Below are 57,671 nucleotides of genomic sequence, written 5' to 3' on the forward strand. Positions count from 1 at the left end.
GACATCGTGTACTTCGAAGACCAGGGCACTCCGCTGTCACCGGCGCGTCTCGCCGAGCGCATCCATCTGACCTCGGGGGCGACGACGTCGCTGCTGAACCGCCTGGAGGCGGCGGGCCAAATCGTCCGCACGCGGGAGCATTCCGACCGCCGGGTGGTCACCCTTCGTAGCGGCCGGTCGGTGCACGACCACGCCGACGCGTTCTTCGGTCCCCTCGGCGAGAGCATCGACGCGATGATGGCGGACTATCCGCCCGAGATCCTCGCGCAGTTCGAGGAGTTCCTCGCCGACCTGCACCGCACGATGGTCGAGCACATCGAACGCCCTGATCCCGCCTGAAGTAACGGTTCTCAGGGGACGACGGTCACCGGGCAGGGACTGTTGCGGACCGCGCGCCCGGCGATCGATCCGAAGATGCGGTGTGCGAGCGTGGTGCTCGCACCGATCACGATGCCGTCGGCGTGGTGCTCACCGGCCAGGCGCACCAACGACCCCGCCGGATCGCCGACGGTGGTCTCGAAGCGGATGTCCACGTCGGATTGTGCTCGCAGTTCGGCGATCTCGGACTCGATACCCTGCGCCGCGTCGACCAGGGCCGCGCAGCCCGCGACGGTGGCGCTGGTGGTGGCCACCGTGATCGCCACGACGTTCACGGCGATGACCGCCGAGGAATCGCGCCGAGCCTGGCCGAGCGCGTAGAACAGTGCACGCCAGGAGGTGTCGGATCCGTCGACCCCGACGAGCAGGGTTCGGCGATCGATCGGGACGGGGTTCGATGCGGCCATCGCGGGGTCTGCCCGTTCAGCGGCGCTGGGCGACGGCGCGGTCCTCGCGCAGGGCGGTCTCGGCCATCACGGCCTCGCCCTCGACTGCGGGGATCTCGGTGACCGCGCTCTCGGCGTCGGCGCGTTCGTGCGACTCGGTCTGCTGCTCCTCGGTGTCGGCGTCGGTGAGCGCACCGTGCACGGTCGAGAGGACCACCGCGGCGATCACGACGGCCACCGCACCGAGCACGAACGGCACGTGATCGTTGTAGTGCTCGACGAGCTTGCCCGCCGCGAACGGCGCCAGGCCGCCGCCGATGAACCGCACGAACCCGTAGGTGGCCGAGGCGACCGACCGCTGCACCGGTGCGATGCTCATGACCGCGGTGGTGACGAGGGTGTTGTTGAGGCCCACGAAGATGCCCGACGCGATGGTCGCGCCGATGACCACCGACTGGCTGCCGGAGAAGATCCCGATGACGAGGCACGCCAGGGCCATGCCGATGAGCGCGCCGTAGAGCGTCTTCGGGGTCCCGAACCGGGACTTGAGCATCGGGGCGCCGAAGACCGCGAAGATCGCGACGAGGATGCCCCAGCAGAAGAACACCGCGCCGAGCTTGAGCGCCGAGAGGTTCATGAGGAACGGTGCGTACCCGAGGATGGTGAAGAAGCCCCAGTTGTACAGCAGGCCGGTCACACTCGTGGTCGCGAGGCTGCGATGCCGCAGAGCCATGATGGGTTCGAGGATCGACGACTTCTCGGCGGGTTTCGGTGTCGAGGGGACGAAGACGATCGTGGCGACCAGTGCGATGAGCATGAGCACGGCGACGCCGAAGAAGGGTCCGCGCCAGCTGATGTTGCCGAGCACGCCGCCGAGCAGCGGACCCGAGGCGATACCCACGCCGAGCGCGGCCTCGTACAGGATGATCGCGCCGCCGAAACCGCCTGTTGCCGAACCGACGATGACCGCGAGCGATGTCGCGATGAACAGCGCGTTGCCCAGACCCCAGCCGGCGCGAAAGCCGACGATCTCGGCGATGCTGCCGCTGGCACCGGCCAGGGCCGCGAACACCACGATGATGACGAGGCCGACGACCAGCGTCTGCTTGGCGCCGAAGCGGCTCGAGAACCAGCCGGTGATGAGCATGGCGACCGCGGTGACCACGAGGTAGCTGGTGAACAGCAGTGTCACCTGCGACGGCGTCGCGTCGAGCTGCGACGACAGCGAGGGGAGGATCGGGTCGACCAGGCCGATGCCCATGAACGAGATGACACAGGCGAAGGCAACCGCCCACACCGCCTTCGGCTGACGGAACGAGTCGAGAAACGACCCGGAGCTGTGCGTGTGTGCCACGGTTCCTCCTGGTGGAGCGTCGATCGGTCTGGCGCGTTCCGGCGCCTACCTATCCATAGGTACTCTATATAAATCCTCTATGCAATCCCTCGGATCGTTCTATGCTGGGCGACATGACCACGTCACCGAGCACCGTCGACGCTCCGGCGATCACTCGCGAGATCGGCGAGACCGTGTACGCCCTGATGACCGAACTCGTCCGGGGGATGCCTCGCGACATGAGCCTGACCTCGGTCGCGACGCTCTCGACGTTGAACCGACTCGGCCCGCGGAGGGTGACCGACCTCGCGGCGTCCGAAGGCGTGACGCAGCCGTCGATGACGGCGCTGGTAACAGCGCTCGAACGGTCGGGCCACGTGACACGGCGTAGCGATCCGAGCGACAAGAGGGCGTCGCTGGTGAGCATCACCGACCTCGGCCGCGATTACGTGGAGCACCGCCGACGTGCCGGTGCCGACACGGTGGTGTCGGTGCTGGACGAGCTCACCGACGACGAACGCGCCGCCCTCGCCGCCGCGGTCCCGGCGATGTCGCGTCTGCGCGACCTCAAGTCGGATCAGCGTCTGGGCTGACCGCCGCTACCTGCCCAACTGCGGTCGTTACGTGCCCAACTGCGGGCCTTACGTGCCCAACTGCGGTCGTTATGTGCCCAACTGGCGGTTGGGGGTCAGGGGTTGAGGTCGTAGAGGGTGACGCCGTCGACGATCTGCGGGCGGTGATGCGCCATCACCCAGCTGGTGATCTGTGCCGAGGCAGAGGTGTTCTCGCGCATCGGGATCGGACTCGCGAACGCGATGAACCAGTGGATCTGGTGCCCGGCGACGAGGCGCTGGAACTGCGCGAGCGTGGGTGACGGGTCACCGCCGGAGAAGCCACCGACCGGCATGACCGGCTTCTCGATCGCGAGCTGATATCCCGACGCCGACAACGCACTCACCGTCGCCGCCGCCCACCGGTAGTTCCCGGCGTCGCGGGCGAGCAGATCGGTGACCGCACGCGGGGGTGCCTCACCGGTGAACATGCGCTTCGCGGCCTGCAGCGCGCCCGGCGACATCTCTCTCGGGAGGCCGCCGAACCCGCGCACCGCGGCGGATTTCGGGCCCGCCGTGGCGAGTCCCCCGACGCGGGATGTCGCGACGGTGTCGATGCTGTACGCCAGCGGGCCGGCGAGTCCCACCACGACGGCGGTGGCGACGACCGCACGAGCGGTCCACCGCCGGGGGCGGAACCGTTCGACGACGAGCCCGGCGACCGCGAGCACCGCGACGACGATCACCAACGGTCGCAACCACGACTGGAAGTCGGGGGTGCGACCGAGAACGATGACTGCGAGCACGGCGGTCACGACCACCGCGACGACGAGAACCGCACGCACCCAGAGTGTCTCGCGATGCTGCCATCCGCGCACCGACCCGATCCCGACGAGCAGTGCGATCGGCGGCACCAGGGCGAGGGTGTAGTAAGGGTGGAAGATGCCGGCCATGTAGCTCATCAACACCGCGTTGGAGAACAGCCACAGCCACGCGAACACCGCAACGGCGCGTTCGAGATCGGTGCGCGTCGCGCGCCCGCGCAGCGCGATCGCCGCCGCGCCGAGGATGAGCGCAGCGGGGATGAGCCACCCGACCTGTCCGCCGACCGCGGGGGAGAACATCCGCAGGATCCCGGTCTGGCCACCGAACGCCGCGAGCATCCGGTTCATGCCCTCACCCGAGCCGCCCGCGCCGCGCGGACCACCGGCACCGCCCAGTCCCGAGCCCTCGTCGCCGGTGAGGCGGCCGAGTCCGTTGTAGCCCAGGGTGAGTTCGATGATCGAATTGTGTTCGGTGCCGCCGATGTACGGCCGCGAACCGGCCGGCCACAGTTCCACCGTCAGCACCCACCACCCCGCGCCCACGATGGCCGCGCCCAGCGCGGCGAGCAGGTGGACGATGCGGGTGCGCACCGCCGGTGGCCCGAAGGCGAGGTACGCGACCGCGATCGGCGGGACGATGAGCAACGCCTGCAGCTGCTTGGTGAGGAACGCCAGGCCGATGAGTCCGCCGGCGAGAACGGCCCACCGCAGCCGGCCGTCGTCGAGGATGCGCAGTGTCGCCCATGCGGCGGCGATGAGCAGCAGCACCAGCAGGGTGTCGGGGTTGTTGAACCGGAACATCACCGCGGCGACGGGCTGCAGGGCCAGCACGACACCCGCGACGAGACCGGCCCGGGGACCGGCGATGCGTCGGCCGATGAGGTAGATCAGCGCCACCGCCGCGACACCCATCAGGGCCTGGGGCACCAGGATCGACCACGAGTTCAGGCCGAACACCCGCACCGCGATACCGGAGATCCACAGCGACACCGGCGGTTTGTCGACGGTGATCGAGTTCGCGGCGTCGGACGAGCCGAAGAACCACGCCTTCCACGACTGCGACCCGGCCTGTTCGGCCGCGGCGTAGAAGTCGTTGGCGTAGCGGTTGATCGAGAGGTCCCACAGGTAGAGCACCGCGGTGCCGATCAGCAGCGCGGCGAACGCGAGTCCGTGCCCACGGCCCGATGCGGCCGCGGTGTCGGTGTCGCGTCCGACGGTCGGCGCGGTGTCCTCGGGTATCCCGACGGTGGCGGTCATGCGGTGGACTCCTTCTGCTGATGGCGGCCGAACACCCAGCGCAGCGAGACGAACCGGACGACGGTCGCGAGCAGGTTGGCGCCGATGAGCACGGCGAGATCGACGTGCTTGTCGGCGTGCGGGAAATCGGCGTGCAGCACGTACAGCGCCAGCGCCGAGATCGCCCAGCCCACCAGGAAGATCGCGATGCCCTGGATCTGGTGGCCGACGGCGCCCTCGCGACCCCGCACCCCGAAGGTGAAGGCACGGTTGGCCCACGTGTTGAGCACCGCCGTGATGAGCAGGGCGAGGAAGTTGGCGGGCTGCGCGCCGACGAGGGGGTGCAGCGCGAGGTAGAGCAGTGCGAACGCGATGGTCGAGGCGACGCCGATGATCCCGAACCGCACGAGATGGCCGATCATGCCGCGCGGCACACCCGACACCTCGGGCTCGTCGAGTCGGTTGCGTCCCATGGTGGCTCGCAGTTCCGCGATGGGCAGGTCGCCGTTGCCCAGGGCCCGGGCGACCCGCCAGCACCCCTTGAGGTCCTCGGTCGCGGTCTTGACGATGTCGACCTTCGAGTCGGGGTCGTCGATCCAGTCGACGGGCACCTCGGCGATCCGCAGCCCCACCCGTTCGGCGAGGACGAGCATCTCGGTGTCGAAGAACCAGCCGGTGTCCTCCACATGCGGCAGCAGACGCCGCGCGACGTCGGTCCGGATGGCCTTGAAGCCGCACTGCGCGTCGGTGAAACGCGCGTGCATCGCGGTGCGCAACAGGAGGTTGTACCCGCGGGAGATGAACTCGCGCTTGGTTCCCCGGATGACCCGGGCCGACCGCGACAGTCGCGAGCCGATGGCGATGTCGGAGTGACCCGACAGCAGCGGCGCCACCAGCGGCATCAGCGCGTTGAGGTCGGTGGACAGGTCGACGTCCATGTAGCAGACCACCTCGGCGTCGCTCTCGCGCCAGACGGCGTTGAGCGCGCGCCCGCGACCCTTCTGCTCGAGGTGCACCACCCGCACCCGCGGGAGCGTCTCGGCGAGACCGCGCGCCACGGCGAGGGTGCGGTCGGTGCTGGCGTTGTCGGCGACGGTGATCCGCGCCGAGAACGGTGTCGTGGCGAGGTGTGCATGGAGTCGACGCACGCACCCCTCGAGGTCGGATTCCTCGTTGTAGACGGGGATCACCACGTCGAGGGTGGGATGCGGCGGCGTGCGGTCGAGCGTCACCTCCATCTCGGGGGAGGCGATCGGGTGCCTGGTGGTCATCGTGTGCGGCCTCGCGGTTGCGGTGATCGGGTGTCGGATACGCCCGATGTTGAGCAGTGCTAAAGACCGAGGGTACGACCGGTTCGCGGGTCGGGCCAGGGGTGAGGGTGCGGATGTGCCGAAGGTGACCAACGTCATCGGCGAGATGTGCGAGATGCCCGAATCGACAGGGGTTTTCGCGTGTCGACGCACAGCGAACTGTCAGGAAGTCGGTGCGCGGGAAACACCACGGGCCGGCGTCTCCGCGATGTGCAGAAGCCGCCGGCCCCTCGGTGGACGGCGACAGGCGCCGTCTGGTTTCGGGTCAGATCAGCGCGCGACCTTGCGACGTCCGGTGATCGAGACGTAGGCGAAGATCAGCACCGCGGCGACGATGATGCCGACGATGAACGGCACGACCTTCCAGCCGCCGTTGTCGTTGCTGTAGCCGAACTGGTAGGTGAGCCACGATCCGATGAGGGCTCCGAGGATGCCGAGAACGATCGTCATGATGACGCCGATGTTCTGCTTACCGGGCAACACGAGACGGGCGAGGGCGCCGATGATGAGACCGCCGATGACGGCGGAGATGACAGTCCACATGGTGAGCTCCTTCGAGATTCGCGACGGTCGGACGTGCCGACCGCGGCGAGGAAGGGGATCTCACTGTTGAACGCCCCGAGAGACTTCGTATTTCGTGTGCACCTCGGTGTAGCACCGCGCGACGGTCGGCGGCGCGTCATCCGCGCGGGTGACGCACAACCGTGTCGATACCTCGAAGTAGGTCACGAACGTATATCGACCTATGGTCGGCGGTCCCCGCGGTGAATTCGGACATCGTTCATCGACCGCAGGCATAGTGGAGGAGCCCCCATCACGCCACCGTCGCGAGGACCGAGATGACCGAGTTCAAGCAGTACATCGCCGAAGAGATCGCCATCGACCACGCCGACGGCATGTTCGGGCGTCGGGAGGCGATGCGACGCCTCGGGCTGCTGGGGCTCTCGGCCACCGCCGCGACCGCGGTGCTCGCCGCCTGCAGCACCGACGGCAGCGACTCGCCCACCGCCTCGGCGACCTCCTCGGACACCGCATCGGGCAACGCCTCGGCAGCGACACCCAACGCCGCGGGCACGTCGTCCTCACTCACCGCCGGTGCGCCCGGGATGTCGACCGCCGTCGCGACCGCACCGATCACCTTCGCCGGGCCCAGCGGCACCCTGCAGGGCGCATTCGCCGCGGCCGCCGATCCCCGAGGCGCCGTGCTCGTCATCCACGAGAACAAGGGCCTCACCGACCACATCCGCACGATCGCCGGCCGCCTCGCCGGCGCCGGGTACTCGTCGCTGGCCATCGACCTGCTCTCCGAGGAGGGCGGCACCGGCACCTTCGCCGACCCCGCGCGGGCGACCGCGGCGCTCGGCAACGTGCCGCAGGCCCGATTCGTGGCCGACATGAAGGCCGGCATCGCCGAACTCGCCCAGCGGGTCCCGGGGAAGAAGATCGGCGTCATCGGGTTCTGCTTCGGCGGGGGACAGGTGTGGTCGCTGCTGGCCTCGGGCGACACCGACATCGCCGCGGCCGTGCCGTTCTACGGTCCGCTGCCCGAGGGTGCGGACTTCGCCGGGTCGAAGCAGGCCGCGGTTCTGGCTATCTACGCCGGTCTCGACCAGCGCGTCAACGCATCCCGACCGCAGGCCGAGGCGGCCCTGAAGGTTGCCGGACTCGTCAACCAGATCGAGACCGTTCCCGACGTCGACCACGCCTTCTTCAACGACACCGGCACGCGCTACAAGCCCGAGGCCGCGGCGAAGGTCTACGGCCAGGTGCTCGACTGGTTCGGCCGCTACCTCGGCTGAGGAGACCGCGCCCGCAGGGCCGCGAACGCGCCGGTGCACCACAACGCCCACGCGATGAGCAGGGGTTGGAAGAACAGTCGGATGAGTCGCGCGGAGTCGGTGTCGAGGCCGAACGCGTCGGTCCCGGTCACGTACTGCGAGATGTTGCCGGGGAACACGGCCAGGAAGAACGCGGCGACGATCCACCCGATGATCGCCTTGTGGCGGTACAGAGCGACCAGGGCCACGCCCAGCACGATCTCGACGACACCCGAGGCGAGCACCACGAGATCCTTGTCGAGTGGCACCCAGTCGGGGACCTGCGCCTGGAAGGTGTCGCGGGCGAAGAACAGGTGCGCGGTGCCGGCGAAGACGAGGAATCCGCCGAGCAGTCCGCGCGCGGCGTTGCGCGGCCACGAGCGGGTCGGGGCCTCTCGGGTGGTGGTCACCTTCACGATCGTGCCCGAACCCGGCCACGATCGGTGGGCGACGACCACGTCACATGTCTCGGACAACTTCAGTGCACAGTCGTACACTGAGCCCCATGGACGATCTGGCTCAGCAGCGGCGCACCGAGGTCCGTGAGCTCTCCCGACTCGCGTTGGCCGAACTCGGCGACGCCACCGCCGGCATCGCGAAGGTCCACTCGGCCTTCTCCGAACACATCTTCGCCGGGCTGCGCCTGGGCCTGGGCGACTTCGTCACGCCATCGAAGATCCTCCACGACTCGATCGCGGCCGGTACGTACTCGGTGATCACCGCGGTGTGCGACACCGCGTCGGAGATCGCGGGGCAGACCGCCGACGGGTGGGGACGCCCGCCGTCGCAGACCTCGAAGGGTGCGTTCGCGATCGCCGCGGTCAACGGCCTCATCGGCGACCACCTCGACGCGCAGGGCAGCCCGCTCGCCGAGGGCATGACGATCCGTGTCGACGGCGTCCCGATCGCCCCGACCCCCGCGGACCTGGCCGAGGCGTTCCCGCGGGCCACCGGCCGCATCGTCGTGTTCCTCCACGGACTGATGGAGACCGAACTCGCCTGGCGGATCGGCGGTCGGCCCACCTACGGGCAGCGCCTCGGCGACGATCTCGCCGCCACCGAGGTCCAGGTCCGGTTCAACACGGGTCGCCACATCTCCGAGAACGGTCGCGAACTCGACGACCTGCTGTCGGAGGTGGTGGCGAATTGGCCGGTGCCCGTCGACGAGATCGCGCTCGTCGGCCACTCCATGGGCGGACTCGTGGTGCGCAGCGGTTGCTTCCGCGCCGCGACCGACGGTCACGAGTGGGTGACGCGGGTCCGTCACGTCGTGTCGCTGGGGACCCCGCACCTCGGTGCCCCGATGGCGCGGTCGGTGCACTACCTCTCTGCGGCGCTGGACAAGCTGCCCGAGTCGCGGCCGTTCGCGCGGTTGCTGCGCCGCCGCAGCGCCGGCGTGCGCGACCTCTTCCACGGATCGCTGGTCGACGAGGACTGGTCGGGACGCGACCTCGACGCGCTGCGCGTCGCGGCCGTGCAGGAGGTCCCGCTGCTCGAGGGCGCCACCCACTGCTTCGTCTCGGCGTCGGTGACCCGCAACCCACGCCACCCGCTCGGTCGCATCATCGGTGACGGCCTGGTGCTGGTGCCCAGCGCCAACGGTCGCGACAAGAAGCGCCACATCGGTTTCCGTGACGACGACGGCTTCGCGATCACCGCGGCCAACCACTTCACCCTGCTCAACCACGACGAGGTCTACGACTGGCTGCTCGCCCGCCTCGACACCTCGCCGGGCACGCCGATGCCCAGGCAGCTCACCGCGGGAGCCTCCGCGGGTCCCGGCGCGGTCCGTCCGCCGTCGTCGGATCTGGGCCGCTGCTAGATCTCTGCTAGCGGTCGAGTTCCTCGGGATTGGGCCGCGTCTGATCGGTCCACGCCGCGCCGTCGTGGAAGCGCTCGATCGACGGGTCGTGCAGATCCGGATACCACCCCTCGGGGATGGGCGGCGGCTTCTCCCGCGATGCCCGCACCAGGGCGATCACCACCCCGACGGCGACCACCACGACCACGACGACGATCACCGTCACCAGCACACCCATGGCTGTGAGTATGTCCGCTCCGCGGTCCCGCGCGGGGTCGCACCGCCGAACTCGCAGGTGAACGGGGGAGTCGCGCCGGGCGTCACCGGGTGGTCTCGAACGTGCGTCGACCTCACAGCGACCGCGATGCATCCGTGATCGCTGCTGTACACATGTTAAATTCACTCGTCTGTCACCTGATGTAGAGGAACCATTCCGTGCTGCGCAGAGTTCTCACGGTCGTCGTCGCCGGTTGTGCACTGGCACCCATCGCCATCGGGGCCCCAGCACTCGCCGCACCGGCGCCCCGTGTGGTGTTGCCGAGTTCGGGGTGTGCCAACGACCTCCCCCAGCCCCCGAGTCCGGGCAGCCCGCTGCCGCAGGTCCCGCCGCGGATCGACTTCAATGTCCCGTACCTGAAGTTGCAGCCCGTGCCTCAGTTCGGGCCGCAGAACTCCCGGAAGCGCATCCCGTCGCAGCCGGCGCCGAAGGATCCCTGCAAGGACCCGTGCCCCGACATCACCGATCCGCCGAAGCCCGCCGCGCAGGTCCCCACCGGTTCGGGGAACATCCCGATCCCGAAGATCACCATCACCCCGCGGCCGTTCCTCACGCTGCCGGTGCCCGTCCCCGGTGGCACGCCGCCGCCCGGACAGGCCCGTCCGCCGCGCCTCATCCCCGGCACCACACCGGGATCGGTGACGCCGAAGCTGCCCAACCCGCGCGCCGGCGGTCTGAACTACGTCGCACAGCTCACCGGCAAGGGCTCGACGAGCCGCACCGACAAGCGTTTCCAGGTCAACGGCACCGACCTCGGCATCATGTGGAAGGCCACCCCGAACAAGGTCGCCGTCGCGTTCGGCGACACCTTCGGTCGTGGGTTCCGCCCGCCGGGTGCCAACGGTGGCGACTGGCGCTCGAACACCCTCGGTTTCAGCGCCGACACCAAGCTCGCCGACGGCATGTCCATCGACACGATGGTGCAGGACAGCCGTTGTCACGCAGCCGAACTCATCGCCAGTCGCAAGGTGAACTACGCCGAGCAGACCACGATCCCGACCTCGGGTTTCGCCATCGGCAACCGGCAGTACATGAGCTACATGTCGATCAACAACTTCACGCTGCCCGGCCAGTGGTTCACCAACTACGGCGGTCTCGCGTGGAGCGACGACGGCGGTTCCACGTGGACGAACTCGCAGTACGCGCGCTGGGACAACATGTTCGGGCTCGCGAACTTCCAGGTGTCGTCGATGGTCCCGCAGGGTGACTACGTCTACATGTTCGGCACCCCCAACGGTCGGCTCGGCAGCACGGGCCTGGCGCGGGTGCCCACCGCCGACGTGCTGAACAAGTCCGCCTACCAGTACTGGATCAACGGCAAGTGGGTCCCCACCAACAACGGCGAGAACGCGTCACCCATCTTCGGTGGCCCCACCGGCGAGCTGTCGGTGCGCTACGAGGAGAAGTCCGGCCTCTGGCAGGCCACCTACCTCGACGTGCTGCGCGGCGCGATCGTGTTGCGGCAGTCGAGGTCCCCGCAGGGACTGTGGTCGGAGCCGACGAACCTCATGTCGAGCGCGAGGTACCCGCAGCTCTACGGCGGGTTCATCCACCCGTTCTCGACCGACAAGGACCTGTACTTCACGGCCACGACGTACACCTCGTACAACGTGGACCTGATGCACATCCGCACCAACTGAGAACGGTTCAGCCCAGAAGAATTCAGCCCAGGGTCTTCTCGCCGGTGACGGTGGGCTCGGCGGTCTGCGCCTTGGCCAGTCGGGCGTTGCGGCGGCCGTAGAACAGGTAGATGGCGAGCCCGAGGGCGAGCCACACGAGGAACCGTGCCCAGGTCGCGACGACGAGGTTGAGCATCAGGTAGATGCACGCCAGCGCCGAGATGATCGGGACCACCGGGCTCAGCGGAACGCGGAAGGGTCGCGTCAGATCCGGCTTGGTGCGGCGCAGGATCGGCACCGCGATCGACACGATCAGGAATGCGAACAGCGTGCCGATGCTGACCATCTCCGACAGGTCGGTCAGCGGCACCAGTCCGGCGAGGATCGCCACGAAGATCGTGGTGCCGATGGTGAAGCGGAACGGGGTGCCGAATCGCGGCGACGATTTCGCGACCGACTGCGGCAGCAGGCCGTCGCGGCCCAAGGCGAATCCGATACGGCTCATGGCGATGATGTCGACCAACGTGACCGAGGTGAGTCCGGCGACCGCGGCGATCGCGATGAGGGTGCCCGCCCAGCTGGCGTCGTTGGCGTCGAACGCTTTCGCGATGGGCGCACTGGAGTCGAGGTCGGTGTACTTCACCATGCCGGTGACGACGAACGCCACGAGAACGTAGAGCGTGGTGCACAGCCCGAGCACGATGAGGATGGCGCGCGGGATGGAGCGCGCGGGGTTCTTCGTCTCCTCGCTGAGGTTGGCGACGGCCTCGAAACCGGTGTAGGCGAAGAAGACCACGGCGGCGGCGGTGAAGACGCCGGAGATGCCGAACGTGGCCGGTTCGAAGCCGCCGATCCACTGCAGCAGCGGCTGATCGAACGTCTTGACCTCGGTGGTCGTCTTCTCCGCGCTCGGGATGAACGGGATCAGGTTGGCCTTCTTGATGAAGAACGCGCCCACGATGATGATGAACACCGAGATCGCGACCTTCACCAGGACCAGGGTGTTGGTGACGCGCGCGGATTCCTTCACCCCGACCGCGGCGATCACGCCGAGCACCAGCACCAGGGCGACGGCGCCGACGTTCACCGTCGACTCCTCGGTGAACAGTGACGGCGGCAGGTCGAACAGGTCGGCGAGGTACCCCGACCAGCTGCGCGCGACCACCGCGGCGCCGAGGGCGAACTCGAGGACGAGGTCCCACCCGATGATCCATGCGAACACCTCACCGAGGGTCGCGTAGGCGTAGGTGTAGGCGCTGCCCGCGGTGGGGACCGCCGAGGCGAGCTCGGCGTAGCAGAGCGCGGCGAGCATGCTCACGACGCCGGCGATGAGGAACGAGATGACCACCGCCGGTCCCGCGTTCTCCTTGGCCTGGATCCCGGTTAGCGTGAAAATGCCGGTGCCGATCACGATTCCGACGCCGAAGCCGACGAGGTCGCGGGTGCGCAGCGACTTGCGCAGGCCGCTGCCCTCGCCGTCGCCCTCACCGGCCGCGGCGTCGCGCGCGATGGCCTCGACCGTCTTGGTCCGCAACACGCTCAGGTCTCTCATGCTCATGATCTGACGCTAGCCCGAGGAGGTTTCGCCCCGACACCGAACCGCCCGTCCGCTTCTCGGCGTGTCCGGTTCGCGTGGTTTCGTCGTCGAGAGTCGCTCAGTCCTGCGGCCGCGGCGTGAAGACCTCGGCGGGGCGCCCGACGTCGGCGGTGGAGAACTCACCGGTGCCCGACAGGAAGGGCAGCATGCGACGCCGGAAGGTGTCCTTGGGCAGTTCCCGGTCGGCGACGGCCTCGTGCAGGCGCCGCAGATCGAGCAGCGTGAACCGTTCGCCGAGAACGTGATCGGGGTCGGGACGATCGGCGTACCGGGCCCGCAGGTCGTCGACGGCGTGGGCGACCATCGCGTCGTGGTCGAAGGCGAGGCGCTGTGTGGGGCGGCCGTCCACGACGGCGACGAGTCGGGTGCCCGGGGGTAATGCGGCCGCGGGGGTGACGGCGCCGTGTGCCATCGACAGCACCCATCCGCGGTCGTCGCGGTCGGGGTCGTCGTGCATCGCGAGTTGGTGGAAGTCGAGGTCGCTCACCCCGACCTTCGTCCGCAGTGCGCGAACCGCGGCGTCGGCGAGGCGTTCGCCGGGATGCAGGAACGTCCCCGGCAGCGCGACCCCGTGGGGGCCCTCCACGGCCACGACGTGCAGACGGTCGTCGACGACGGTGAGGACCGCGACGTCGACGGCCACCGACGGCCGCGGATGATCGGTCAGCGCCCTGCCGAGGTCGTCGCGCCACACCATCGCTGGACTATAGCGCGATCCTGCGCTAACCTTTAGCGCAGAGTTGATCTAAAGCGGACCTGACACCCGGACCGCGTCGACGAGGAGGTCGCCATGCACCTGACCACTGACCAGCGCGACCGTGCGGTCGCGGCACTGATCGGCAGCGCGGCCGGCGACGCCCTGGGCGCCGGTTACGAGTTCACCTATCCGGCCGACGATGTCGTGATCGACATGATCGGCGGCGGCCCGTTCGACTGGGCGCCGGGGGAGTGGACCGACGACACGTCGATGGCGATGTGCGTGGCCGAGGGGCTCGCGCCCGGTGTCGCCGACCTCGACACCATCGCCGCGGCCTTCGTGCGCTGGTACGACACCTCGCCACCCGACATCGGGAACCAGACACGATCGGTGCTGAGCCGTCGCAGTCCGTCGGCGGCGGCCATGACCGCGGCGGCCGCGGCGGTCCCCGGGCGCACCGGGGGCAACGGGTCGTTGATGCGCACCGCCCCGGTCGCGCTGGCCTTCCTCGGCGACCCGGCCGGCTGTGCGCGCGCCGCCGGGGCGATCAGCGACCTCACCCACTCCGACGTGCGGGCCCGCGAGGCGTGCCAGATGTGGTCGGCCGGGATCGCGCACGGCGTGCGCACCGGTGCCCGCGACGGGGTGCGTATCTGGCTCGACGCCGCGCCCGCCGACGTCCGCGACCACTGGCACCCGCTGCTCGACGCCGCCCAGTACGGCACGCCCGCCGACTTCCCGAACAACGGCTGGGTGGTCCATGCGCTGCAGACGGCCTGGTGGGCGATCTGCGGCGCCGACGGCGATGTCGCCGCGACGCTGGAACGCTGCGTGCGCGCCGGCAACGACACGGACACCACCGCGGCCATCGCCGGCGGATTGGTCGGCGCCTGTGCCGGCACCGCGGGGATCCCCGAGGAGTGGACGCGCCTGCTCCACGGGTACCCCGGCCTGACCACCACCGACCTCGTCGCCACCGCCGACCGCATCACCGGCGCCGACACCACGCCCCCGAAGGAGACCCCATGACCGTCATCGACGTCGTCCGAGGCGACATCACCACCCTGCGCAGCGACGTCATCGTCAACGCGGCCAACTCCTCTCTGCTCGGCGGAGGCGGCGTCGACGGCGCGATCCACCGTGCCGGTGGTGCCGCGATCACCGACGAATGCCGCCTGATCCGGGCGACAACGTTGCCCGACGGCCTGGCCACCGGTGCCGCGGTCGCGACCACGGCCGGGGCGCTGCCCGCGCGGTGGGTGATCCACACCGTCGGCCCGCGCCACTCCTCCACCCACGACCGGTCGCACGTGCTGCGCCTGGCCTACGCGCGATGCCTGCTGTTGGCGCGCTCGCTGGGCGCGGAGTCGGTCGCCTTCCCGCTGATCTCCGGCGGTTCCTACGGGTGGCCGGTCGGTGACGCTGTCGCACAGCAGGTTCGCGCGGTACGTGAGGCCGAGGTGTCGGTCGATCTGGTGAGCCTCGTCGCCTACTCGACACAGATCGAACGCCTGACCCGCACCGCCGTCGACCGCGCCGGCCGGTAGTGCAGAATCGAGCCATGGCTGGTGATAGACCGAATGTCCTGATCATCGGCGGAGGTTTCGCCGGCGTGTTCGCCGCTCGGCGCCTCAAGCGGGCGAACGTGTCGGTGACCCTGCTCGACCGTGGCACCTCACACGTGTTCCAGCCGCTGCTCTACCAGTGCGCGACAGGGTTGCTGTCGGAGGGCGACATCGCCAGCCCACTGCGACACCTGCTGCGGCGCTGCCGCAACCTTCGCGTGTTCCTCGGGGAGGCGTCGGACATCGACGTCGCCGCGAAGACGGTGACGGCGCGACGATTCGACGGGTCGACCTTCGACATCGACTACGACTACCTCATCCTCGCCGCCGGGGCGCGGCAGTCGTATCACGGCAACGAACAGTTCGAACAGTTCGCGCCGGGGATGAAGACCGTCGACGACGCGCTCGCGATCCGACGCAAGATCATCTCGTCGTTCGAGATCGCCGAGACCCTCCCGACGCCGGCGCTGCGCAAACCCTGGCTCACCTTCGTGATCAGCGGCGGCGGCCCCACCGGCGTCGAGATCGCCGGGCAGATACGCGAACTCGCCATTCGCGCGCTGTCGAAGGAGTTCGACTCGATGGACCCCGCCGAGGCGCAGGTGATCCTGGTGCACGGGGGCGAGCGGGTGCTGGAGTCGTTCCACCCGAGCTTGTCGGGCAAGGCGCAGAAGACGCTCGACAAGCTCGGCGTCACCACCGTCCTCGGTCGCCATGTCACCGACGTGCAGCGCGACCACGTGATCACCACCGACAAGAAGACCAAGGCGACCGAGCAGATCGACACCCACACCGTGCTGTGGACCGCCGGCGTGGAGGCCGTCCCGTTCGCGGGGGCGGTCGCCGAGGCGACGGGTGTCACGCCCGCACGTGGCGGGACGATCCCGGTCGGACCCGATCTGCGCGTCGCCGGGCACGAGAACATCTTCGTCGTCGGTGACGTGATGAGCCTCGACAAGCTGCCCGGTGTGGCCGAGGTCGCGATGCAGTCGGGACACCATGCCGCCGTGCTGATCTCGCGGGTGGTCGATGGCAAGGCGAAAGCCGACAGCCCCTTCAAGTATCGCGATCTGGGGACCGCCGCCTACATCTCGCGCTACCACGCCCTGCTGGAGTCCGGGCCCCTACGGCTCTCGGGTTTCCTCGGCTGGCTCGGATGGGGAGGCATCCACATCTTCTTCCTCGCCGGCAGCCGCAACCGCGTGTGGACGCTCGCGAGCTGGGCGTCGACCATCATCGGCGGCAGCCGCGGCGAACGCGCCATCACCTACGGCGATCCCGAGACCGCCCGGCGTCCCTACCCCTGATCGGTGCCGTCGGATCGGTCGGTGCCGTCGCCGTCGGTACTCCCGGCGTCGTCCGTGCTCCCGTCACTGCCGCCGACGATCTCGTAGTCCGGGTTGATCATGATGACGCCCTTGCGACCCTGGCGGGCCTTGCCGCTCGCGCGCACCACCTGACCCGGGACGATGTCGGCCCCGCCGGCGGGATGGTCGTCGTCGGGGGCAAACCGCAGTCGGAGCAGCCCACTGTCGTCGGTGATCTCCACGATGTGCACCTCGTCGTCGTCGATGGTGCGGTCGAAGGTGTCGCGGACGCGTCCTTCCACCGTGCCGCGGTGACCGGGCAGCAACCCGCCGATCGCCAGGGTCGACGCGGCCGCCGGTTCATCGTGTTCACGGCGTGCGGACTCGTCGTCGCGCGCGATGCGGGCCTGCAACTGCTCGACCCGACGGGTGAGTCGTTCCTCGACGACATCGGGGAACGCCTTGCGGATCTCGGCCTGGACGTCGAACGGGATGATCGTCGCCGCGGCGTGCGGGATCTCGCTGACCGCGCGGGAGATCTTGTCGGCGCTGCGGTCGTGCAGCAACCGACCCAACAGGGGTGCGTAGGTCCGCCGCGGCAGCAACACGGTCACATGGGATCGCGGTGCCGCCCCTAGCGACTCGACCACCAGCCGCTGCACGCCCCGGGTGAGGCGGCGGTCGGGGCAGTCGATGATCGTCAGCGGTGTCCGTAACCCGTAGTGCTCCCAGCGCTTGCGGAGTTTGCGGGCCTGCTCGGCATCGACCATCAGGTGGACCGCGGTGAGTTCGTCGGCGCGCAGACCGTGCCCGTAGCGCAGCGCCTCGAGGACGGCGAGATCGACCGCGCTGACCAGCACGAACGCGGTGTGCCGGGCGTAGTTCACCTGCTCGGGGCGGTTCGAGCGGAACTCCTCGAGGATCGCCGCCTCGGCCCGGTACTCACGGTTCAGGCGGATCAACCCGAACACCAGCAGCGGGAACACCACGACGACGAGCCAGGCGCCCTCGGTGAACTTGGCGATGGCGAAGATCCCCACGACCACCGTCGACACGACGCCGGCGCCGAGGTTGATGGCGAGGCGACGCCGCCAGCCGCGTTCCTTGTGGGTGAGGTGGTGTTTGGTCATGCCGTAGCCCGCCATCGCGAACCCGGTGAACACGCCGATCGCGTAGAAGGGGATCAGTGCGTTGACCGAGCCGCCGGTCGCGATGAGCAGCACGATGGCCAGCAGCGCGAGCACGATGATGCCGTTGGAGAACACCAGCCGGTGCCCGCGTTTGCCGAGCTGTCGCGGCAGGAACCGATCGGCGGCAACGAAGTTCGCCAGCGCCGGGAATCCGTTGAAACTGGTGTTGGCGCCGGTGAACAGGATGGCCGCCGTCGCGATCTGCAAGAGGACGTACAGCGTGGAGCCCAGCGCGCCACCGCCGAACACCCGTCGCGCGATCTCCGACAGCACCGACGGGTAGCCGTCGACGTAGGGCGTCGCGTGGGTCTCGTAGGCGAGCCAGGCGACACCGGTCAACAGGATGCCGAGCACGCAGGCCATCACCGTGAGCACCTGCCGGGCGTTGGGGCCCTCGGGCTTGCGGAACGACCCGACCGTGTTCGAGATGGCCTCGACACCGGTCAGCGACGAGCCGCCGTTGGCGAATGCGCGCAGCAGGATGAGCAGGGTTGCGCCGGCGATCAGTCCGTTGCCCTGATGGACCTCGACCGTGCCCGGCAGCTCCGACGGCACGTACTTCGCGAGGCCGGTGGTGGCCTCGCGGACCACACCGACCACGATCATCAGCAGCACCATGCCGGTGAAGAAGTAGGTGGGCATGGCGAACGGGCGGCCGGCCTCGCGCAGTCCGCGCAGGTTGGCCCAGCACATCAGCACGACCACGGCGATGGTGATCTCGAGGCTGTAGGGGCCCAGCGGTTTGACGGCCGACACCACCGCGACGGTGCCTGCCGACGCCTGCACCGCGACGGTGACGACGTAGTCGATGAGCAGGGCGGCGGCCGCGATCTGGGCGACCCGCGGTCCGAAGTTCTCGCGCGCCACCACGTACGACCCGCCTGCACGGGTGTAGGCCATCACCACCTGGCGATACGAGGCGGCGACCAGGATCAGGATGCAGAGGATCACCCCGGTGATCGGCAGCAGCAGCGAGAACGCGGCCAGACCGGCGTAGGGGAGGAGCTCGACCAGGATCAGCTCGCTGCCGTACGCGGTCGAGGAGATGGCGTCGGGGGCGAGCACACCGAGCGCGACCGGGTTGGTCAGGCGCTCGTTCTTGAGCTCGTCGGTGATCATCGGCTTGCCGAGCAGCAGCCGTTTCGCGGCGTACCCGACCGACTCGGGGACGTTGCGTGACAGCTCGATGCCTGCGCGCTGCGCCGGGCTTCCGACGACGTGGGGCTCGGTGCGGTCGGACACGGTGACTTCCTCCTGCGACACGGCGCCCGATCGCGATCGGAGCGGACGAGCGTCAGCTTAGGCCACGACCACCTCGAGATGGTGCGCCGATGGCCGAGATCGACACTGCGACAACGACAAATCGGACAGGCTGGGGCGCGTTCTCGGTGGGCCCGGTGCGCGTCGTCCGGAACGGCTTCGGCGGCGCCCCGCGGGCGGATCGTCATGCGCCCTCGGCCTTCTCGCCGCGCTGCTACTCTCGGACTTTATGTCTGCAGCCCCCTCGGTCGAACGTGCAGAGGCCGACCGTCCGAAGCCGTCACCGGCGCCGGGCCCGCGTCCGAAGAAGGCCCGTACGGCGTCGGCGGACCGGCGGGTCGCGGTGGCCGAGCGCATCGCTCAGTGGTCGAGCCGCCTGCTGACCATCGCCGCGGTGGTCTCGCTGATCGCGATCCCGTTCCGCCATTTCCGCTTCGTCGACGCGTTGACCGACCTCGTCGGCGCGTTCAACGTGCCCGCCGACCCCAGCATTTTCGTCATCCTCCTCGTGCTGGCATTGGCCGGCGCGGTGCGTCGACGGTTCAAGGCCGCCCACACCGCGCTCCTGGCCGTGATGGTGCTCGCCGTCATCGACGACGTCCTCGTCCTGCTCAGCACCTTCATCGAGAACATCGACACCTCCAGCGACTACGACGCGTTCGCGACCTCGCCGGTGACCGCCTCGGTCGTGCTCGTGATCGGTCTCGTGGTGCTCGTCGCGTTCATGTACTCGCGCCGCGTCTTCACCGCCGAACTCGCCCACCGCTCGGTACGCGCCGCTCTCGGCGTGCTCGTGGGAGGGCTCGCCCTCTCGTTCATCGTCACCTTCGTGCTGACCGTCGCGTTCCCGCACACCCTGCAGGGGTGGGACGAGAAGGCGCAGTGGGCGCTGCGCTCGACGTTCGGTGACCGTGCCGGCATCGGCGACGCCCTGCTGCAGGGCCATCAGGGCCACCACCCGATCTACGTGCTGGCCGGATGGATGTCGGCGCTCGCCCTGGTGCTCGCGTTGGTCACGCTCTACCGCGCCAACCGCGACAACGAGTTCGTCGACGCCGACGAGGAACTGCGCGTGCGGCAGCTGCTGCTGTGCAACGGCGAGGACGACTCGCTGGGCTACTTCGCGACCCGTCGCGACAAGTCGGTGGTCTTCTCGCCCGACGGCAAGGCCGCGGTCACGTTCCGCGCCGTCGGCAGCGTGAGCGTCGCCAGCGCCGATCCCATCGGTGCCGTCGAGTCGTGGCCGGCGGCGGTACAGGCCTGGCTGCAGAACTGCCGCACCCACAGCCTGCACGCGGCGGTCCTCGCGGCGAGCGAGGCCGGGTCGAAGGTCTACCGCTCGGCGGGACTCAAGTCGTTGTCGATCGGCGACGAGGCGATCATCGACGTCGACGACTTCACCCTGCGCGGCACCTCGATGAAGCCGGTACGTCAGGCGGTCAACCGTGTCACCGCCGCCGGATACACCACCTCGATCCGCCGCCACGGCGAACTGTCGCGCGAGGAACTGGCCGAGGTGGAGCGGTTGGCCGAGGCGTGGCGCGGCGAGGAGACCGAACGCGGCTTCTCGATGGCGCTCAACCGCGTCGGCGACCCGGTCGACGGCCGATGCCTGCTGGTCGCCGCGCACGACGCCGACGGCACCATCCGCGGGTTCCTCTCCTTCGTGCCGTGGGGCCTGCGCGGTGTGTCGTTGGACCTGATGCGCCGCGACCGTGCCGCGGAGAACGGTGTGAACGAGTTCCTCGTCGCGCGGCTCATCGAGGCGGCGGGCGACCTCGGCATCCGACGCGTGTCGCTGAACTTCGCGGTGTTCCGGTCGGTGTTCTCCGGCGCCGAACGGGAGGGCGCGGGCCCGGTCACCCGCATCAGCGACGCGGTGCTCAGCTTCGCCTCGAAGTTCTACCAACTCGAGTCGCTGTACCGGTCGAACCAGAAATACCACCCGCAGTGGGTACCCCGGATGCTCTGCTACCACCCCTCGCTGACGGTGATGCGCGCCGCCGTCGCCGTCGGTGTCGCCGAGGGCTTCCTGCCCCACATGGGACCGAAGTTCCTGGTGGGCACCAAGACCCCTGACGAGCAGCCCGTCCGCGACGACCCCGATTTCGTTCGCGCCGTCGCCGATCTCGAACGCGAACTGTTGGTGGCCCGCGCCCCGGCACCCAAGCTCAACGACCAGCAGCGCACCCGCCTCGACAAACTCCAGACCATCCGCGGGTCGGGCCACGAGGCGTATCCGGTGTCGGTCGACCGCACCCACCGCGTCGCCGAGATCTGTTCGGCGCACACCGGTCTCGCGGCGGGCACGCGTACCGGCGAGACGGTGTCGATCGCCGGTCGGGTCCGCGCGATCCGTGACCTCGGCGGCGTCGAGTTCGCCGTGCTCGAGGACGACCGGGCCCGGATCCAGATCGTCTCCGACGCCGACATCGCCGCGTCCGGTGAGCACGAACGCTTCCGGCGCAGTGTCGACACGGGCGATCTGATCGCGGTGACCGGTGAGGTGATCGCCTCGCGCAGCGGCGAGCTGTCGGTGGCGATGGCGCACTGGACCATGGCGGGCAAGTGCCTCAACCCGATGCCGCAGCTCACCGCGGAGCTCAGCGACGACGTCCGGGTCCGTGACCGTCCGCTCGACCTGCTGACCAACCCGTCGGCGGTCGAGTTGCTGCAGAAGCGATCCCGCGGTGTGCGTGCGTTGCGGGACACCCTGCACGCGCATGCGTTCCTCGAGGTCGAGACGCCGATGCTGCAGACGGTGCACGGCGGTGCCTCGGCGCGCCCGTTCAAGACCCACATCAACGCCTACGACCAGAAGCTGTTCCTGCGCATCGCCCCCGAGCTCTACCTCAAGCGGCTCTGCGTGAGCGGTATGGGCGCCATCTTCGAGCTCAACCGCAACTTCCGCAACGAGGGTGCCGACGCCACCCACAACCCGGAGTTCACCTCGCTGGAGGCGTATCAGGCCTACGGCGACTACAACTCGATGCGCGAACTGACCCGCGAACTCATCCTCGCGATGGCCGTCGCGGTCAACGGCGAGCCGGTCGCGCTGCAGCCCAGTGAGTCCGGCGATGTCGAGAAGGTGCGCCTCGACGGCACCTGGCCGATCATGACGGTGCACGAGGCCGTGTCGCGCGCGTGCGGCACGTCGTTGTCGTCGGCGAGCACCGCCGCCGCGGTGGCCGCGGTGTGCGACGAGCACGGCGTCGAGACCACCGGCGACATGCCCGCCGGGAAGATGGTGATGGAGCTCTACGAGGCGCTCGTGGAGAAGCAGACGCGGTTCCCGACGTTCTACTGCGACTTCCCGATCGAGGTGTCGCCGCTGGCGCGCAAGCACCGGTCGGATCCGCGACTCACCGAGCAGTGGGACCTCGTCGGGTTCGGAGCCGAACTGGGTACGGCCTACTCGGAGCTGACCGATCCGGTCGATCAGCGCGAGCGGCTCACCCGGCAGTCGCTGGCCGCGGCCGGCGGCGACCCGGAGGCGATGGCGCTCGACGAGGACTTCCTGCACGCCCTCGGCTACGCGATGCCCCCGACCGGTGGTCTCGGCCTCGGCGTCGACCGCCTCGTGATGATGCTCTGCGGCGTACCCATCCGCCCGACGCTCACCTTCCCCTTCGTTCGCCCGCAGACCTGACCCGATCCGCGGGTGGCGGGTGCCACTGTCCGGTGACAGATCCGTACCGGCCTCGGTGTCGAATCACCGTCATGAGTTCTGACACCCCGGGGGCGATGCGGCCTGCGCTGCACTGGACACAGACCCCACCCGCGCCGACGGCGGTGGTGCTGGTGCTGCACGGCGGCAAGGTCGCCAGCACCGCCCCGGCCGAGACCAGCCAGTTGTCGGCGGCCCGCCTGCGCCCGTTCGCCCGCGCGGTGGCGAAGAAGATGCCCGACGCCGCGGTGGTGATGCTGCAGTACCGGATGCGCGGCTGGAACGGCGCCGACCGGTCCCCGGTGGCCGACGCGCGGTGGGCTCTCGACGAGATCCGTACCCGCTTCGGCGACACCCGGGTGATCCTGCTCGGGCACTCGATGGGTGGACGGACCGCCGCGGCGGTGGCCGACGACCCGTCGGTCGACTCCATCGTGGCGCTGGCGCCGTGGTGGCCCGACGGCACCGAGACCGATACCCTCTCGACCCGCCAGCACCTGATGGTGCTGCACGGTCGCATGGACCGGTGGACGAGTCCACGCCTGTCGCTGCAGGCGACGGTCCGCGCGGCCGACCGGGGCGTCGACGCCCGGTGGGTGTCGATGGGACCTGCGGGACACTTCATGCTGATGCGATCGTGGGTGTGGACCCGCCGTACGGTGGCCGCCGTCGGCGCGGCGTTCGCCCGGATCGCATCCGCACACGACGACGACAACGCTCGACAGGAGAACCGACGATGACGACCACTTCCACCGTGCGCGGTCGCACCACCTCCGGGGCGGCCGGCACCGTCGCCGACCTGCTCGCGCCGTACGTGGGCGGCGAGCTGCCGGTGCACCTCACGGCGTGGGACGGCAGCACCGCCGGCCCCACCGATGCGCCGAAGGTGATCCTGCGCAGCCCGCAGGCGTTGCGACGCCTGCTGTGGAGCCCGGGCGAACTCGGCGCCGCGCAGGCCTACGTCACCGGCGAGATCGACGTCGACGGCGACCTGAACGAGGCGCTCACCCACGTGTGGCGCGTCATCGGCGAACGCAACCTGTCGCGGATCGCGATCACCCCGACCCGTGTCGCGCAGCTCGTGCGCGCGGTCTCGAAGCTGGGTGTCCTCGGGCGGCCGCTGCCGGCGCCGGCGAGCCAGGCCGTGGTGAAGGGCAAGCTGCACACCCTGGCCCGCGACCGCGCCGCGATCAGCCACCACTACGACCTGTCGAACGACTTCTACTCGATGGTGCTCGACCCGAACATGGCGTATTCGAGCGCCTACTTCACCTCCGACGCACCGGACTACACGCTGGAGCAGGCGCAGCGCGACAAGCTCGACATGGTGTGCCGCAAGATCGGCCTCGACGCACGACCGGGCATGCGGTTCCTCGACGTCGGGTGCGGCTGGGGCTCGCTGAGCCTGTTCGCCGCGGCCGAGTACGGCGCGCAGGTCACCGGCGTCACGATCTCGAAGGAGCAGAAGGCGTTCATCGACGCCCGCATCGCCGAGCGCGGCCTCGGTGACCGGGTGGAGATCCGCATCCAGGACTACCGCGAGATCCCCGACGGCCCGTTCGACGCCGTCGCCTCGATCGAGATGGGCGAGCACGTCGGTCAGGAGAACTACCCCACGTACACGAAGGCGTTGCACGACAACGTCGTCGAGGGCGGTCGGGTGCTCATCCAGCAGATGTCGCGGAAGAAGGGCGACAACCCCGGTGGTGGCCCGTTCATCGAGCAGTTCATCGCCCCCGACATGTTCATGCGGCCGGTCGGTGAGACCGTCGCGATGATCGAGGAGTCCGGACTCGAGGTCCGCGACGTCCACGCGATGCGCGAGCACTACGTCCGCACCGTCGACGTCTGGTACGACACCTTCGAGAAGCGGTGGGACGACGTCGTCGCGATGGTGGGCGAGGAGACCGCGCGCGTCTGGCGGCTCTACCTCGTCGGCGGCGGCATGGCGTTCCGCGACGGTCGGATGGGTGTCGACCAGATCCTGTCGGTGCGGCCCGACGCCCGCGGTCGCTCGTCGATGCCCCCGGTTCGCGAATTCTGACAGTTCGCGATTTCCGGATCGGCGACGTCTGACAGGCTGGTGAGATGACCTTCGACTGGAGCCAATTCGGCATCGTGACCGGCGCGAGCCTGGCCGGTGTGATCATCCTGTTGGCGATCACCGCCGCCATCGGGTTCTCGATCGGTCGGCACAACGTCGTCGACGTGACCTGGGGACTCGGTTTCGTCGTGATCGCGGTGATCACCGCGATCCTCGGCAACGGTGATCTGTGGCGACGCCTGCTCGTGCTGGTGCTGATCGGCCTGTGGGGTCTGCGGCTGGCGACGTCGATGTTCCGACGGTCGCGCGGCAAGGGCGAGGACCCGCGGTACGAGAAGCTCCTCGACGACGCCGGTGGCAACCGCGCACTGACCGCGATCACGAAGATCTACGCGACGCAGGGGCCCGCGCTGTGGTTCGTCTCGCTGCCGCTGCAGGTGTCGTCGGTCGCGCACGGCACGCTCTGGTACCTCGCCGTCATCGGCGTGCTGGTCTGGGTTCTCGGTGTCACGTTCGAGACCGTCGGCGACCTGCAGATGGACCGGTTCAAGGCCGATCCGTCGAACAAGGGCACGGTGATGGACAAGGGTTTGTGGCGCTACACGCGGCACCCCAACTACTTCGGCGACGCCTGCGTGTGGTGGGGGACCTTCCTCGTGTGCATGACGTTCTGGCCCACCGTCGTCACGTTCCTGTCGCCGATCGCCATGACGTACTTCCTGGTGTTCGCGACCGGCGCGCGGCTCCTCGAACAGCACATGGAGCAGCGTCCCGGCTACCGCGAGTACCAGCAGCGCACCAGCTACTTCATCCCCCTGCCACCGAAGAAGGCGTCCACCGGCTGACGGTCGCATCGTCCCTGGTCGTTCGCATCGCGCAGGCGCGACGCGAACGGCAGAACCGGGGCGAATCCTTCGTTCGCGTCCCCCCGCACTCCTCGCACGCCGCCGGCAGCATGCGAAGGGTGACCGCGCGTGCGAGTGGCGCGGGCACGAGCGAGCCGAGAGGCTAGGCGGTGACCGCAGCAGGCAATTCGTGGAGCGCTCGTACCAACGGCGCGAGTTCCGGTGTGCGGCAAGCCGCGTCGAGCGCGGACTCCAAGGTCTCGTCGTGGGTGGGACGCGCGGCGGCCAGCATCTCGCGCCCACTGTCGGTGAGCTCGGTGTAGATCCCGCGACGATCGTCGTCGCACAGGTAGCGCGAGAGCAGCCCACGCTCCTCGAGACGGTTCACCAGACGCGTGGTGGCACTCGAACTCAGAGCCGCGGCACGGGCGAGTTGAGCCATCCGCATGTGCCAACCGTCCTGACGGTTCAGCGCGTCGAGAACCGTGTACTCGACCACCGAGAGATCGTGATTGCGCGAGAGTGCGCGCTCCAACTCGGCTTCGAGTGCACCGTGGAGAGCGGCCAGCGTCCGCCATCCCTGTGCGCGCACCTCGACGGCGTCGTCTGCGATCGACATCCTGGCCTCCTCAATCACGGCCCAATCTATCAGCTTGCGACGACTACAAGCGTGTGCAACTATCTAGCACGCGTCTGCAATAGATGCAGACGCGTTATAAACGCTTGCGACACGAGTTGGATCGGAGTGCAGAACATGCCAGTGGGACTCTTCGCCCTCGCGCTCGGGGGATTCGGCATCGGACTGACAGAGTTCGTCATCATGGGGTTGTTACCCGAGGTCGCGACCGAGTTCGCGGTGTCGGAGTCGACGGCCGGCTACCTCATCTCCGGATATGCGCTCGCGGTCGCGGTCGGCGGCATCGTCGTCACCGCCGCGGTGTCCCGGTTCGATCGCAAGCGTGTCCTGCTCGGGCTGTTGGTGCTGTTCATCGGCGGTAATCTGCTGTCCGCGGTCGCACCCACCTACGAGGCGATGCTCGGTGGTCGGATCATCGCCGCTCTGTGCCACGGGGCGTTCTTCGGCATCGGAGCCGTGGTGGCCGCCGACATGGTGTCGCCGGCGAAACGTGCGGGTGCGATCGCGATGATGTTCGCCGGACTGACCATCGCCAACGTGCTGGGTGTCCCGTTCGGGACGTTCCTCGGTCAGCAATTCGGATGGCGGTCGACGTTCTGGGCGATCACCGCGATCGGTGTGCTGGCGATGATCGGTGTGGCGACGCTGGTCCCCGACGACAGCGTCACCCGGCCCCCCGTCATCGGCGCGGACGGCGTGGCGGTCTCGAGTGCGCCACAGTTGCGCCACGAACTCGCCGCGTTCCGGTCGGTACAGGTGTGGCTGTCCATCGCCATCACCATTCTCGGTTTCGGAGGGATGTTCGGCGCGTTCACCTATATCGCGTACACACTGACCGAGGTGAGCGGGTTCGCCTCGTCGACGGTCCCGTGGCTGCTGGTGCTGTTCGGGCTCGGACTGTTCGTCGGCAACTACGTCGGCGGGAAGGTGGCCGATCGAGCGTTGGCACGCGGCCTGATGGTCGTTCTCGTGGTCCTGACCGTGGTGCTCGTGGTGTTCGCGTCGACCGCCCAGAACAAGGTGGCGACGATCATCTCGCTCATCCTGATGGGCGGCTTCGGCTTCGCCATCACACCGGGGGTGCAGACGCGGATCATGAGCTACGCGTCGTCGGCGCCGACGATGGCGTCGGGCGCGAACATCGCCGGCTTCAATGTCGGTAATGCGTTGGGTGCCTACATCGGTGGGCTCACCATCGCCGCCGGGCTCGGGTTCACGGCACCGATCTGGGCGGGGGCGGTGATGACCGCGTGCGGGCTCGGTGTGTTGATCGCCGCGACGGGGCTCGACATCAGGACCCGGGCGATCGACGCCGGCGCCGGAAAACCGGTGGTGTCGTCGATGTCATGAACGGGCACTGTGGGCGTTTCGTCGCGTTACGACGTTCACCGCTCGTTCATCTGTGGGCCCCCCTACGAACACCCCGTCGCACGGTGGATCACGCGATCATTGATGCATGCCCGTGAATCCTTTTGGCGAGACCGTGGACACCGGAATCCCACGCTCGGTCGCCGCGAACATGACCACTGCCGAGCAGTTCGAGTGGCATCAGAACAACCTGAAGCGACACTCGGTCTCGCGTCGCAACTTCCTCGCGGGCAGCGCCGCCGCGGCGGCGGCCGCGGGAGTCGGGAACCTCGCGTTCTCGGGTATCGCCTACGCCGCCGACGCGCCGCTCGTCGTCGGTGGTCGCCACGTGTCCTTCGGCTCCGACGCCGCGAGCCAGCTCCGGTTCTCCGCGCAGCTGTCGCGTAACCCGGGCGCCACCAAGGTGTTCCTCGATCACGGACCCACCCCGGCGCTGGGGGCGACGACGGTCGCCGAGGTCCGCAACCTCGTGAGCCAGGTACCGATCAGCAGCGGCGGCATCCTCGGTGCTGAGCAGTTCTACGTGCACGCCCCGGTCGACGGTCTGCCGTCGCGGGTCCCGCACTTCTACCGCTGGCGCACCGCCGACGGACGCACCACCGACGTCCGCAGCGCGGCGCCGGCCCTCGGTCGCGGCCGCAGCGCACCGTTCCGGTTCACCATGATGGGCGACCAGGGTGTGGACGAGACCCCCACGCAGCCGCCGGGTCTCAAGGCCGGCGACTACGACGACCTGTACTACAAGGCCGACAACCAGCCGAACGTGAAGCACGCGGCCAACATCGTCAACCAGATCGCCGCCCGCAACGGCGCGTTCCACATCCTCGCCGGCGACATCGCCTACGCCGACCCGTCGGGCGCGGGCAAGCCGCCGAACTTCGTGCCCAGCGGCAGCGCACCCACCGGCTTCGACAAGTTCAACCCGTACGTGTGGGACGGCTACTTCGCGGCGATCGAGAAGACCGCCTCGCGCACCCCGTGGATGTTCGCGACCGGCAACCACGACATGGAGGCCCTCTACGGCCCGCAGGGGTACGGCGGTCACGCCGCGCGCCTCGACCAGCCGACGAACGGGCCGGCCGGTTGCCCCTCGGTGTACTCGGTGGTCTACGGCAACGTCGCGGTGCTCTCCCTCGACGCCAACGACGTCTCGTACGAGATCACCGCCAACACCGGCTACAGCGGCGGGCGGCAGACCGGCTGGGTCGCGAGCACGCTGGCAAAGTTCCGCGCCGACCCGAACATCGACTTCATCGTCGCGTTCTTCCACCACTGCGCGTACTCGACCACCGATTCCCACGCCAGCGACGGCGGCGTGCGGGCGGCGTGGAGCAAGCTGTTCGACCAGTACCAGGTCGACGCCGTGTTCCAGGCGCACAACCACATCTTCGAGCGCACCGACCCGATCCGGAACAACCAGGCGCGCAAGCCCGCTCCCGACGGCTCGACGGTCTCGGCGAAGACCGACGGCACCGTCTACTACACAGTCGGCGGCGGCGGACGCCCGCGCTACGGCTTCCAGCCCGGCGAGTCGGAGAGCTACCGCGGCAACGTGGTGAAGGACAACACCGTCCCCAACAGCTACGTGTGGACCGCCGACGGCAAGAAGCACGCCGAGAGCGTCGAGTGGTCGCGGGTGCGTTTCCGCAACTACTCGTTCATCAGCATCGACGTGGTCCCCGGCATCCCGGGTATCACCAAGAGCCGCATGGACATCTCGGCCATCGACGAATACGGCCGCGAGTTCGACCGGCTCACCTTCACCCGCGCCATCTCGATCGGTGGGGTCCCGTTCGGTTCCTGACACGCGCCGGTCACATGGCTGCCGTCACCGCATCCCCAATGCCCGCGGGGAGCCGTAGTCTGTAGCCATCATGACCAACTCGGTGCGCCCGGCGATCGATCGCGCACTGCGGTTCCTGGTGGTGTCCGATCCGGGGCAATTGCGGTTGCGCAGCGCCAGTCAGACCACGCTGACCCTGGTGCTCGCGCTCAGCGTGCTCGTCGCGATGACGCGCCTTCTCGGCGAGGCCATCACCGTCGCGATGCTCGGTTCGGTGGTCGCGATGTTCTCCTCGTTCGTGGTGAAGGACCGCACCGCCCGCGGCCGCCTGCTCACCACGGCGCTCATCGCCCTGCCCGCGGCCACCGCGGTGACCGTCTCGACGTTCCTCGCCCAGCACGGTGTCCTCGCCGACGTCGGTTTCGTGGCGGTGCTGTTCGGCGCGGTGTGGGTGCGACGCTTCGGGCCGCGCGGGTTCGCGCTCGGCATGGGGTCGTTCATCGCCTACTTCTTCGCCCTGTTCCTGCGCGCCACACCAGGCCAGATCCCCGAGCTCATCGGGTCGGTGCTCGTGGGTGTCGCGTGCGCGCTCACCGTCCGCTTCGCGTTCCAACACGAGTGGGCCGGTGCCGAACTGACCCGCCTGACCCGTGCGCTGCGCGCGTCGTCGCTGGCGGTGGTCGATCTCATCGCCCCCACGAACGTCCCCGGTGCCACCCCGGTCGGGAGGCACGCGGAGCCCGCGTCGAGTGACGCCGTGCGGCACGCCCTCGAGCGCCTGGCGAACACCGCGCTCATGATCGAGGACTGGCTCGACCGCAACGTCGCCGCGGCGCACGTGTCGGTGACCGGGAAAGACCTCTCCCGCCGCATCTTCGACGCCCAACAGGCCACCGAACAGCTGGCGTTCGCGATGCGTCCACGCGCGGGGACGGCGCGGTCGGTGCTCGCCGAACGGCCCGCGGTGGCGCAGGTGCTGCTCGCGGTGCGATCGGTGCTGCGCAACCACCCCACCTCCGACGACCTCACGGTCGCGCGCCGCATCGTCACCCGCGCCGAGGCCGCTGCGACCGACAGCGATCAGCACTCGATCGTGATCCGTGCCGCGGCCCGAACAGTGCGCGCGCACATCGCCGTTCACCGGGTGACCGCCCACGCACTGGCCACGGCCGAGGCGCACGAACCCGTCACGGTGCTGCCCACCCGCACCGGCACCGCACCGGCCCCCGCGACCGACGACACCGCCACCGACGACAGCCCCGTGCCACCTCGACACCGCGGCCTGCGGGCACAGTTCGACCGACTCGAACCGAGCACACGCACCGCGATCCAGGTGGCGATCGCGACCTCGGTCGCGACGGTCCTCGGCGAGCTGGTGTCGCCGAACCGGTGGTACTGGGCGGTGCTGTCGGCGTTCGTGGTGTTCACCGGCACCACCACGCGAGGCGAGATCCTCACCCGCGCAGGCCATCGCATCGTCGGCACGGTGGGCGGCGTGTTCGCCGGTGTGCTCCTCGCCGCGGTCGTCGGCAACCGCGCGCCGGTGCAGCTGGCACTGATCGTGGTGTGCGTGTTCTGCGCGTTCTATCTGGTGACCGTGGCCAACGGGCTGCTCGTCTTCTTCATCACCGTGCTGTTGGCGATGCTCTACGGGTTGCTCGGCACCTTCTCGATCGCCGTGCTCGAACTGCGTATCGCCGAGACCTGCGTGGGGGCGACGGTCGGCATCACCGCTGCCTACTTCATCCTGCCCACCCGGACGCGGGAGACGGTGCGCGACAAGGTCGACGCCTACCTCGACGCTCTCGGCGACGTCATCGACGACTCCATCACCTCGGTCGTGGAGCCCGGCAGCGGCGTGGATCTCGTCCCGGTGGCACGTCGCCTCGACACCGCGCTCCAGGAATTGCAGACCGCCGCACGGCCTCTCGGGATGGGGCCGGCCAGCAGGGCGCGCCGCGGGACCGCGCGGCTGGTGCGGGTGCTCGAGGCCTGCGATCGCGCCGCACATGCGCTGGTGCGTGCCGGCATGCTCGCGGCGTCGGCCGATCCGGCGAGTGGACCCACCGGCGACCTCGCGCGTGCGGTGGTCGACGGCGCCGACGGGGTGCGGGCGTCGGTGATGTCACTGAGGTCGGTGGTACGCGGCGAGCAGGGCGAGTACGACGACAGCCTCGCCGACGCCAGTCCCGTCGCCCAGGTGCTCTCGCGTGACGCCCAGGAGCTCTCGACGGCGACCATCGTGGCCGTGCGCGCGCTCGACCGGCTCGATCACTCGGCCGCGCTCACCCGCGTCCCGGTGTGACGCGCCCCGTGTGATGCGGCGCCGGGTCAGGACCGGCGGATGGCCGCCAGTACGAGACGCGCGATGGCGGCGTTGCCCTCCTGCGTGGGGTGATCGGACAGGCCGTCGCCGCGCGGGATCTTGCCGTTGAACCACCGCACGCCGTCCGGGGTGCACGCGTCGTGCCCGACCGCGGGGCCGGCGACGTCGACGAACACCGCGCCGTGGCGACGCGCCGCAGCCGAGAGCACACCGTTGAAGCGGGTGAAGAAGTCCCGCACGAACACCGCGTCGGCCGAGCTGAACGGCGCGTCGGGGTAGCAACCGCGCAGGCCGTAGTAGCCGCCGTGGCCGACGACGAGGACCCGCGCCCGCGGCGACTTCGCGTCGACGACGTCCAGCACACGATCCATCGACCCGCTCAGCGCGGTGAGCTTCTCGGTGATGTTCGCCGCGACGGTCGCGTTGGTGCGGCACCGCGCGTCCTTGCCCGGGACGAACGAGAAGCACGGCCCGATCAGCGAGCCCCAGTTGATGTCGTTGCCGCCGATGGACAGGGTGACCAGCGTGGTGTCGGGCCGCAGGGCCGCCGACTGGACCGGCACGGAGCGCACGATCGGCAGCGGGGTCGTCTGGCGACGGTCGGTGATCTCGGCGGTCACCGCGCCGCGACACGCGACGGTGGTGAACGACGCCGGACGCAGTGCACGGGCGACGCGTTCGGGGTAGCCGCCGCCACCGCGGCCGCAGCCCTGGGGATCGAAGGACTCGATGATCCCGGCACCGATCGCGCGCGAGTCGCCCAGCGCCACGTAGCGGACCGGTGTGGCCGCCGAGGCGGGCGCCACGACGCCGACGCCGAGCAGCGCGGCGATCGCCACGACGATGATGACGGCTGCCCGTACCGGCGAACCCGACCGGATCGAACCGAGTGTTGAGCTCCTGCGCATGACGCCCCCCGCCGTGTCGTCGAGGGCGTCGTCGCCACCCGAACCGAAGCAATGATGACCCATCGACGGCGAGTGATCACGCGCGGGCCGTGCGCGTCGGCGACGGGGTCGATCGGTGCATCTGCACGGACGAGCGACGGCGTCGGTGTGGGCCGGAGAGGGCGTCAGAAGGAGACGGTCAACCCGCGGGGACCGCGCACCACCATCTGCGATTTCCAGTCGACGGCCTCGACGGTGAGATCGGGGAAGGCGCCGGTCAGCGCGCGCAATGCCTCCTGCAGTTCGACGCGGGCCAGTGCGGCGCCGAGACAGTGGTGGGCCCCGTGGCCGAAGCCGATGTGTCCGGCGTTGCCGCGACCCGCGCGGGGACGTGTCGGGTCGTATCGCTCGGGATCGTCGAAGGCCTCCGGATCGCGGTTGGCCGAGGCGATGGACACCAGGACCGGCTCACCCGCGCGGATCCGCACACCGGAGAGCTCCACGTCGTCGAGGGCGTAGCGGGCCTGGCCCGCGCCGATCCCCAGCGGTACCAGGCGCATGAGCTCCTCGACCGCACCCGCGACGAGCTCGGGATGGTCGTGGAGTTCGTGCCACCGGCCCTCGTGGGCGAGCAGGAACAGGATGAAGTTCGGGATCTGCGAGGCGGTGGTCTCGTGTCCGGCGACGAGGATGCCGTTGCACAGGTCGATCAGCTCGAGCTCGCTGAGCCGGTCGGTGCCGGTGCCGGCGTCACCGTCGCGCGCGTCGATCAGGGCGCAGATGAGGTCGTCGGCGGGCTCGGCGCGTTTCGCCGCGAGCAGCCCGCGCATGTAGTCGCGGAACTCCTCACGGCTGGCGTAGAACTCCGCCGCCGACAGCGACGTCGTCGACAGGGCGGCATCGCTCCACCGGCGGAACAGCGGCTGATCGCGCTGGGGCACGCCGAGCAGTTCGCAGATCACCCGCACGGGCAGCGGCAGGGCGAACCGGTCGACCAGATCGACCGGGCCCTCCTGGGCGCGCATGTCCGCGACGAGGTCGGCGCAGATGGCGGCGGCGGCCGGACGCAGGTTCTCGATGCGTCGCGGGGTGAAGGCGCGGGCCACGAGGGTGCGCAGGCGGGTGTGATCGGGCGGGTCCATCGACAGGATCCCCGAGTTCTGGCGGCCCTCGCGCATGCGCGGCTCGTCGTGGTCGGCGGCGACCGCGCGGCTGAATCGGGGGTCGGCGAGGACGGTGCGCACATCGTCGTAGCGGGTGGCGAGCCAGCCGATCTCACCGAACGGGAGTCGCACACGCGCCAGCCCGCTGCTCGCCCGGATCTCGCCGTACTCGCGTGCGAGCTCGAGATCGTCGGGTCGGTTGAACGGATAGTCGACGGCGTCGGTGTTTCGGTCCAGCGACAGTGTCACGGTGAGCTCCCCGGTTTCGGTCTACACGTATGTGTTTAGCAACACAAAACAAAGTAGCGCAGAGTCCGGCGCGACGCCAGCGATTGCTAGCGTGGGTGGTCCGGTGATGCAGGCCGCCGGGGGAGGCGCCGACGCGCGGCGAGCATCGCCGGATCGCGGCGCCCCACAGCACGCGTCGCGAGACGAACACACACCGCCCGAGGGCGGGAACGGGAGCAGACATGTCACGGATCGCCATCGTCGGAGGCCACGGCAAGATCGCACTCATCCTGGCGCGACTGCTCGTGGACGACGGCCACCAGGTGAGCTCGCTCATCCGCAAGCCCGAGCAGTCCGACGACATCACCGGCGCCGGCGCCGCGCCGGTCATCATCGACATCGAGAACGCCTCCACGGAGGAGATCATCGAGTCCTTCGAGGGACACGACGCGATCGTGTTCGCCGCCGGCGCCGGTGGCGGCAACCCCGACCGCACCTACGCGGTGGACCGCGACGCCGCCATCCGATGCGTCGACGCTGCCTCGGCCACCTCGATCAAGCGCTTCGCACTCGTCTCGTACTTCGGGGCATCGGTCGATCACGGTGTCTCGCCCGACGATTCGTTCTACGCCTACGCCGAGGCGAAGGGCGACGCCGATCAGTACCTGCGGGCCAGCGACCTCGACTGGACCATCGTCGCGCCGAGCTCGCTGGCCGACGGCGACGCCACCGGCACCATCCGCACCAAGGAGGACGGCGCCGAGTCGGGCACCGAGGTCGCCCGCGCCGACGTCGCCGAGGTGATCGCCGCCGTCCTACGTACGCCGTCGACCGTCGGTCGCATGATCGAGTTCACCGGCGGCGACACCCCCATCGAGAAGGCGCTGGGCGCCTAGCTCGTCACAGCCTCTCGATGATCGTGGCGTTGGCCTGGCCGCCCGCCTCGCACATGGTCTGCAGGCCGTAGCGGCCGCCGGTCTGGTGCAGGGCGTTGACCATCGTGGTCATCAGCCGGGCGCCGCTGGCGCCCAACGGATGTCCGAGCGCGATCGCGCCACCGTTGACGTTCGTCTTCGCCAGGTCGGCGCCGGTGTCGTGGGCCCAGGCGAGCACCACCGGACTGAAGGCCTCGTTGACCTCGAACAGGTCGATGTCGCCGATGGCGAGGCCGGCCTTCTCGAGCACCTTGTGTGTGGCCGGGATGATGCCGGTGAGCATGAGGATGGGGTCCGAGCCGACGACCGTCGTCGTGTGGACGCGCGCCAGCGGCGTGAGGTTCAGCTGCTGCGCCTTCTCGGCGGACATGATGAGCAGCGCCGCGCTGCCGTCGGAGAGCGGGCTCGAGTTGGCGGCGGTGATGCGCCAGTCGATGTCGGGGAAGCGGCGCCCCATGGCCTCGTCGTAGAAGGCGGGAAGCAGCTGCGCCAGACCGTCGATCGACCCGCCGGGGCGGATCATCTCGTCGTGGTCGAGTCCCGCGATCGGCGCGAGTTCGGCGTCGAATCGTCCGGCCTTGGTCGCGGCGGCGGCCTTCTCGTGCGACGACAGGGCGAACTCGTCGAGCTGGGTCCGGCTGAGATCCCATCGCGCGGCGATGAGTTCGGCGCTGTGGCCCTGCGGGATGAAGCCGTCGGGGTAGCGCTGCGCCAAGGCCTCGCCGAACGGGTCGGCGCCGGGTCGGATGTCGGACATCATCGTCACCCGACCCATCGACTCGACGCCCGCGGCGATCACGACGTCGTAGGCGCCGGACATCACGCCTTGGGCGGCGAACGACACCGCCTGCTGGCTCGAACCGCACTGCCGGTTGATCGTGGTCGCGGGGACCGACTCGGGGAATCCGGCCGCGAGGACGGCGTTGCGGGCGATGTTCTGGCCCTGCTCGTCGGCCTGGGTGACGGTGCCGGTGATGACGTCGTCGACCAGCGCCGGGTCGATGCCGGTGCGTTCGACGAGTGCGCGCAGGCTGTGGGCGAGGAGGTCGACCGGGTGGACGCCGTGCAGTGCGCCCGTGGCCTTTCCCTTGCCGATCGGGGTGCGAACGGCCCCGACGATGACGGCGTCGGTGCGTGCGGTTGCGGCCATGATGCGTTCCTCCACTCGATGTGTCGCCGGCCAGGAGGTCTGACTAGCTCTATAACTAGTCAACTGTCTACCACCTGACTTGCTTCCCGATAAGTCAGGGTGCGCGTGTGTCGGTGCGCTCGCCGGTACGGTTGTCGCGTGATCCGCAAACTTGCCGCCACCGCGAGCGTCGGGGCCGTCGGGGCCTTCACCACCGGTCTCGCCGCCACCGGATCGGCGACCGGCCGGGCGTTCGGGGCATCGCCCGAGGCCATCGCACCGCACATCAGCGCCTCGCCGAACCAACACGACGGGTTCTTCGTCAACCGCGAACCGTCGATCGCCGTCGACGTCGACCGCACCGGCGCCGTCGACATGATCCGCGCGCGCCGCCGCGGCGACCCGGGATCGACGGTCCCCGTCCGCGATCCCGAGTTCGTCGCCCCCGGATTCGTCGGCACCGCCGCCGCCCTGGCCGTCACGTGGCTCGGTCACGCCACCGCGCTCGTCGAGATCGACGGCCGCCGCGTGCTCACCGACCCCGTGCTGTCCAAGCGCTGCTCCCCGTCGCAGTCCATCGGCCCCGCCCGCATGCACCGCGCGCCGTGCACGGCGTCGCAACTACCCGACCTCGACGTGGTGCTGATCAGCCACGACCACTACGACCACCTCGACATGGCCACCGTGGTGACCATCGCGCGCGAGCAACCCCGCGCGCACTTCGTGGCCCCGATCGGTGTCGGTGCACACCTCGAGTACTGGGGCATCGCCTCCGACCGCATCTCCGAGGCTGATTGGGGACAGCGCGTCAGCCACGGCGACCTCACCTTCGATTGCGTTCCCGCCCGGCACTTCTCGGGTCGCGGTGTCGTCCGCAACCTCACCCAGTGGGCCAGCTGGGGTGTGCGCGGACCGCAGCATTCGGCGTTCTTCACCGGCGACACCGGCTTCACCGAGGCCTATCGCGACGCCGGCGGACCCTACGAGCTGACGCTGGTCCCCATCGGCGCCTACGACCGCATGTGGCCCGACATCCACGTCGATCCCGAAGAGGGTGTCGCTCTCCACACGATGCTCGCCGGCGACTCCCTCGCCGACTCGCTGATGGTGCCGATCCACTGGGCGACGTTCAACCTCGGCCTGCACACCTGGGACGACCCCGTGCGCCGCATGCTCACCGCCGCCGAGAAGGCATCCGCGATCACCGCGACGCCCGCACCGGGAACCCGCATCGACGTCGTGACCCGCACCGGCGCGGGCATCGACCACCCCGACTGGTGGCACGGGGTCGCCCAGAACTAGCTTTGCGCCGCTCATGGGAACCGGCGCTGTCGGTGGTCCGGGAACCGACTGTGTTGACGGGTCCGGGAACCGGACATGACCGTCGATCGTTGGGTCGGCATGAGCGCCGCACGGCAGACGCGGCGCACCGACGAGAGGACGCACGCATGGACTTCAAGCAGCTGACGAACAAGGCCAAGACCCTGGTGAGCAAGAACTCCCAGTACATCGACAAGGGTGCCGACGCGATCGACAAGGCGACCAAGGGCAAGTACACCAGCCAGGTCGCCAAGGGACGTGACGCCGCCAAGGACGCCGCGAAGAAGCTCGGCGACCAGCCCAAGTAGGCGATCTACCCGGCAGGCGATCAATCCGAGTAGCGGTCATCCACACTCAGCGACGCGGGCAGTCGACGATCACTCGTCGGCTGCCCGTCGTCGTCTGTACGGTCCTCGCGGTGGTGCTGGCCGCGGCCGGGTGCAGCGCCGAGCAGACCCCGGACGCAAGTCCGTCGTCATCGCCGGCCGGTCCGGCGACGCCGTCCACCGACCTACCGACCGCCCCGTCCGCCGCCGAGCGCGGCGCGATCGTGGCGCGCTCGGCTATGGCGGTCGACCCGAGCGGACCTCTGGCCGACGTCGCGGTGACCCGCGTGGTCTACCGATCCAGCGCCGGCTACGCGCCGGGTGATCCCGACGGCACGTTCAGCACAGAGGTGTCGGGGATCGTCGCCGTCCCGTCCGGCACCCCGCCTCGCGGCGGATGGCCGATCGTCGCCTACGGCCACGGCACCACCGGGACCGCGTCGAACTGCGGACCGTCGGGGTACCCCGACCTGCTCGGTGGCGCCTCCACCATCGCCTCGCTGGTGAGCCGCGGTTACGTCGTCGCGGCGTCGGACTACCAGGGCCTCAGCGGTCCGGGCACCGCCGCCGACGCCCGCGTCACCAGCGTGCCGCACCCCTATCTCGACACCGACACCGTCGCCCGCAACATGATCGACATGGTGCGCGCCGCGCGCACGATCGTGCCGCAGGCAGGGACGCGGTGGGCATCGATGGGCGCATCCCAAGGCGGACAGGCGGCCTGGGCCGCGGGCGAGGCCGCCGCCACCGACTACGGATCGGGACTGCAGTTCGTGGGGGCCGCGGCGCTCGCACCCGCAGCAGATGTGTCGCCGATCGCCGACGGCTACGACGCACAGCCCTACGCGGCACCGACGTTCACCCAGATCCAGATCGCGTTCATCCCGCTGATCGTCGACGGACTGCGTGCGGTGTACCCCGACCTCCCCGTCGATGAGTACATGCGAGGCGGCCTCGCCGCGGGTGCGCAGGCGCTGACGTCATGCGGGTCCGGCAGTGCGTTCTCCAAGTACTCGGCCCTGACCGGCGTCAAGCCCGGTGACGCCGCGATCCGATCGGCGTCGGCTCTGCGTCAACTGCATTCGATGCTCGCCGCCGACGCGTTGCCGCAGCGCAGGTCGGCGGCGCCGCTGTTCGTCGGCTACGGCGACTCCGATCAGATCATCACCCCGAGCTGGACGGCCGGCGCGGTGGCGAGGGCGTGCGCGATGGGCGACACCATCGAGCGCACGGTCGCCGTCGGCAAGGGGCACACCAACACCGGGCTCACCCCGAGCGCGATCGACTGGATCGGTGACCGCTTCGCCGGTGACCCCGCCCCGAACACCTGCCCCCGCTGACCCACCCCACAACCTGCCAGTTGGGCACGTAACGACCGCAGTTGGGCACGTAACGACCGCAGTTGGGCACGTAACGACCGCAGTTGGGCACGTAACGACCGCAGTTGGGCAGAAAGCGACGTTGGTCGGGCACGTGATCCCGCCAATGGGGCACCGCGGTCGCCATGTGCCCAACCGCGGTCATCACGTGCCCAACTGCGAGCGCTATGTGCCCAACTGCGGGCGTTAGGTGCCCAACCGGCGGATCAGGATGGTGGGGTGGGGCGGGCGTCGGCGCGGCCGAGGGCGCGGACGACCGGTTGCAGACGGGTGTCGGCGGTGCGGCGGAGGAGGTAGGTGGTGAGCGAGTCGTCGATGTCGTCGATCGGCAGCACCGCGTAGTCGTCGGGGTCGAGTGATGCGACCGCCTCGGATTCGATCGGCACGATGGTGAAACCGGCTGTGCTCCGCAGGAACATCATCAGGCCGCTGGTGTCGCTGAACACCGCGTCGGTGTCGACGACCGCGCCGGCCGCGGCGAGTCGGTCGGCCCGTCCCTGACCGAGATCCCAGTGCCGCGGGCCCCGGATGTACCGCATCCCGCGAAGGTCGCTCAGCTGCAACGACGCCCGCCCGGGGAACCGCGACGCATCGATGACCGCGCCGAGCGGCTCGCTGTAGAGGACCAGGGTCGACAGGCGGTCGTCGGTGGTGCCGACGTGGGCGATCGCGAGGTCGATGGAGTTGCTGAGCAGCGCCGATTCCATCTGCAACGACGGCATCTGGCGGATGGCGAAGGAGAAAGTCGCCTCGAGGTCGCGGATCGACGCTGTCAGCGAGCGACGATGCGCGGGGTTGAGCACATCGGGGATCGCGAGACGCACCTCGACGCGGCCCGTGTCGGGCCCGACGAGTCCGGGGATGGCGTCGAAATCGGCGACCACCGACGACGCCAGCGGTACGAGGGCCTCGCCCGCCGCGGTGAGTTTCGTGTGGTGGGTGGAGCGTTCGAACAGCGGCGTGCCGAGTTCGTGTTCGAGGGTGCGGATGCGCTGACTCAACGGCGGCACCGACAAGTTCAGCGACCGGGCGGCGCGGGTGAAGTTGAGCTCGCGCGCGACGGCGAGGAAGTACCGCAGGTGATGCATCTCCACAGTGCACGAGCCTAGACCGGTGTTATCGCCGTGGACATACCGATCTGAGCCAGACGGTAATTCCCTTACCTTGGGCAACGACCTAGCGTGGATGACATGACCACCACAGACATGAACGCAGATCCGACATCCGGCCCCCTCGCAGGCGTCACCGTGGTCGACATCTCGACCGTGGTGATGGGCCCGTACGCGACACAGATCCTCGGCGACTTCGGCGCCGACGTGATCCGCATCGAGCCGCCGTTCGACACCGCGCGCCAATCGCCGGCCAACACCGGTCGCAGCCCCGGGATGGCGCCGCTGTACATGCAGGTCAACCGCAACAAGCGCAGCGTCGCGATCAACCTCAAGGACCCGAAGGGCATCGAGGACCTGTTCGCGATCCTCGCCGACGCCGACGTCCTGGTCACCAACATGCGCGCCGGTGCGCTGCAGCGCCTCGGTCTGGACTACGACGCCGTCCACGAGCGCTTCCCGCATCTCATCTACGCCCACGCGCAGGGTTTCGCGCCGACGTCGTCGCAGGGCAACCGTCCGGCGTACGACGAGGTGATCCAGGCCGTGTCCGGTCTGGTCAGCCTGCAGGATCGCGCCGGCGGCTCGCTGCAGTTCATGCCGACGTTCATCGCCGACAAGACCGCCGCGCTGTACCTGCTCAACGGTGTCCTCGCGGCGCTCTACCACCAGCTGCGCACCGGCGAGGGCCAGCACGTCGCGCTCGCGATGGCCGACGCCATGATCGCGGTGAACATGGTCGAGCACATGGCCGGCGACGTGTTCGTCCCCGCCGCGGGTGAGGTCGGCAACCCGCTGAGCCTCACCGGCGCCCACGCCGCGATGCGGACGAAGGACGGTGGCGCGATCGCCGCCGTGCCCTACACCAACGACGCCGTCCGCAAGCTCCTCGTCGGTGCCGGTCTCGACGCCGACGCCGACGACCCCGCGTGGGAGTCACCGACCATCGACCGTCCGGTGTTCACCGCGGGCATCGAGAAGGTGCTCGCACACTCGACGAACAAGACCACCGCGGAGTGGGAGGAGTACCTCACCGCCAACGACATGCCGTACGGACTGGTCGTCGACATCGCCGACCTGCCCGACGACCCGTATGTCCGCGAGGTCGGGCTCATCACCGAGATGGAGCACCCCACCGAGGGCACCATCCGCGTGGTCGCCAATCCGCTGCACTTCTCGCAGACACCGACCGGCTTCTACCGCCACGCCGAGCGCGCCGGCGCCAGCACCGACGAGGTGCTCGACGCGGTACGGACCCCGGCCACCGCCTGAGCTGCGCACCAGACACCGAACAAGCAAGGGAGACATCATGGACCTCGAACTCTCGACGGCCGACATCGCATTCCGGGACGATCTGCGCGAGGTGTTCCTCGGCGAGGTCCCCGCCGACATCCGTCGCCGCAGTGCCCTGAACCAGACCACGCACGACGACATCGTGACCAGCCAGCGCATCCTCAACCGGCACGGCCTCGCCGTCCCGCACTGGCCCGCGGCGTGGGGCGGAAAGGGCTGGACCGCAACGCAGTCGCACATCTACGGCTCGGAACTCCAGCGCGCCGCGGTGCCCCAGCCGCTCGCCTTCAACGTGTCGATGGTGGGGCCGATCATCGCCGAGTTCGGTACCGAGGAGCAGAAGCAGAAGTTCCTGCCCGCGACGGCCAACCTCGACATCTGGTGGTCGCAGGGGTTCTCCGAACCCGAGGCCGGTTCGGACCTCGCGTCGCTCAAGACCACCGCACGCCGCGACGGTGACCACTACGTCCTCAACGGTCAGAAGACCTGGACGACCCTCGGACAGCACGGCGACTGGATGTTCGTCCTCGCCCGCACCGACACCCACGCCGAGCGCAAACAGCAGGGCATCTCGTTCCTGCTGCTCGACCTGACCACGCCCGGCATCGAGCGCAGGCCGATCCGGCTCGTCGACGGCAGCGCCGAGGTCAACGAGTTCTTCTTCGACGACGTCGTGATCCCCGCCGAGAACCTGGTGGGGGAGGAGAACAAGGGCTGGACCTACGCCAAGTTCCTTCTCGGCAACGAGCGCAACAGCATCGCGCAGGTCGGCACCGCGCAGCGGATCTACGCCGATCTTGCCGCCGCGGCCGCCGGAACCGACACCGGTACCGGCACTCTCGCCACCGATCCGGCGTTCCGCGGTTCCATGCACTCGCTCAAGACACGGCTGATCGCCCTCGAGGCGACGCAGCTGCGGGTCACCGGAGCCTCGGAGAACGGGCAGGCCAGTCCGGTGTCGTCGCTGCTGAAGATGGAGGGCACGCAGGCCCTGCAGGACCTGACGCGGCTGCGCATGACCGCGGCCGGCGCCGACGGCGCCCTCGTGTCCGCCGACGGCGACCTGGTGGCCGATCCGGCCGCCTCCGCCGCCACGACCCAGTACCTCAACCTGCGCAAGCTCTCGATCTTCGGTGGCTCCAACGAGATCCAGCGCGGTGTCATCGCCAAGACCATCCTCGGACTGTAGGAGAGCAATCATGAATCTCGATCTCAACGACGACCAGCAACTGTTGTTCGACACCGTCGACTCGGCCGTCGGCCGCGACTACACGATGGGCGGCCGCGCGAACGCGACGACCTCCGATCTCGGGTGGAACGCCCGCACCTGGTCGACGCTGGCCGAACTCGGACTGACCGGGCTCACCGTCGACGAGGACCACGGCGGTGTCGGCGCTGGGCCGGTGGAGCTCTACGCGAGCCTGCAGGCCATCGGCCGCCATGCCGCGACCGAACCACTCCTCGACGGTGTCGCCCTGCCGGGCTGGATCATCAGCGCGCTGGGTGATCCGACCCAGCAGAAGGAGCTGCTCGGTGCACTCGCGGCCGGCGAGTCCGTCATCGCCGTCGCCCACGCAGAACCGGGCCGTGCCTGGGACGCCGCTCCAGCCACCACGGTCACCGTCGCCGACGACGGCACCGTCACCGTGTCCGGCGTGAAGGCCCCTGTCGCACACGCCGATCAGGCGTCGCACCTCCTCGTCACCGCGATCGACACCGACGGCCGGACACAGGTCGTCCTCGTCGAGTCCGATGTCGCCGGTATCACGCGCGCCGACGGTCGCACCGCCGACTGGTCGCACGCCTCCCAGGTGACGTTCACCGACGCCGTCGGTGTCCTCCTCGGTGACGGCACCGCCGACGCGGGTACCGCACTGCGCACCACCTTCGCGCAGGCACGTATCGCCGTCACCGGCGAGGCCATCGGTCTCATGGAGTCGGGTCTGCGTCTCACCGTCGAGTACCTGAAGAGCCGCAAGCAGTTCGGTGTGCCGCTGTCGACGTTCCAGGCGCTGGTCCACCGCGCCGCCGACCTCTACGCACAGGTCGAACTCGCGCGGTCGATGGCGCTGTACGCCACCGCCACCGCCGAGGCCGTCGCGAACGGTACCGCCGACACCGAGGTCCTCGCCTCCGCCGCCGACGACGCGTTCGTCTACGTGTGCGACGCGGCGACCGCGGTCGCCGAGGAGATCATCCAGCTCCACGGCGGTATCGGGATGACGTACGAGTCCGAGGTCGGCCACCACGCCGCACGCCTCGTCGGCATCACCGCGACACTGGGTGGCGTGGAGGCGGCGCGGCGTCGAGCCGTCACCGCCGACACCGTGCTCCGCGCACCGAGCGCGCTGCTCAACAACGCCGACGCCGCACTCGCCGCGACCGTCTGAAGGGACACCGACGTGTTCGATCACCTGCTCGTCCTCGACATCGCCGGCGGCGCGATCCGCCGCGTCGACCTCGATGGCACCGTGAGCACCCTCGTCGCCGAGACCGGTTCCGCGCCGGACGGGATCGTGTACGACCCCGCCTCCGACCGGATCTTCTGGACGCTGATGGGCAGGCCGAGCCGTGGTGACGACGGTCCCGATTTCAGTGCCCGCAACGGCGGTCTGCGATCGGCCCGGCTCGACGGCTCGGATGCCGCGACCGTCCTCACCGACGGGACCATCACCACCGGGAAGCAACTCGACCTCGCCGACGGTCACCTCTACTGGGGTGACCGCGAGGGCGGCCGGGTCACGCGCGCGGCCGTCGACGGCAGCGAGGTCGCCGATCTGGTGATCCGCCCGCGCGACCCCGAGACCGGTCTCGTCGACATCGCCGACCAGTGCGTCGGTGTGGCCGTCGACGTCGCGTCACGTCACCTGTACTGGACGCAGAAGGGTCCGGCGAAAGGCGATGCGGGACGGATCTTCCGGGCCGGACTCGACCTCCCCGCGGGTGAGACCGCGGAGAACCGCACCGACATCGAGACGGTCTGGGCGGATCTGCCCGAACCGATCGACCTCTGGTTCGACGCCGCCTCGTCGTCGCTGTACTGGACCGACCGGGGCGCCGCACCCCGTGGCAACACCCTCAACTGCGCGCCGGTACCCGCCGTCGGCGACACCGGACGCACGCCGACGATCCTGGCCGACGGGTTCGGCGAGGCAATCGGCCTCGCGATCGACGCCGACGCCGACGTCGCCTACGTGACCGCCCTCGACGGCACCGTGCGCGCGGTGCCCACCCATCCCGACGCACCCGCCGAGCGCGTTGTCGCCGAGGTTGCCGGCAGTGCGTTCACCGGAATCGTCGGCATCCCTGCACGAACGGAGCAGTCATGAGCCACACACCCACCCTCGCCATCGTCGGTGCGGGGGTCATCGGGATCTCCTGGGCGCGACTCGCCCGCGAGCACGGATGGACCGTCACCATCACCGACCCCCGCCCGGATCTGCGCGACATCGTGACCGCCGCGTTCGGCGACGATCCCGCCGTGGTCGCCACCGACGATCTCGCCGCCGCGGTGCGCTCCGCGGACCTCGTCCAGGAGAACGGCCCCGAACGCCTCCCGGTCAAGCAGCAGCTGTTCGCCGAGATCGGGGCGGCCGCGCCGGCGGATGCCGTTCTGGCGACCTCGAGTTCGTCGATCACCGCCTCGGAGATCGCCGTCGATCTCGAGCCCGGGGTCGCGGCGCGGTTGCTGGTCGGCCATCCCTTCAACCCACCGGAACTGATGCCGCTGGTCGAGGTGCTGCCCGGGTCGCGAACCGCCGCGGAGACCACCGAGACCGCCGTCGGGCTCTACCGTGCGCTCGACCGCGAACCGGTCGTGATCACCACCGAACTCCCGGGTTTCGTCGCGAACCGCCTGCAGGCGGCGATCTCCCGCGAGGCGCGCTACCTCGTGCAGGAGGGTGTCGTATCGCCCGGCGACCTCGACACCATCCTGCGCAACTCCCTCGGACTGCGGTGGGCCACCATCGGGCTGTTCGAGGGCAACGTCCTCGGAGGCGGACCCGGCGGCATCGCCCACCTGCTCGCCGGCGTCGGCGCCCAGACCGGCGGCATCGAACCCGGGGTGCCCGCCACCGATCCGGAATCGATGCGACGCCTCGTCGAGGCCGTCGAGGACACCTACGGTTCCGGCGCGCAGGTCTACGAGACACTCGCCCGACGCCGTGACCGCCGCACCCGCGCGGTGCTCGCGGCGCTCGCCGACACCGAGTGACCGCGCGCAGGAGTCGACGGCCGACCATCGATCCCGCCACCCACAGATGGCAACGAACCGTTTATCGTGTGCGGCATGGCTTCTGTGAGCGAGAGCGTCGAGGTTCCCCTGAGTCCCGACGACGCCTGGACCAATGTCTCCGATCTCTCCCGGTATGAGGAGTGGCTGACCATCCACGACGGCTGGCGCAGCGACGTACCGACCCGTGACCAGCTGGCGAAGGGGCTGAAGATCGCCTCGGTGGTCGCGGTCAAGGGCACCCGCGTCCGCTTCGAGTGGACGGTCGACAAGTTCGATCCGCCGAACATCGTCGCTCTCAAGGGCAACGGCAAGGGCGGCGTGAAGGTGAAGCTGAGCCTGACGTCGGTGAAGTCCGGCGACGGTTCCAAGGTCACCATCGACCTCGACCTCGGCGGCCTGCCCATGATGGGCCCCGCAGGCAAGGCCGCCGCGAAGCTGGTCACCTCCGACCTCCGCGAGTCCCTCGCGAAGTTCCAGAAGGTCTTCGCCGAGTAACCGCGCGTCGGCCCACGACCGCCGATCGCCCGGTTCGACCGTTTCGCCGGGGATCGGCGTATCCGGGCCGCTCGCCTGGGCTATCATCCTCGTCGACATCGCTGCCATCGGTGCTGGTCACCGCTCTACGAGTGCAGCGCGACGGACGGGGAACCCATGGGGCGCCATCACGCCGCCGACGCGTCGACGCCTGCGGCGCGGCGCGGCACCGACGACCGACCGACCCGTGGACTGCTCATCGCGTCCGCGGTCGTCGTCATCGCGCTCGTGGCCGGTGGCGTGGTGTGGGCGACCGTCGGCGGCTCGTCGGGTCCCGAGTGCGACTCCCGCACGGGTATTACCATCGCCGCCGACCCCTCGATGACCACGGTGTTGAAATCCGTGGCGCCGCAGGCGTCGGAGAATTCGTGCTTCGACTACACGGTGTCGGCCGTCGTCGGGACCGGCATCGCCGGCGAACTGACCCGCGGTGAGGGCGCTCCGGACCTGTGGGTCGCCGATTCGACCGGCCGCGCCACCACCGTCACCCGAGGGGTGAACGTCCCCACCGACATCGTGGTGCCGTCGGTGGCGAGCACCCCGGCCGTCGTCGTCGGGTCGTCGCTGCCCGAGCTCGCCGACTGGGTGTCGGTGATGAAGCTGCCCGACCTCCGCATCGGCAGCCCGCTGGACTCCAGCACCGGCAACGCGCCCATCGTCGGAGCGTTGGCCTCGGTCGAGAAGGGCACGCTGAGCAGCAAAGACCTCACCGACGCGATGACGCTGCTCGCCATCCAGCAGGGCAATGTCCGCGCCGCCGACGACTCCGAGGAGTCACGTCTCGCCCTCGCCGAGTCCTCGGGCATCCCGGTCGTCACCACCGAGCAGCAGTTCCTCTCCCACGCCGCCTCCACACCGACCACGAAGCTCACCGAGAAGGTGCCCTCGGTGGGGACGACGTTCCTCGACCACCCGATGCTCGTCACCGCCGCCGCCGATCGTCGGGACGCGGCGCGGGAGGCCGGACAACGGTTCGCGCGCGAGTTGTCGAGTGCCGCAGGCGCACAGGCGCTCACCGCACAGCACTACCGACTGCCCACCCGCGCACCGCTGGCCGGGGCGGGTGTCGGCGACGTCGCGCAGATCGTGCTGCGCGACCCGTCCCAGCAGACGAAGACCCTGCGGCAGTGGTCGGTGGTGGCCGAACCGATCCGCACGCTGGTCGCGATGGACGTCTCGGGGAGCATGGAGGAGCGGGTCGGCTCGTCGACCCGCGCGGAACTCCTCGTGCAGGCCGCCCTCACCGGGAACAAGCTGTTCCCCAACAACACCGCGATCGGGATGTGGTACTTCTCGGTCGACAAGGGCGGACCGGGACAGGACTGGATCGAGATCGCCCCCATCGAACGCGAGGACCACGTCCGGCCCGACGGTCGCACCCAGCGCGAGTTCCTCAACAGTCAGGCGAAGGACTACCAGCGCTACGTCGGCGGCGGCACCGGCCTCTACGACACGACCCTCGCGGCCTACAAGAAGGTCCTCGACACCTACGATCCGAACTACTCCAACAGCATCATCGTGCTCACCGACGGCCGCAACGAGGATCCCGGCAGCCTCGGCCTGTCGGAGCTGTTGTCGCAGATCAAGGCGCTGCAGGACCCTGCTCGACCCATCGACATCGTCACCATCGGCATCTCCGCCGACGCCGACACCTCCGCCCTGAAGCAGATCGCCGATCTCGCCCCCGCGGGCACCAGTTATCAGGCGAAGGACCCCACCGAGATCCCGTCGGTGTTGGTCGACGCCGTTGCGGCGCGGGTCACCGCGGCCGGTCGCTGACCGGCGACCAATCCGGCGCCCAGCGCTCTCCGAACCACATCGCGTAACAGGTTCCCCGTCCGCTGCGACGTACGGGTGACCGAACGGTGTGCGACGAGGAGGGCGGGCATGGCGAACTCTGTCGACACGTTTCCCCGCCGCCCGCAGCCGACGTCGATCGCTGTCGACCTGCGCGGAACCGTCGACCACGACGCACTCGACGACGCCATCGCCACGCACGCCCCGCTCCATGCGGCGGCCGGTGTCGACTCGGTTCTCGTCGAGTCGGTGTCCCGCGACCACACCGTCGTCTTCCTGACCCATCGCCACGCGGATCCGCTGGGCCCGATGCCGGCGATCGCGGCCGCCTACGCCGCCACCCGGACGGCGGTGCCCCTGACGGATGCGGCCGCCACCGACAGCCTCGGCACCGACGTGGTCCCCACCTCCCATCTCCCGGCCGACACGGCCGGCGGGATCCTCTCGGCGACGATGTCGGATGCGCTCCGTATGCGAGCGCTCCGCGACGACGTCGATCTCGCCGATGTGATCGCGGCCGCCTCCATCGAGTCCGGCCTGTCCGCGGAGGTGCAGGAACTCACCGGCGTCGGTCCGGTGTCGTTCGGCGACCTGTGCGGAGAGGTCACCGTGCTGCGCCGGGACAGCCCCCGTGGCGACGTGCCGCTGGTGCGGGTCTACCGCGCCCTCGGCGACCGCCTGCGCATCGACCTCGTGGGCGTGACCGATCCGCACCGCCGCCTCGATCGTCTTCTCGCCGCGCTCTCGTCGCCTGCCGCGACCCCGGTCCCACGGCTGTGGAACGACACCGACGAACTGACGGTGCCCGCGACCGTGGTCGACCTCGTGGACGTCGCATTGGCGCGCGACCCCGACGCCGTCGCGATCGAGTTCGCCGACGGCGCCGATCCGATCACCTACGGCGAGTTGGACAGTCGCGTCAACCAGGTCGCGCGCACGCTCATCGCGAACGGCGTCGGCACCGACGTCGTCGTCGGTGTGATGTGTGTCGACCCGGTGTGGGCGACCGTCGCGACCCTCGCGGTGTTCCGGGCCGGCGGTGGCGTGCTGCCGCTGCCGGTGCACGGTTCGCCCGAGACGGTGTCCGGTCTCGTGGCGGCCGCGGACCCGGCGTGTGTGGTGACCGACCGCGTGCTGTCCGACACCGACATCGACCCCGATGCGGTGATGGGGGAGTTCGTCCGTCACGCCGACGTGCCGAACATCCTCGCCGCGACCGACGCCGCGACCGATGCCGCTGAGACCCCGGAGTCGTTGGTGCGCAGCGGGTTCGACGTGATCCCGCCGTGGGTGTCGGTGGTCTCGCTCGATCCGCAGGAATTGGCCGAGTACTCCGACGACCCGATCTGCCCCCAGGAGTTGCTCGGACCCGCGCGCCTGGGGTCGACGGCCATGCTGGGCTGGCTCGCTCCGGCACCGACCACTCCGATGATCATCTCGCAGCGGTCGTTTGCCGCTCGGTTGCAGTGGATCGCCTCCATCGCCGACAGCGACAGCGACTCCCCGATCGTGGGTCGCGATCTCCCCGAAACGGATTCGATGGATTCCGATTGGATGATCTCGGTGCTGGCCCGGATCGCGGTGACCGCACCGCTGCGCACCGGCGCCTCGGTGCGTCGTCGCGTGACGTCCCCGTCCGCCTCGGCGCGTCGGCGGTCCTCGATCGCCCATCGCCTTGCCGGCCTCGGAGGGGGGAGCGAGGTGATCGGCGCCATCCCGGCGTGGAACACCGAGACCTATGTGCTCGACTCCCGGCTGCAGGCGCTGCCACCGGGCGTGGTCGGCGACCTCTACATCGGCGGCATCCATCTGCCGCGCGGTCATGCGGGGTGCTCGGCCTCGACGTCGTCACGGTTCGTCGCCAATCCGTTCCGGCCCGGCGAGCGGATGTTGGCCACCGACATCCTCGTACGGCGCAACGCCGACGGTTCGCTGGTCGCGGTCGAGTCGGAGACGCTCGCCGCGCCGGCCGCACAGCGTCGGTTCGGTCGTATCGGCCGCCGCGCCTGACTTCTCGGTACTCCGACCCCGCGATCACGAACGGCGGTGGACCGGTGCGGGTGCGCCGGTCCACCGCCGTCGGTGGTGGGGATGTGGTGAGGATCTACAGGATGGTCAGCATCTCGTTGTAGGTCGGCAGCGGCCACAGGTCGTCGGCCACCAGACCCTCGAGGGTGTCCGCCGCGACCCGCACCTCGGCCATCGCCGGGATCAGCGTCTCGAGCGCGTAGGTGGACTCCTCGAGCTCCGATTCGCCGTGGAACTCCGCGATGCCCTTCTCCAACGTCGCCAACGACGCACTCAATGCGCTGATCGCCGTGGTGATGTCGGTGAGCAGCGGGTTGGCGGCGTCGAGGCCGGCGGCCTTCACGTTCACCGCGATGCCGGCCAGCTCGCCCTGGTAGCGCAGCGCGGTCGGCAGGATCATGGTCTTGGCGATCTCGGCGGTCTCCTTGGCCTCCACCAGGATCGTCAGCGCGTACTGCTCGAGGATGACGTCCTTGCGGGCCTCGAGCTCCCGCGCCGACAGCACGCCGTAACGCTCGAAGAGTTCCTCGTTCTCCTTCTCCGCCATGAACGGGACGGCGTCGACGGTGGTGCGCAGGTTCTTCAGGCCACGTGCGGCGGCCTCCTCCTGCCATGCGTCGGCGTATCCGTCGCCGTTGAAGATGACCGCGCCGTGGTCGGTGATGACCTGCTGCAGCACCGTCTGGACGGCGGCGTTGAACTCGGTGCCGTCCGAGGTCAGCTTCTCCAGCTCGGTCGCGAGGTAGTCGATGGAGTCGGCGAGGATCGTGTTGATGGCCACCATCGGGTCGGAGATCGACTGGTTGGAGCCCGGCGCGCGGAACTCGAAGCGGTTGCCGGTGAAGGCGAACGGGCTGGTGCGGTTGCGATCGCCCGGATCGGCCTTCATCGGGGGCAGGCTGTCGACTCCGAGCTCGAGGACGCCCGACTCCTTCGACTCGGTGGCACCGCCCTTCGCGATCTGGTCGAACACGTCCATCAGCTGATCGCCGAGGAAGATCGAGATGATCGCCGGCGGAGCCTCGTTCGCGCCGAGGCGGTGATCGTTGCTCGCCGAGGCGACCGACGCGCGGAGCAGGCCGCCGTACTTGTGGACGCCGCGGATGATGGCCGCGCAGAACACCAGGAACTGCACGTTCTCGTGCGGGGTGTCGCCGGGGTTGAGCAGGTTGCCCTGGTTTCCGTTGCCCAGCGAGAAGTTGACGTGCTTGCCCGAGCCGTTGACACCGGCGAACGGCTTCTCGTGCAGCAGGCAGGTCATGCCGTGGTTCTCGGCGACCTTCTTCATGATCGTCATCATCAGCTGCTGGTGATCGTGCGCGAGCACCGAACGCTCGAAGACGGGGGCGAGCTCGAACTGTCCGGGCGCGACCTCGTTGTGGCGGGTCTTCGACGGGATGCCGTGCTTGAACAGCTCACGGTCGAGGTCGATCATGTACGCCAGCACGCGGTCGGGGATGGCGCCGAAGTAGTGGTCGTCGAACTCCTGGCCCTTGGACGGCTTGGCGCCGAACAGGGTTCGCGCCGTCGTCATGATGTCGGGCCGTGCGTAGTAGAAGTGCTCGTCGATGAGGAAGTACTCCTGCTCGGCGCCCGCGTACGACACGACGGTGTCGACGTCGCTGTGGCCGAACAACTTCAGCAGTCGCATGGCCTGCTTGCTCATCGCCTGCTGGCTTCGCAGCAGCGGCGTCTTCTTGTCGAGCGCCTCGCCGGTCCACGAGATGAACACCGTGGGGATACAGAGGGTGTTGCCGTTCGGGTTCTCGAGGATGTAGGCCGGGCTGGTGACGTCCCAACCGGTGTAGCCGCGGGCCTCGAACGTGCCGCGCAGGCCGCCGTTGGGGAAGCTCGACGCGTCGGGCTCGCCCTGCAGCAGGGTCTTGCCCTGGAACTCCGCGAGCGAGGCGCCCGAGGAGTCGGGCTCGAGGAACGAGTCGTGCTTCTCGGCGGTGAACCCGGTGAGCGGGTAGAAGACGTGGGCGTAGTGCGAGGCGCCCTTCTCGATCGCCCAGTCCTTCATCGCGTTGGCGACGACATCGGCGATGGTGGGGTCGAGGATGGTGCCCTCGTCGATGGTGGCCGCGACCTTCTTGAAGACGCTCTTGGGCAGACGGTCCTTCATGACCGACTTGCTGAAGACGTTGATCCCGAACAGGTCGGCGAGAGGCGCCTCCGCCGTGGTGCACTCGGGGGTGCTGTGGGCGGTTACGGCCTTGATCGCCTCACGGCGGGAAATGCTGCCACTCATGGGTCACTCCTGGATGGTCCGATCCACCCCAGATGGGCTGGATGCAACGTGAAAGAACGCTCACGCGACGCTATGGGTGACCTGTCGCGGGAGCGTTTCCATCGTGTGACGCCCAGGAAACACGCGAGGCAGACCCCGCTTTTCGGCCCTGTGGGCAACGAAATCGGGGGTCGGCGACCGAAGTGATTCGGAACGCTATCGACTTCCCCGTCGATCGGCAACCGGAGAGCCCACCCTCCCGTGTCAGAACGGTGGCGGGCTGTGGTCCTCGGCGTCGCGCGCGGCCTGCTCGTCCGCTTCGCGGGTGCGTCGGTTGTGTTCGCGTTCTGTTTGTCTGCGGGCGTGTTTGTCTGCCAGGCGTGGTCGGCGTCTGGTGGGTGCAGGTTCTGCTGTCGGGTTGGCCGGTGGTGGGGCGTTCTGTGGTGCGGTGAATCGGATGTCTTTGAGTGCGGGGAACAGGTCGGTGCCGTCGAACGCCGGTCCGGCCACCGTCAAGCCTTCGGGGGTGATGATCACCGACTCGATGCGGCCGTCGCGGCCGATGGTTTGGTCGTCGAGGAACGCGGTGTGGGTTTTCAGGTTGTGGTGGAACCGGCACTTCGATCCGGTGTTGCCTGGGCACGTCTGCCCACCATGGGCCGGATGGTCGTGGTCGTACTCGCGGACATGGTCGATGTCGCACACCCAGGCGGGACGTTCACATCCGGCGACGTCGCAATACAACGACCGGGCCCGCACCACGGTGTCCAGTGCGGTCGACGGCCGATACGGATTCCCCGGCGTGTGTGGGGCGAGCGGGTCATCACGGTGCCCGATCGGGGCGATCGTCACACCAGGCTCGGCGAGCAGGTCGTCGAGATGGGCTGGGGAGATCACGCCGTACCCATCGAGGAAACACGGCGTCTCCCCGTCCCCGGCGACAGTCTCCAGATCACAGATGACATGCAGCGTCATGCTGCTGCCCGTACCGGGCACCGCGCGGGCAGAGGGCCCGTCATCATCGGCGACCGTCGGGGCGTCGCAGTCGTCACTGCCGCACTGGCATTCCCACACCACACCCATGACCAGACAAAAATGCGCATCCGACTTCCGGGCCGCCAACGACCGACCGTCCTTGTCACACACCGCGCGGGCCAGGGCGTCGACCCGTCGGGAGATCGCAATGGCCTTTTCGGCGGTGGAGGTGGCCTCCACGCGTGCCATGCCGTCGGCGAGGGGTTCGGTCCAGAATCCGCGGGCGTCGACTGCAGCCTTGCGTCGGGCGCGCACGGCGTCGGGGTCGACGCGGTAGACGCTGCGGTCGACCATGTCCCGGATCCGCGACGGCGACCAGGACCCTCGCCGCCGCAATGCGGCTGCGATCTCGGTGTCGACGACCTGTTGGTCGTCACGGTCGGTGACGAGGTCGGTGCGTTCGACGATCACCCGCACATACCGCGGTGCCAGTTTCCCGTCGCGCAGACACTCGGCCACCTTCGGTAACCGGTCACGTAACGCGACGGCGGTGTCGACGATCCGCTCGGCCGCGCCCTGGGAGATGGAGTGGGTGATCGCGATCCGGGCCGCGCATTGCATGGTCGCGTCGAACGTTCGACGATCCGACGTCTCGTGGGGCACCACCAACTGCCGGTGCAGTTCACCGGCGTCGCGGTATCGGGTCCATTCCAGGAACGCTTGACCGGCCGCGGCGTGAACCATGTTGCCCAACAACGCGTTCACTGGTGCAGCAACGTGATCGGCGAGCAACCCCACCGACCCCGCATCCACCCCGCCCCAACCCCCATCGACCATCACTCGAGGCTAGAACAGGGGTACGACAATCAGCCGCGGGCGAAGTGTCGGCCCGGGAAAAGCGCCTGCTTCCGTACGCGGTCGGACGCGGGGAAGGCTCCGATACACTCGGGACGTTCCGGGCGACGTCAGTCGATCCGGTGCGCGCCCTCGTAGCTCAGGGGATAGAGCATTCCTCTCCTAAAGGAAGGGTCGCAGGTTCGAATCCTGCCGGGGGCACAGAGACGACACGACCCCCGCGCCGATGGCGTGGGGGTCGTGTCGTGTGCGTGGTGTCAGGCGGCCGGCGACACGGTGTTCGTGATCGTCGACGGTGCCGAGCTGGTGCTCGGTGTCGACGTGCTGGTCGGAACGGTCGACGTGGTCGGATCCGAACCCTCGGGGACCGTGCTCGACGTGGTGGCCGAGGTCGGTGCCGGGGAGCTCGTGGTCGAGGCATCGCCGGTCGGGGTCGAGGCCGTCGAGGTCGACGGTGCCGTGAGAGCGGGCGTCTCCTCGGTCGGCGAGGTGACCACCTTGCGGGCGCTGACCTGCTTGGTGACCGTGTTCGGTGTCGACTCGACCGGAGTCTGCGTGCCCGAACCCGAGCCACCGAAGAGGCGCAGGTAGGTGTTCACCAGGTTCAGCAGCGGATCGTTCGCGGCCGAGACCGTGGACGGTGTCGGGGTGCCCAGACTTCCCGTGCGGTCGTAGGCTGCCTCGATCTGCGGGCGCAGGATCGCGTCGAGCGGTGCGGCCAGGAACGACGGCATGAAGCGCAGGATCGGCAGGGTGTTCTTCACCGTGATGAAGCGGGTGTTGCCGACGGTCTGATCGCGAAGGATGTTGTCCTTGTTGTCGATATCGACGTTGAAGTAGTCGCCGTGATCGAAGTACATACCCAGCGCGGTGTTGATCATGACGAGCATGTTGGTCGGGTTGGTCGGGTAGTCGCAGAAACCGTCGTACTGGCGACACACGTCGGTGATCTTGTAGTCCGACGCTCCGAGCGGCGGCTGGAAGTCGACTCCCAGCGGGGGACCGATCTTGTAACCGGGGTACCGGGTGAAGAAACCGCCGTTGGGCCGCATCGGGTTACCGAAGACGACGAAGCTCAGGTCCTCGGTGGACGGGGTGCTCGCGACGCCGGCAGCACCGGTGTTGCGCGTGGCCTGGAGTGCGTTGATCTGTCGGCTGACCACCGAGGCGCTCGACGAGTATCCGACGATGACCACCTTCTGGCCCGGGACGTAGGTCTTCGCGAGGGCCGCGTCGATCTTCTGCAGGCCCTCATCCTGCGACACGTTGAACAGCGTGCCGTCGGCGCCGGTGCTGATCGGTGTCTGCGCAGACCACTTCACGGGCGTGAAAACGTAACCGGGATAGGGAGTTCCGTCTTTGCCGGTGAACCGGTTGTTGAGTTCCTTCTCCATGTTGACGGCGTCGGGATTACCGTTGCCGCCCATCACGAGAAGAGTGTTGGCGGTCAAGGCGACTGCTCCGGTCGACGGCGTCGTGGTCACCGTCTGGCCGAACAGGATCGCGGTCGCCGACATGGCCAGGACAGCCGACATGGCTGACTTGCTGAAGAGCTTCATGTTTCCCCCACGAAGTGTCGACCAACTGATGGCCGACTGATGCTGTTGTGATTCCCCCGAACCGTGATCAGCATCTCACACCTAGCGATCGATGGACACCCTGATCGCGAGCGGTGTCCATCGTTCAGACGAATCCGAGACGGTTGCGGTTTCGCTGTACAGAAGTACCGCTGCTCCTGTTATAACTATGCTTAATCTGCGGCACAAGAATTGATTACCGATCCGCAGTACATCGAAAGCGGTATTCCTGTGTCCATGCTCCGCCCCCGCCCTTTTCCCTTCGCCAAGACCGTTGTCTCTTTATCTGCGCTCACCATGTTTGGTGCATTCGGCGGGCAGGCATTGCTGCCCAACGGTGAGCCGGCGTACTCGATCCTCAACGTGGCCAAGGTGATCGAGAAACCGACCACCCTCGGTGTCGCCGACAGCGACCTCACGAACATGAGCGATGCCGACGTCGCCAAGACGCTCGACAAGCTGCAGTCGATCGGCGTCAAAGACGTTCGCCTCTTCATTCCGTGGGCCGACGTCGAGACGAGCGACGACGTTTATGACTGGTCGAAGATCGACAAGATCATGAATGCCGCGAAGGCGCGCGACATGGGCGTGATCGCCACGATCACCCACTCGCCGCAGTGGGCAGTCGATGGCGCGACGAAGGATCAGGCACGCGTCAGTCCGCCCGACAACCCCGCGGTCTTCGGCGACTTCGCTGCCGAGGTGACCGCGAGGTACAAGGGCACCGTCTCAGGCTACGAGATCTGGAACGACACCAACGGTGGCGCCGTATACGGCGGAAAGGCAGATCCGGCGAACTACACCGCACTGCTGCAGAACGCGTACGAGAAGATCAAGGCGGTGGATCCGACCGTCACGGTCATCGCGGGCGTGTTCGGGGCCATCCCCACGAACGAGGCCGCTGGTGATCTGGACGCTCCGACCTTCCTCACGCAAATGTACAACGCCGGCGCGAGGGGCTACTTCGATGCCATCTCGTACCACCCGTACCAGTACACGACTCCGTACTCGGGTAACGCAGACCCCGAATACCCGCTCGGCGAGGTCAACCGGATGCACGCGTTGATGGTGACCAAGGGCGACGGCACGAAGTTGATCTGGGCCTCGGAGTACGGATTCCCGACCTCGGAGAACGGAGGCACCACCCAGCAGGCGGCGTACATCAAGGACTTCATCGCGACCTGGAGCAAGCAGGCGTTCGCCGGCCCGATGTTCATCTACACCACTCGAGATCAGGCCCTGGCCGTGCCGAGCGAGGCGCCCGTCGCGCCGACGCCGCTGGGCGCAAACCCCACGGAAGAGCAGAAGACCGCGTACGCACTCGCCTTCGCGGCGTATCGCCAGGCGCAGAACGTGTACAACGAGAAGTACTTCGGCATCTACGACTACAACTTCAATGAGAAGCCGTCGGTCCAGGTGATCAAGGATTTCCTCGCCTCGCAGGTCCCCGTGGCGGCACCGCCGAACGTGCTGGCGGTGTTCTTCCAGAACTTCGTCGCCGCGATCACGCAGGCGTTCACGAACTACACGTCGCTCTTCACCAATGCGATCAACTCGTTCTTCCAGGCGATCCAGCGGATCTTCGCTCCTCAGGTCGCGGGCCCGCCCGCGAACACCGGCGGGACGGCACCGGGATCGGGGGGCCCCAACCCGAACACGCTGCTGCGTGTCGCGGCCGTCGCCCCGACCACCCCCGCGCAGGATGACGCCCCGGCGTCCGACGCGCCCGCGCCGCAGGCACTGATCGCGCCGCAGGACGAGACCAGCACGGTTGTCCCGGCCCCGCAGTCGACGAGCCCGTCGACCTCGGAGTCGAGCGCACCGGTCGTACCGACCGTCATCAAGTCGACC

Annotated in this window: 46 protein-coding genes and 1 tRNA gene (2 of these 47 cut by a window edge); 29 read left to right on the forward strand and 18 right to left on the reverse strand. The window is 69.0% G+C overall.

What is annotated here, in order from left to right:
• Window positions 1–339, forward strand: the 3' portion of a protein-coding gene (locus OG579_RS19220; RefSeq protein WP_328857247.1) for a MarR family winged helix-turn-helix transcriptional regulator. Its footprint begins 135 nt before the window's first position; only the last 339 of its 474 coding nucleotides appear in the window; its start codon lies beyond the left edge, outside the window; its stop codon occupies window positions 337–339.
• A gap of 11 nt (window positions 340–350) precedes the next feature.
• On the opposite strand, the gene OG579_RS19225 is transcribed toward OG579_RS19220, so the two are convergent.
• Both OG579_RS19225 and OG579_RS19230 read right to left on the reverse strand, forming a co-directional pair.
• A complete protein-coding gene (locus OG579_RS19225; protein ID WP_328857248.1) occupies window positions 351–785 on the reverse strand; it encodes a universal stress protein in 435 nt (144 codons plus the stop codon).
• A 16-nt stretch (window positions 786–801) separates the two neighbouring features.
• Window positions 802–2,118, reverse strand: a complete 1,317-nt coding sequence (locus OG579_RS19230) for an MFS transporter (protein WP_328857249.1) — start codon at window positions 2,116–2,118, stop codon at window positions 802–804.
• Between the two features lie 113 nt (window positions 2,119–2,231).
• On the opposite strand from OG579_RS19230, the gene OG579_RS19235 reads away from it, so the two are divergent.
• Window positions 2,232–2,690 carry a MarR family transcriptional regulator gene (locus tag OG579_RS19235; RefSeq protein ID WP_328857250.1) on the forward strand — a complete coding sequence of 153 codons (459 nt, stop codon included), beginning with the start codon at window positions 2,232–2,234 and terminating at the stop codon, window positions 2,688–2,690.
• A 95-nt stretch (window positions 2,691–2,785) separates the two neighbouring features.
• Here OG579_RS19235 and OG579_RS19240 read toward each other — a convergent pair whose 3' ends face one another.
• The 3 genes from OG579_RS19240 to OG579_RS19250 all read right to left on the reverse strand — a co-directional run bounded on the left by OG579_RS19240 (window position 2,786) and on the right by OG579_RS19250 (window position 6,561).
• A complete protein-coding gene (locus tag OG579_RS19240) occupies window positions 2,786–4,729 on the reverse strand; it encodes an ArnT family glycosyltransferase (RefSeq protein WP_328857251.1) in 1,944 nt (647 codons plus the stop codon).
• Window positions 4,726–5,979, reverse strand: a complete 1,254-nt coding sequence (locus tag OG579_RS19245) for a glycosyltransferase (RefSeq protein WP_408068703.1) — start codon at window positions 5,977–5,979, stop codon at window positions 4,726–4,728. Before OG579_RS19245 ends, OG579_RS19240 begins: the two co-directional genes overlap by 4 nt.
• Before the next feature lie 309 nt (window positions 5,980–6,288).
• Entirely contained in the window at window positions 6,289–6,561 is a 273-nt protein-coding gene (locus OG579_RS19250; protein ID WP_045820863.1) for a GlsB/YeaQ/YmgE family stress response membrane protein, read from the reverse strand.
• 296 nt (window positions 6,562–6,857) lie between these two features.
• Between OG579_RS19250 and OG579_RS19255 the strand changes: the two genes are divergently transcribed.
• Window positions 6,858–7,817 (forward strand): dienelactone hydrolase family protein, encoded by a 960-nt coding sequence (locus OG579_RS19255; protein ID WP_328857252.1) that lies wholly within the window; start codon window positions 6,858–6,860, stop codon window positions 7,815–7,817.
• Here the strand turns inward: OG579_RS19255 and OG579_RS19260 are convergent.
• Window positions 7,805–8,245: a DoxX family protein gene (locus OG579_RS19260; RefSeq protein ID WP_328857253.1), complete on the reverse strand. Its 441-nt coding sequence runs from the start codon at window positions 8,243–8,245 to the stop codon at window positions 7,805–7,807. The two genes, OG579_RS19255 and OG579_RS19260, sit on opposite strands and share 13 nt — an antisense overlap.
• A 95-nt stretch (window positions 8,246–8,340) precedes the next feature.
• Between OG579_RS19260 and OG579_RS19265 the strand changes: the two genes are divergently transcribed.
• Window positions 8,341–9,657, forward strand: coding sequence for an esterase/lipase family protein (locus tag OG579_RS19265; RefSeq protein WP_328857254.1), 1,317 nt, complete (start codon window positions 8,341–8,343; stop codon window positions 9,655–9,657).
• 7 nt (window positions 9,658–9,664) lie between these two features.
• On the opposite strand, the gene OG579_RS19270 is transcribed toward OG579_RS19265, so the two are convergent.
• Window positions 9,665–9,874 (reverse strand): DUF2510 domain-containing protein, encoded by a 210-nt coding sequence (locus OG579_RS19270; RefSeq protein WP_045820866.1) that lies wholly within the window; start codon window positions 9,872–9,874, stop codon window positions 9,665–9,667.
• A 197-nt stretch (window positions 9,875–10,071) separates the two neighbouring features.
• On the opposite strand from OG579_RS19270, the gene OG579_RS19275 reads away from it, so the two are divergent.
• Window positions 10,072–11,553, forward strand: coding sequence for a DUF4185 domain-containing protein (locus OG579_RS19275; RefSeq protein WP_328857255.1), 1,482 nt, complete (start codon window positions 10,072–10,074; stop codon window positions 11,551–11,553).
• A 22-nt stretch (window positions 11,554–11,575) separates the two neighbouring features.
• Here OG579_RS19275 and OG579_RS19280 read toward each other — a convergent pair whose 3' ends face one another.
• Window positions 11,576–13,090, reverse strand: a complete 1,515-nt coding sequence (locus OG579_RS19280; protein WP_328857256.1) for an APC family permease — start codon at window positions 13,088–13,090, stop codon at window positions 11,576–11,578.
• 97 nt (window positions 13,091–13,187) lie between these two features.
• The gene (locus OG579_RS19285; RefSeq protein WP_328857257.1) at window positions 13,188–13,826 is read right to left on the reverse strand and encodes an NUDIX hydrolase; all 639 of its coding nucleotides are present in this window, start codon (window positions 13,824–13,826) and stop codon (window positions 13,188–13,190) included.
• A 93-nt stretch (window positions 13,827–13,919) separates the two neighbouring features.
• On the opposite strand from OG579_RS19285, the gene OG579_RS19290 reads away from it, so the two are divergent.
• Genes OG579_RS19290 through OG579_RS19300 form a run of 3 tightly spaced genes read left to right on the forward strand, consistent with a single transcriptional unit; the run spans window position 13,920 to window position 16,698 of the window.
• Window positions 13,920–14,855, forward strand: coding sequence for an ADP-ribosylglycohydrolase family protein (locus tag OG579_RS19290; RefSeq protein WP_328857258.1), 936 nt, complete (start codon window positions 13,920–13,922; stop codon window positions 14,853–14,855).
• Window positions 14,852–15,373 (forward strand): O-acetyl-ADP-ribose deacetylase, encoded by a 522-nt coding sequence (locus OG579_RS19295; protein WP_045820868.1) that lies wholly within the window; start codon window positions 14,852–14,854, stop codon window positions 15,371–15,373. The genes OG579_RS19290 and OG579_RS19295 overlap by 4 nt, the downstream gene beginning before the upstream one ends.
• A gap of 14 nt (window positions 15,374–15,387) precedes the next feature.
• Window positions 15,388–16,698, forward strand: a complete 1,311-nt coding sequence (locus OG579_RS19300; protein ID WP_328857259.1) for an NAD(P)/FAD-dependent oxidoreductase — start codon at window positions 15,388–15,390, stop codon at window positions 16,696–16,698.
• Here OG579_RS19300 and OG579_RS19305 read toward each other — a convergent pair.
• On the reverse strand, window positions 16,689–19,076 hold the full coding sequence (locus OG579_RS19305) for an amino acid permease (RefSeq protein ID WP_328859301.1): 2,388 nt from the start codon (window positions 19,074–19,076) through the stop codon (window positions 16,689–16,691). The genes OG579_RS19300 and OG579_RS19305 overlap by 10 nt on opposite strands.
• A 301-nt stretch (window positions 19,077–19,377) precedes the next feature.
• Here OG579_RS19305 and lysX point away from each other — a divergent pair, with 301 nt between their 5' ends.
• From lysX to OG579_RS19325, 4 genes are all read left to right on the forward strand, one after another.
• Window positions 19,378–22,797: a bifunctional lysylphosphatidylglycerol synthetase/lysine--tRNA ligase LysX gene (lysX, locus tag OG579_RS19310; protein WP_328857260.1), complete on the forward strand. Its 3,420-nt coding sequence runs from the start codon at window positions 19,378–19,380 to the stop codon at window positions 22,795–22,797.
• Between the two features lie 71 nt (window positions 22,798–22,868).
• On the forward strand, window positions 22,869–23,555 hold the full coding sequence (locus tag OG579_RS19315) for an alpha/beta hydrolase (RefSeq protein WP_150116310.1): 687 nt from the start codon (window positions 22,869–22,871) through the stop codon (window positions 23,553–23,555).
• The gene (locus OG579_RS19320; protein WP_328857261.1) at window positions 23,552–24,859 is read left to right on the forward strand and encodes a cyclopropane-fatty-acyl-phospholipid synthase family protein; all 1,308 of its coding nucleotides are present in this window, start codon (window positions 23,552–23,554) and stop codon (window positions 24,857–24,859) included. The genes OG579_RS19315 and OG579_RS19320 overlap by 4 nt, the downstream gene beginning before the upstream one ends.
• Window positions 24,860–24,903: 44 nt before the next feature.
• A complete protein-coding gene (locus OG579_RS19325) occupies window positions 24,904–25,704 on the forward strand; it encodes a DUF1295 domain-containing protein (protein WP_328857262.1) in 801 nt (266 codons plus the stop codon).
• A 163-nt stretch (window positions 25,705–25,867) separates the two neighbouring features.
• On the opposite strand, the gene OG579_RS19330 is transcribed toward OG579_RS19325, so the two are convergent.
• A complete protein-coding gene (locus tag OG579_RS19330) occupies window positions 25,868–26,323 on the reverse strand; it encodes a MarR family winged helix-turn-helix transcriptional regulator (protein ID WP_328857263.1) in 456 nt (151 codons plus the stop codon).
• Window positions 26,324–26,458: 135 nt separating this feature from the next.
• Between OG579_RS19330 and OG579_RS19335 the strand changes: the two genes are divergently transcribed.
• From OG579_RS19335 to OG579_RS19345, 3 genes are all read left to right on the forward strand, one after another.
• A complete protein-coding gene (locus OG579_RS19335; RefSeq protein ID WP_328857264.1) occupies window positions 26,459–27,691 on the forward strand; it encodes an MFS transporter in 1,233 nt (410 codons plus the stop codon).
• Window positions 27,692–27,797: 106 nt separating this feature from the next.
• On the forward strand, window positions 27,798–29,513 hold the full coding sequence (locus OG579_RS19340; RefSeq protein ID WP_328857265.1) for a metallophosphoesterase: 1,716 nt from the start codon (window positions 27,798–27,800) through the stop codon (window positions 29,511–29,513).
• 70 nt (window positions 29,514–29,583) lie between these two features.
• Window positions 29,584–31,797, forward strand: a complete 2,214-nt coding sequence (locus OG579_RS19345; protein WP_328857266.1) for an FUSC family protein — start codon at window positions 29,584–29,586, stop codon at window positions 31,795–31,797.
• A gap of 26 nt (window positions 31,798–31,823) precedes the next feature.
• On the opposite strand, the gene OG579_RS19350 is transcribed toward OG579_RS19345, so the two are convergent.
• Window positions 31,824–32,726 carry an SGNH/GDSL hydrolase family protein gene (locus tag OG579_RS19350; protein WP_328857267.1) on the reverse strand — a complete coding sequence of 301 codons (903 nt, stop codon included), beginning with the start codon at window positions 32,724–32,726 and terminating at the stop codon, window positions 31,824–31,826.
• A 164-nt stretch (window positions 32,727–32,890) separates the two neighbouring features.
• Window positions 32,891–34,117, reverse strand: a complete 1,227-nt coding sequence (locus OG579_RS19355; RefSeq protein WP_328857268.1) for a cytochrome P450 — start codon at window positions 34,115–34,117, stop codon at window positions 32,891–32,893.
• A 221-nt stretch (window positions 34,118–34,338) separates the two neighbouring features.
• Here OG579_RS19355 and OG579_RS19360 point away from each other — a divergent pair, with 221 nt between their 5' ends.
• A complete protein-coding gene (locus OG579_RS19360) occupies window positions 34,339–34,992 on the forward strand; it encodes an SDR family oxidoreductase (RefSeq protein ID WP_045820877.1) in 654 nt (217 codons plus the stop codon).
• 4 nt (window positions 34,993–34,996) lie between these two features.
• Here OG579_RS19360 and OG579_RS19365 read toward each other — a convergent pair whose 3' ends face one another.
• Entirely contained in the window at window positions 34,997–36,181 is a 1,185-nt protein-coding gene (locus tag OG579_RS19365) for a thiolase family protein (RefSeq protein WP_328857269.1), read from the reverse strand.
• A 138-nt stretch (window positions 36,182–36,319) separates the two neighbouring features.
• On the opposite strand from OG579_RS19365, the gene OG579_RS19370 reads away from it, so the two are divergent.
• From OG579_RS19370 to OG579_RS19380, 3 genes are all read left to right on the forward strand, one after another.
• Complete coding sequence (locus tag OG579_RS19370; protein ID WP_328857270.1) at window positions 36,320–37,462, forward strand: MBL fold metallo-hydrolase; 1,143 nt, start codon at window positions 36,320–36,322, stop codon at window positions 37,460–37,462.
• Between the two features lie 146 nt (window positions 37,463–37,608).
• The gene (locus tag OG579_RS19375; protein WP_045820880.1) at window positions 37,609–37,788 is read left to right on the forward strand and encodes an antitoxin; all 180 of its coding nucleotides are present in this window, start codon (window positions 37,609–37,611) and stop codon (window positions 37,786–37,788) included.
• 110 nt (window positions 37,789–37,898) lie between these two features.
• On the forward strand, window positions 37,899–39,146 hold the full coding sequence (locus OG579_RS19380) for a lipase family protein (protein WP_328857271.1): 1,248 nt from the start codon (window positions 37,899–37,901) through the stop codon (window positions 39,144–39,146).
• Between the two features lie 245 nt (window positions 39,147–39,391).
• Here OG579_RS19380 and OG579_RS19385 read toward each other — a convergent pair whose 3' ends face one another.
• On the reverse strand, window positions 39,392–40,273 hold the full coding sequence (locus OG579_RS19385; protein WP_328859302.1) for a LysR family transcriptional regulator: 882 nt from the start codon (window positions 40,271–40,273) through the stop codon (window positions 39,392–39,394).
• A 102-nt stretch (window positions 40,274–40,375) separates the two neighbouring features.
• On the opposite strand from OG579_RS19385, the gene OG579_RS19390 reads away from it, so the two are divergent.
• The 8 genes from OG579_RS19390 (at window position 40,376) to OG579_RS19425 (ending at window position 50,165) form a co-directional block, all read left to right on the forward strand.
• Window positions 40,376–41,566, forward strand: a complete 1,191-nt coding sequence (locus OG579_RS19390) for a CaiB/BaiF CoA transferase family protein (RefSeq protein ID WP_328857272.1) — start codon at window positions 40,376–40,378, stop codon at window positions 41,564–41,566.
• Between the two features lie 37 nt (window positions 41,567–41,603).
• Window positions 41,604–42,776, forward strand: coding sequence for an acyl-CoA dehydrogenase family protein (locus tag OG579_RS19395; RefSeq protein WP_328857273.1), 1,173 nt, complete (start codon window positions 41,604–41,606; stop codon window positions 42,774–42,776).
• A 10-nt stretch (window positions 42,777–42,786) separates the two neighbouring features.
• The gene (locus OG579_RS19400; protein ID WP_328857274.1) at window positions 42,787–43,977 is read left to right on the forward strand and encodes an acyl-CoA dehydrogenase family protein; all 1,191 of its coding nucleotides are present in this window, start codon (window positions 42,787–42,789) and stop codon (window positions 43,975–43,977) included.
• Window positions 43,978–43,989: 12 nt separating this feature from the next.
• Window positions 43,990–44,916, forward strand: coding sequence for a hypothetical protein (locus OG579_RS19405; protein ID WP_328857275.1), 927 nt, complete (start codon window positions 43,990–43,992; stop codon window positions 44,914–44,916).
• Window positions 44,913–45,803, forward strand: a complete 891-nt coding sequence (locus OG579_RS19410) for a 3-hydroxyacyl-CoA dehydrogenase NAD-binding domain-containing protein (protein WP_328857276.1) — start codon at window positions 44,913–44,915, stop codon at window positions 45,801–45,803. Before OG579_RS19405 ends, OG579_RS19410 begins: the two co-directional genes overlap by 4 nt.
• 75 nt (window positions 45,804–45,878) lie before the next feature.
• Entirely contained in the window at window positions 45,879–46,319 is a 441-nt protein-coding gene (locus OG579_RS19415) for a type II toxin-antitoxin system Rv0910 family toxin (protein ID WP_328857277.1), read from the forward strand.
• A gap of 156 nt (window positions 46,320–46,475) precedes the next feature.
• Window positions 46,476–48,137: a substrate-binding domain-containing protein gene (locus tag OG579_RS19420; RefSeq protein WP_328857278.1), complete on the forward strand. Its 1,662-nt coding sequence runs from the start codon at window positions 46,476–46,478 to the stop codon at window positions 48,135–48,137.
• A 108-nt stretch (window positions 48,138–48,245) separates the two neighbouring features.
• Window positions 48,246–50,165 (forward strand): AMP-binding protein, encoded by a 1,920-nt coding sequence (locus OG579_RS19425; RefSeq protein ID WP_328857279.1) that lies wholly within the window; start codon window positions 48,246–48,248, stop codon window positions 50,163–50,165.
• A gap of 94 nt (window positions 50,166–50,259) precedes the next feature.
• Here OG579_RS19425 and OG579_RS19430 read toward each other — a convergent pair whose 3' ends face one another.
• Together OG579_RS19430 and OG579_RS19435 are read right to left on the reverse strand one after the other, a co-directional pair.
• Entirely contained in the window at window positions 50,260–52,434 is a 2,175-nt protein-coding gene (locus OG579_RS19430) for a glutamine synthetase III family protein (protein WP_328857280.1), read from the reverse strand.
• Window positions 52,435–52,677: 243 nt separating this feature from the next.
• Window positions 52,678–54,225: a DUF222 domain-containing protein gene (locus tag OG579_RS19435; RefSeq protein ID WP_328857281.1), complete on the reverse strand. Its 1,548-nt coding sequence runs from the start codon at window positions 54,223–54,225 to the stop codon at window positions 52,678–52,680.
• Between the two features lie 146 nt (window positions 54,226–54,371).
• Between OG579_RS19435 and OG579_RS19440 the strand changes: the two genes are divergently transcribed.
• Window positions 54,372–54,444, forward strand: a tRNA-Arg gene (locus OG579_RS19440).
• 56 nt (window positions 54,445–54,500) lie between these two features.
• Here OG579_RS19440 and OG579_RS19445 read toward each other — a convergent pair.
• A complete protein-coding gene (locus OG579_RS19445) occupies window positions 54,501–55,778 on the reverse strand; it encodes a PE-PPE domain-containing protein (RefSeq protein ID WP_328857282.1) in 1,278 nt (425 codons plus the stop codon).
• A 279-nt stretch (window positions 55,779–56,057) separates the two neighbouring features.
• Here OG579_RS19445 and OG579_RS19450 point away from each other — a divergent pair, with 279 nt between their 5' ends.
• Window positions 56,058–57,671, forward strand: the 5' portion of a protein-coding gene (locus tag OG579_RS19450; RefSeq protein WP_328857283.1) for a cellulase family glycosylhydrolase. The gene runs 162 nt beyond the window's last position; the window shows 1,614 of its 1,776 coding nt (coding positions 1–1,614); it begins with the start codon at window positions 56,058–56,060; its stop codon lies beyond the right edge, outside the window.

This window comes from Williamsia herbipolensis (assembly GCF_036153515.1).
GTDB classification, from domain to species: domain Bacteria; phylum Actinomycetota; class Actinomycetes; order Mycobacteriales; family Mycobacteriaceae; genus Williamsia_A; species Williamsia_A herbipolensis.

What these genes read in the sequence shown, in the direction of transcription:
- OG579_RS19410 (WP_328857276.1), top strand. Translation starts at nt 44,913, where the DNA reads ATGAGCCACACACCCACCCTCGCCATCGTCGGTGCGGGGGTCATCGGG.
- OG579_RS19240 (WP_328857251.1), bottom strand. Translation starts at nt 4,729, where the DNA reads ATGACCGCCACCGTCGGGATACCCGAGGACACCGCGCCGACCGTCGGA.
- OG579_RS19265 (WP_328857254.1), top strand. Translation starts at nt 8,341, where the DNA reads ATGGACGATCTGGCTCAGCAGCGGCGCACCGAGGTCCGTGAGCTCTCC.
- OG579_RS19420 (WP_328857278.1), top strand. Translation starts at nt 46,476, where the DNA reads ATGGGGCGCCATCACGCCGCCGACGCGTCGACGCCTGCGGCGCGGCGC.
- OG579_RS19295 (WP_045820868.1), top strand. Translation starts at nt 14,852, where the DNA reads ATGACCGTCATCGACGTCGTCCGAGGCGACATCACCACCCTGCGCAGC.
- OG579_RS19225 (WP_328857248.1), bottom strand. Translation starts at nt 785, where the DNA reads ATGGCCGCATCGAACCCCGTCCCGATCGATCGCCGAACCCTGCTCGTC.
- OG579_RS19315 (WP_150116310.1), top strand. Translation starts at nt 22,869, where the DNA reads ATGAGTTCTGACACCCCGGGGGCGATGCGGCCTGCGCTGCACTGGACA.
- OG579_RS19435 (WP_328857281.1), bottom strand. Translation starts at nt 54,225, where the DNA reads ATGGTCGATGGGGGTTGGGGCGGGGTGGATGCGGGGTCGGTGGGGTTG.
- OG579_RS19330 (WP_328857263.1), bottom strand. Translation starts at nt 26,323, where the DNA reads ATGTCGATCGCAGACGACGCCGTCGAGGTGCGCGCACAGGGATGGCGG.
- OG579_RS19335 (WP_328857264.1), top strand. Translation starts at nt 26,459, where the DNA reads ATGCCAGTGGGACTCTTCGCCCTCGCGCTCGGGGGATTCGGCATCGGA.
- OG579_RS19345 (WP_328857266.1), top strand. Translation starts at nt 29,584, where the DNA reads ATGACCAACTCGGTGCGCCCGGCGATCGATCGCGCACTGCGGTTCCTG.
- OG579_RS19365 (WP_328857269.1), bottom strand. Translation starts at nt 36,181, where the DNA reads ATGGCCGCAACCGCACGCACCGACGCCGTCATCGTCGGGGCCGTTCGC.
- OG579_RS19245 (WP_408068703.1), bottom strand. Translation starts at nt 5,979, where the DNA reads ATGACCACCAGGCACCCGATCGCCTCCCCCGAGATGGAGGTGACGCTC.
- OG579_RS19350 (WP_328857267.1), bottom strand. Translation starts at nt 32,726, where the DNA reads ATGCGCAGGAGCTCAACACTCGGTTCGATCCGGTCGGGTTCGCCGGTA.
- OG579_RS19430 (WP_328857280.1), bottom strand. Translation starts at nt 52,434, where the DNA reads ATGAGTGGCAGCATTTCCCGCCGTGAGGCGATCAAGGCCGTAACCGCC.
- OG579_RS19290 (WP_328857258.1), top strand. Translation starts at nt 13,920, where the DNA reads ATGCACCTGACCACTGACCAGCGCGACCGTGCGGTCGCGGCACTGATC.
- OG579_RS19385 (WP_328859302.1), bottom strand. Translation starts at nt 40,273, where the DNA reads ATGCATCACCTGCGGTACTTCCTCGCCGTCGCGCGCGAGCTCAACTTC.
- OG579_RS19250 (WP_045820863.1), bottom strand. Translation starts at nt 6,561, where the DNA reads ATGTGGACTGTCATCTCCGCCGTCATCGGCGGTCTCATCATCGGCGCC.
- OG579_RS19255 (WP_328857252.1), top strand. Translation starts at nt 6,858, where the DNA reads ATGACCGAGTTCAAGCAGTACATCGCCGAAGAGATCGCCATCGACCAC.
- OG579_RS19325 (WP_328857262.1), top strand. Translation starts at nt 24,904, where the DNA reads ATGACCTTCGACTGGAGCCAATTCGGCATCGTGACCGGCGCGAGCCTG.
- OG579_RS19400 (WP_328857274.1), top strand. Translation starts at nt 42,787, where the DNA reads ATGAATCTCGATCTCAACGACGACCAGCAACTGTTGTTCGACACCGTC.
- OG579_RS19390 (WP_328857272.1), top strand. Translation starts at nt 40,376, where the DNA reads ATGACCACCACAGACATGAACGCAGATCCGACATCCGGCCCCCTCGCA.
- OG579_RS19445 (WP_328857282.1), bottom strand. Translation starts at nt 55,778, where the DNA reads ATGTCGGCTGTCCTGGCCATGTCGGCGACCGCGATCCTGTTCGGCCAG.
- OG579_RS19285 (WP_328857257.1), bottom strand. Translation starts at nt 13,826, where the DNA reads ATGGTGTGGCGCGACGACCTCGGCAGGGCGCTGACCGATCATCCGCGG.
- OG579_RS19395 (WP_328857273.1), top strand. Translation starts at nt 41,604, where the DNA reads ATGGACCTCGAACTCTCGACGGCCGACATCGCATTCCGGGACGATCTG.
- lysX (WP_328857260.1), top strand. Translation starts at nt 19,378, where the DNA reads ATGTCTGCAGCCCCCTCGGTCGAACGTGCAGAGGCCGACCGTCCGAAG.
- OG579_RS19235 (WP_328857250.1), top strand. Translation starts at nt 2,232, where the DNA reads ATGACCACGTCACCGAGCACCGTCGACGCTCCGGCGATCACTCGCGAG.
- OG579_RS19320 (WP_328857261.1), top strand. Translation starts at nt 23,552, where the DNA reads ATGACGACCACTTCCACCGTGCGCGGTCGCACCACCTCCGGGGCGGCC.
- OG579_RS19300 (WP_328857259.1), top strand. Translation starts at nt 15,388, where the DNA reads ATGGCTGGTGATAGACCGAATGTCCTGATCATCGGCGGAGGTTTCGCC.
- OG579_RS19425 (WP_328857279.1), top strand. Translation starts at nt 48,246, where the DNA reads ATGGCGAACTCTGTCGACACGTTTCCCCGCCGCCCGCAGCCGACGTCG.
- OG579_RS19360 (WP_045820877.1), top strand. Translation starts at nt 34,339, where the DNA reads ATGTCACGGATCGCCATCGTCGGAGGCCACGGCAAGATCGCACTCATC.
- OG579_RS19415 (WP_328857277.1), top strand. Translation starts at nt 45,879, where the DNA reads ATGGCTTCTGTGAGCGAGAGCGTCGAGGTTCCCCTGAGTCCCGACGAC.
- OG579_RS19280 (WP_328857256.1), bottom strand. Translation starts at nt 13,090, where the DNA reads ATGAGCATGAGAGACCTGAGCGTGTTGCGGACCAAGACGGTCGAGGCC.
- OG579_RS19270 (WP_045820866.1), bottom strand. Translation starts at nt 9,874, where the DNA reads ATGGGTGTGCTGGTGACGGTGATCGTCGTCGTGGTCGTGGTGGTCGCC.
- OG579_RS19340 (WP_328857265.1), top strand. Translation starts at nt 27,798, where the DNA reads ATGCCCGTGAATCCTTTTGGCGAGACCGTGGACACCGGAATCCCACGC.
- OG579_RS19375 (WP_045820880.1), top strand. Translation starts at nt 37,609, where the DNA reads ATGGACTTCAAGCAGCTGACGAACAAGGCCAAGACCCTGGTGAGCAAG.